This window comes from Pseudomonas sp. MM227 (assembly GCF_947090715.1).
Lineage (GTDB): Bacteria > Pseudomonadota > Gammaproteobacteria > Pseudomonadales > Pseudomonadaceae > Aquipseudomonas > Aquipseudomonas baltica.
The window spans coordinates 565,401-615,000 of record NZ_OX352319.1; the positions used below are offsets into that span (position 1 = coordinate 565,401).

At 63.6% G+C, this 49,600-nt stretch carries 46 protein-coding genes (1 of these 46 running past the window's edge); 16 read left to right on the plus strand and 30 right to left on the minus strand.

From position 1 onward, the window contains the following. The 6 genes from ONG87_RS02525 to ONG87_RS02550 all read right to left on the minus strand — a co-directional run. Positions 1–235: the start of a DUF3426 domain-containing protein gene (locus tag ONG87_RS02525; RefSeq protein ID WP_264382151.1), read on the minus strand. The gene continues 866 nt to the left of window position 1, outside the view; only the first 235 of its 1,101 coding nucleotides appear in the window; it begins with the start codon at positions 233–235; its stop codon lies off the left edge, out of view. A 41-nt stretch (positions 236–276) separates the two neighbouring features. Beyond that, entirely contained in the window at positions 277–1,155 is an 879-nt protein-coding gene (gene prmA / locus ONG87_RS02530; protein WP_122480309.1) for a 50S ribosomal protein L11 methyltransferase, read from the minus strand. A 148-nt stretch (positions 1,156–1,303) separates the two neighbouring features. Further along, positions 1,304–2,650, minus strand: a complete 1,347-nt coding sequence (gene accC / locus ONG87_RS02535) for an acetyl-CoA carboxylase biotin carboxylase subunit (protein ID WP_264382152.1) — start codon at positions 2,648–2,650, stop codon at positions 1,304–1,306. Between the two features lie 17 nt (positions 2,651–2,667). Next, entirely contained in the window at positions 2,668–3,120 is a 453-nt protein-coding gene (gene accB / locus ONG87_RS02540) for an acetyl-CoA carboxylase biotin carboxyl carrier protein (RefSeq protein WP_122480307.1), read from the minus strand. 385 nt (positions 3,121–3,505) lie between these two features. Then, complete coding sequence (locus ONG87_RS02545; RefSeq protein WP_122480306.1) at positions 3,506–5,287, minus strand: protein-disulfide reductase DsbD; 1,782 nt, start codon at positions 5,285–5,287, stop codon at positions 3,506–3,508. Between the two features lie 197 nt (positions 5,288–5,484). Further along, positions 5,485–7,431 carry a methyl-accepting chemotaxis protein gene (locus ONG87_RS02550; RefSeq protein ID WP_264382153.1) on the minus strand — a complete coding sequence of 649 codons (1,947 nt, stop codon included), beginning with the start codon at positions 7,429–7,431 and terminating at the stop codon, positions 5,485–5,487. A gap of 285 nt (positions 7,432–7,716) precedes the next feature. On the opposite strand from ONG87_RS02550, the gene ONG87_RS02555 reads away from it, so the two are divergent. The 5 genes from ONG87_RS02555 to ONG87_RS02575 all read left to right on the plus strand — a co-directional run bounded on the left by ONG87_RS02555 (position 7,717) and on the right by ONG87_RS02575 (position 12,927). Continuing rightward, on the plus strand, positions 7,717–8,787 hold the full coding sequence (locus ONG87_RS02555) for a DUF2333 family protein (RefSeq protein WP_122480304.1): 1,071 nt from the start codon (positions 7,717–7,719) through the stop codon (positions 8,785–8,787). Between the two features lie 4 nt (positions 8,788–8,791). Further along, positions 8,792–9,334 carry an NUDIX hydrolase gene (locus ONG87_RS02560; protein WP_122480303.1) on the plus strand — a complete coding sequence of 181 codons (543 nt, stop codon included), beginning with the start codon at positions 8,792–8,794 and terminating at the stop codon, positions 9,332–9,334. 287 nt (positions 9,335–9,621) lie between these two features. Then, positions 9,622–9,993: a translation initiation factor Sui1 gene (locus tag ONG87_RS02565; protein ID WP_192059127.1), complete on the plus strand. Its 372-nt coding sequence runs from the start codon at positions 9,622–9,624 to the stop codon at positions 9,991–9,993. Between the two features lie 132 nt (positions 9,994–10,125). Next, a complete protein-coding gene (speA, locus tag ONG87_RS02570; protein ID WP_122480302.1) occupies positions 10,126–12,039 on the plus strand; it encodes an arginine decarboxylase in 1,914 nt (637 codons plus the stop codon). A 9-nt stretch (positions 12,040–12,048) separates the two neighbouring features. Beyond that, complete coding sequence (locus ONG87_RS02575; RefSeq protein WP_264382818.1) at positions 12,049–12,927, plus strand: alpha/beta hydrolase; 879 nt, start codon at positions 12,049–12,051, stop codon at positions 12,925–12,927. Positions 12,928–13,156: 229 nt separating this feature from the next. On the opposite strand, the gene ONG87_RS02580 is transcribed toward ONG87_RS02575, so the two are convergent. Beyond that, positions 13,157–13,579, minus strand: coding sequence for a hypothetical protein (locus ONG87_RS02580; protein WP_192055692.1), 423 nt, complete (start codon positions 13,577–13,579; stop codon positions 13,157–13,159). Between the two features lie 370 nt (positions 13,580–13,949). Further along, on the minus strand, positions 13,950–15,287 hold the full coding sequence (locus tag ONG87_RS02585) for an MATE family efflux transporter (RefSeq protein ID WP_264382154.1): 1,338 nt from the start codon (positions 15,285–15,287) through the stop codon (positions 13,950–13,952). A gap of 190 nt (positions 15,288–15,477) precedes the next feature. On the opposite strand from ONG87_RS02585, the gene ONG87_RS02590 reads away from it, so the two are divergent. Then, positions 15,478–20,379: an alpha-2-macroglobulin gene (locus ONG87_RS02590; RefSeq protein WP_264382155.1), complete on the plus strand. Its 4,902-nt coding sequence runs from the start codon at positions 15,478–15,480 to the stop codon at positions 20,377–20,379. A gap of 48 nt (positions 20,380–20,427) precedes the next feature. Here the strand turns inward: ONG87_RS02590 and ONG87_RS02595 are convergent, their stop codons facing one another. Beyond that, entirely contained in the window at positions 20,428–20,721 is a 294-nt protein-coding gene (locus ONG87_RS02595) for a hypothetical protein (RefSeq protein ID WP_122480298.1), read from the minus strand. Positions 20,722–20,870: 149 nt separating this feature from the next. On the opposite strand from ONG87_RS02595, the gene pbpC reads away from it, so the two are divergent. Beyond that, positions 20,871–23,183: a peptidoglycan glycosyltransferase PbpC gene (gene pbpC, locus ONG87_RS02600; protein ID WP_264382156.1), complete on the plus strand. Its 2,313-nt coding sequence runs from the start codon at positions 20,871–20,873 to the stop codon at positions 23,181–23,183. Positions 23,184–23,208: 25 nt separating this feature from the next. Here pbpC and ONG87_RS02605 read toward each other — a convergent pair whose 3' ends face one another. The 7 genes from ONG87_RS02605 to ONG87_RS02635 form a co-directional block, all read right to left on the minus strand. Beyond that, positions 23,209–23,679 (minus strand): prepilin peptidase, encoded by a 471-nt coding sequence (locus tag ONG87_RS02605; protein ID WP_122480296.1) that lies wholly within the window; start codon positions 23,677–23,679, stop codon positions 23,209–23,211. A gap of 120 nt (positions 23,680–23,799) precedes the next feature. Beyond that, complete coding sequence (locus ONG87_RS02610) at positions 23,800–24,363, minus strand: DUF4136 domain-containing protein (RefSeq protein ID WP_122480295.1); 564 nt, start codon at positions 24,361–24,363, stop codon at positions 23,800–23,802. An 18-nt stretch (positions 24,364–24,381) separates the two neighbouring features. Continuing rightward, on the minus strand, positions 24,382–25,011 hold the full coding sequence (locus ONG87_RS02615; protein WP_264382157.1) for a DUF4136 domain-containing protein: 630 nt from the start codon (positions 25,009–25,011) through the stop codon (positions 24,382–24,384). A 20-nt stretch (positions 25,012–25,031) separates the two neighbouring features. Further along, the gene (locus ONG87_RS02620; protein ID WP_264382158.1) at positions 25,032–25,781 is read right to left on the minus strand and encodes a methyltransferase; all 750 of its coding nucleotides are present in this window, start codon (positions 25,779–25,781) and stop codon (positions 25,032–25,034) included. Continuing rightward, positions 25,778–26,083 carry a MazG-like family protein gene (locus ONG87_RS02625; RefSeq protein WP_122480292.1) on the minus strand — a complete coding sequence of 102 codons (306 nt, stop codon included), beginning with the start codon at positions 26,081–26,083 and terminating at the stop codon, positions 25,778–25,780. Before ONG87_RS02625 ends, ONG87_RS02620 begins: the two co-directional genes overlap by 4 nt. Positions 26,084–26,137: 54 nt before the next feature. Next, positions 26,138–27,004 carry a MaoC/PaaZ C-terminal domain-containing protein gene (locus ONG87_RS02630; protein ID WP_264382159.1) on the minus strand — a complete coding sequence of 289 codons (867 nt, stop codon included), beginning with the start codon at positions 27,002–27,004 and terminating at the stop codon, positions 26,138–26,140. Position 27,005: 1 nt separating this feature from the next. After that, positions 27,006–28,346 (minus strand): 3-oxoacyl-ACP reductase, encoded by a 1,341-nt coding sequence (locus ONG87_RS02635; protein ID WP_264382160.1) that lies wholly within the window; start codon positions 28,344–28,346, stop codon positions 27,006–27,008. Positions 28,347–28,477: 131 nt separating this feature from the next. Here ONG87_RS02635 and ONG87_RS02640 point away from each other — a divergent pair, with 131 nt between their 5' ends. Then, on the plus strand, positions 28,478–29,767 hold the full coding sequence (locus ONG87_RS02640) for an acetyl-CoA C-acetyltransferase (protein WP_264382161.1): 1,290 nt from the start codon (positions 28,478–28,480) through the stop codon (positions 29,765–29,767). On the opposite strand, the gene ONG87_RS02645 is transcribed toward ONG87_RS02640, so the two are convergent. Beyond that, positions 29,754–30,785, minus strand: a complete 1,032-nt coding sequence (locus tag ONG87_RS02645; protein ID WP_185795258.1) for a bile acid:sodium symporter family protein — start codon at positions 30,783–30,785, stop codon at positions 29,754–29,756. The two genes, ONG87_RS02640 and ONG87_RS02645, sit on opposite strands and share 14 nt — an antisense overlap. Before the next feature lie 87 nt (positions 30,786–30,872). Between ONG87_RS02645 and ONG87_RS02650 the strand changes: the two genes are divergently transcribed. Together ONG87_RS02650 and ONG87_RS02655 are read left to right on the plus strand one after the other, a co-directional pair. Beyond that, the gene (locus ONG87_RS02650; protein ID WP_122480287.1) at positions 30,873–31,655 is read left to right on the plus strand and encodes a helix-turn-helix transcriptional regulator; all 783 of its coding nucleotides are present in this window, start codon (positions 30,873–30,875) and stop codon (positions 31,653–31,655) included. A 165-nt stretch (positions 31,656–31,820) separates the two neighbouring features. Beyond that, on the plus strand, positions 31,821–32,714 hold the full coding sequence (locus ONG87_RS02655) for a PA4780 family RIO1-like protein kinase (protein ID WP_122480286.1): 894 nt from the start codon (positions 31,821–31,823) through the stop codon (positions 32,712–32,714). A 36-nt stretch (positions 32,715–32,750) separates the two neighbouring features. On the opposite strand, the gene cueR is transcribed toward ONG87_RS02655, so the two are convergent. Both cueR and ONG87_RS02665 read right to left on the minus strand, forming a co-directional pair. Further along, the gene (cueR, locus tag ONG87_RS02660) at positions 32,751–33,152 is read right to left on the minus strand and encodes a Cu(I)-responsive transcriptional regulator (RefSeq protein WP_264382162.1); all 402 of its coding nucleotides are present in this window, start codon (positions 33,150–33,152) and stop codon (positions 32,751–32,753) included. A 57-nt stretch (positions 33,153–33,209) separates the two neighbouring features. Then, the gene (locus ONG87_RS02665) at positions 33,210–33,596 is read right to left on the minus strand and encodes a hypothetical protein (RefSeq protein ID WP_264382163.1); all 387 of its coding nucleotides are present in this window, start codon (positions 33,594–33,596) and stop codon (positions 33,210–33,212) included. Positions 33,597–33,752: 156 nt separating this feature from the next. Here ONG87_RS02665 and ONG87_RS02670 point away from each other — a divergent pair, with 156 nt between their 5' ends. Then, positions 33,753–33,950, plus strand: coding sequence for a heavy-metal-associated domain-containing protein (locus ONG87_RS02670; protein WP_122480283.1), 198 nt, complete (start codon positions 33,753–33,755; stop codon positions 33,948–33,950). Between the two features lie 48 nt (positions 33,951–33,998). Continuing rightward, the gene (locus ONG87_RS02675) at positions 33,999–35,192 is read left to right on the plus strand and encodes a multidrug effflux MFS transporter (protein WP_264382164.1); all 1,194 of its coding nucleotides are present in this window, start codon (positions 33,999–34,001) and stop codon (positions 35,190–35,192) included. Here ONG87_RS02675 and ONG87_RS02680 read toward each other — a convergent pair. After that, positions 35,189–35,368 carry a hypothetical protein gene (locus ONG87_RS02680; protein WP_122480281.1) on the minus strand — a complete coding sequence of 60 codons (180 nt, stop codon included), beginning with the start codon at positions 35,366–35,368 and terminating at the stop codon, positions 35,189–35,191. The two genes, ONG87_RS02675 and ONG87_RS02680, sit on opposite strands and share 4 nt — an antisense overlap. 414 nt (positions 35,369–35,782) lie before the next feature. Here ONG87_RS02680 and ONG87_RS02685 point away from each other — a divergent pair, with 414 nt between their 5' ends. After that, positions 35,783–36,478 carry a helix-turn-helix transcriptional regulator gene (locus tag ONG87_RS02685; RefSeq protein WP_122480280.1) on the plus strand — a complete coding sequence of 232 codons (696 nt, stop codon included), beginning with the start codon at positions 35,783–35,785 and terminating at the stop codon, positions 36,476–36,478. Positions 36,479–36,514: 36 nt separating this feature from the next. Here ONG87_RS02685 and ONG87_RS02690 read toward each other — a convergent pair whose 3' ends face one another. The 6 genes from ONG87_RS02690 to ONG87_RS02715 all read right to left on the minus strand — a co-directional run bounded on the left by ONG87_RS02690 (position 36,515) and on the right by ONG87_RS02715 (position 42,799). Next, positions 36,515–37,468 carry an adenosine deaminase gene (locus tag ONG87_RS02690; protein ID WP_264382165.1) on the minus strand — a complete coding sequence of 318 codons (954 nt, stop codon included), beginning with the start codon at positions 37,466–37,468 and terminating at the stop codon, positions 36,515–36,517. 135 nt (positions 37,469–37,603) lie between these two features. Then, positions 37,604–38,395: a Fe(3+) dicitrate ABC transporter ATP-binding protein FecE gene (fecE, locus tag ONG87_RS02695; RefSeq protein ID WP_192059159.1), complete on the minus strand. Its 792-nt coding sequence runs from the start codon at positions 38,393–38,395 to the stop codon at positions 37,604–37,606. A gap of 4 nt (positions 38,396–38,399) precedes the next feature. Further along, positions 38,400–39,368 (minus strand): iron chelate uptake ABC transporter family permease subunit, encoded by a 969-nt coding sequence (locus ONG87_RS02700; protein ID WP_122480277.1) that lies wholly within the window; start codon positions 39,366–39,368, stop codon positions 38,400–38,402. Next, positions 39,365–40,354: an iron-dicitrate ABC transporter permease FecC gene (gene fecC / locus ONG87_RS02705; protein ID WP_264382166.1), complete on the minus strand. Its 990-nt coding sequence runs from the start codon at positions 40,352–40,354 to the stop codon at positions 39,365–39,367. Before fecC ends, ONG87_RS02700 begins: the two co-directional genes overlap by 4 nt. After that, complete coding sequence (locus ONG87_RS02710) at positions 40,355–41,251, minus strand: Fe(3+) dicitrate ABC transporter substrate-binding protein (protein ID WP_240998859.1); 897 nt, start codon at positions 41,249–41,251, stop codon at positions 40,355–40,357. Positions 41,252–41,425: 174 nt separating this feature from the next. After that, positions 41,426–42,799 carry an L-serine ammonia-lyase gene (locus tag ONG87_RS02715; RefSeq protein ID WP_264382167.1) on the minus strand — a complete coding sequence of 458 codons (1,374 nt, stop codon included), beginning with the start codon at positions 42,797–42,799 and terminating at the stop codon, positions 41,426–41,428. A gap of 102 nt (positions 42,800–42,901) precedes the next feature. Between ONG87_RS02715 and ONG87_RS02720 the strand changes: the two genes are divergently transcribed. Then, positions 42,902–43,819 (plus strand): LysR substrate-binding domain-containing protein, encoded by a 918-nt coding sequence (locus ONG87_RS02720; protein WP_122480273.1) that lies wholly within the window; start codon positions 42,902–42,904, stop codon positions 43,817–43,819. 94 nt (positions 43,820–43,913) lie between these two features. Next, positions 43,914–45,005, plus strand: coding sequence for a calcium:proton antiporter (locus tag ONG87_RS02725; RefSeq protein ID WP_122480272.1), 1,092 nt, complete (start codon positions 43,914–43,916; stop codon positions 45,003–45,005). A gap of 90 nt (positions 45,006–45,095) precedes the next feature. Here ONG87_RS02725 and ONG87_RS02730 read toward each other — a convergent pair whose 3' ends face one another. From ONG87_RS02730 to ONG87_RS02745, 4 genes are all read right to left on the minus strand, one after another. Next, positions 45,096–45,779 carry an SDR family oxidoreductase gene (locus tag ONG87_RS02730; protein ID WP_192059165.1) on the minus strand — a complete coding sequence of 228 codons (684 nt, stop codon included), beginning with the start codon at positions 45,777–45,779 and terminating at the stop codon, positions 45,096–45,098. Between the two features lie 56 nt (positions 45,780–45,835). Next, a complete protein-coding gene (locus ONG87_RS02735) occupies positions 45,836–46,426 on the minus strand; it encodes a YigZ family protein (protein ID WP_192059166.1) in 591 nt (196 codons plus the stop codon). Between the two features lie 25 nt (positions 46,427–46,451). After that, entirely contained in the window at positions 46,452–47,114 is a 663-nt protein-coding gene (locus ONG87_RS02740) for a TetR/AcrR family transcriptional regulator (protein ID WP_122480269.1), read from the minus strand. 97 nt (positions 47,115–47,211) lie between these two features. Continuing rightward, entirely contained in the window at positions 47,212–48,129 is a 918-nt protein-coding gene (locus ONG87_RS02745) for a LysR family transcriptional regulator (RefSeq protein WP_122480268.1), read from the minus strand. Between the two features lie 121 nt (positions 48,130–48,250). Here ONG87_RS02745 and ONG87_RS02750 point away from each other — a divergent pair, with 121 nt between their 5' ends. Further along, positions 48,251–49,597, plus strand: a complete 1,347-nt coding sequence (locus tag ONG87_RS02750; protein ID WP_122480267.1) for an aspartate aminotransferase family protein — start codon at positions 48,251–48,253, stop codon at positions 49,595–49,597. Positions 49,598–49,600: the final 3 nt, after the last annotated feature.

Genomic DNA, 49,600 nt, shown 5'->3' on the forward strand with positions numbered 1-49,600 from the left:
CGAGCCGATCCAGGTCTATGTCACCATTGGTCCACGGCCGCGGAGCCAGCTCCGGCGGTCTGGGCAAACTGGCCGGGGTCAGGGTCGCGCTCTGTTCGAGCAGCTGTCGGGCCGCATTGAAGACCTGCAGGCAGGAGCCGCAGCGAACCACACCGCGCGCCACACTCAGTTGGTTGTGGCTGACGCGGAAGCTGCTTTGGCAATGCGGGCACTGGGTGACGAAACTCTCGCTCATGCGCAGGTCCTGGTAGGGCCGGGGGACATTCTGGATGGGGCTCAGCGGCGACGGCCGCTGATGCGTACCCAGCCGTCACGGTTGGCAATCGGATCCAGCTCGAAGTCCTGTGCGTAGGCTGCCGCGACTTCTTCGCCCTGTTCGGCGAGGATGCCGGACAGCGCCAGCAGTCCGCCAGGCCGGACCAATCCGCTGAGCTGGGGTGCGAGGCTGACCAGCGGACCTGCAAGAATGTTGGCGACCAGCACATCGGCCTGCTGAGCGGGGAGGTCGGCAGGCAGGTACACCGGGAAGCGATCGTCGGCAATGCCATTGCGCTGGGCGTTGTCGCGTGAAGCCTCCAGCGCCTGCACATCGATGTCGGTGCCAACCGCCTGACGCGCGCCCAGCAGCAACGCAGCGATGGCCAGAATGCCCGACCCGCAGCCGAAATCCAGCACCTGCGTGTCCTGCAGCTGCTGCCCGTCCAGCCATTCCAGGCACAGTGCCGTGGTCGGATGGGTGCCGGTGCCGAACGCCAGGCCTGGGTCCAGCAGCAGGTTGACCGCCTCGGGTTCCGGGGCCTGGTGCCAGCTGGGCACGATCCACAAACGGCGGCCGAAGCGCATGGGCTGGAAATTGTCCATCCAGCTGCGCTCCCAGTCCTGGTCCTCGATCACTTCGGCGTGATGCTCGGGCAGGGCGGCGTCGGTCAACAACTGCAAGTGGGCGAAGACTGCGCCGGCGTCGGTGTCGGCTTCGAACAGCGCCAGCAAGTGGGTGTGCGACCAGAGCGGCGTGGTATTGAGTTCGGGCTCGAAGATCGGCTGGTCTTCGGCATCCATGAACGTCACGGACACGGCACCGACTTCCAGCAGGGCGTCTTCATAGGTTTCGGCTTGTTCTGGGCTGATGGCCAGACGGACTTGCAGCCAAGGCATGGCGGGCACCTTCGATCTAAACGGGGGGCGCAGCACGTTCGCTGCGACAAGCGCGCCAGTTTACGCGAGGACAGGCGCGAGGACCAAAAAAAACCCGGCTCGAAAGCCGGGTCGTTTTTACATCTACACCTTCACGTCGCCAACCGAATCACTTCTGACCGGCCAGCTTGTGTTCCAGGTAGTGGATGTTGACGCCGCCCTTGCAGAAACCTTCATCGCGCACCAGGTCGCGGTGCAGTGCGATGTTGGTCTTGATGCCGTCCACGATGATCTCGTCCAGGGCGTTGCGCATACGGGCCATGGCCTCTTCGCGGTCCTTGCCCCAGGTGATCAGCTTGCCGATCAGCGAGTCATAGTTCGGCGGTACCGCATAGCCACTGTACAGGTGCGAATCGACGCGAACGCCATTGCCGCCCGGTGCGTGGAAATGCTTCACGGTGCCGGGGCTCGGAATGAAGCTCTTCGGGTCTTCGGCGTTGATCCGGCACTCGAGCGAATGACCGCGAATGACCACGTCGTCCTGGGTGAACGAGAGCTTGTTGCCGGCGGCGATGCTGAGCATCTCCTTGACGATGTCGATACCCGTGACCATCTCCGATACCGGATGCTCTACCTGCACGCGAGTGTTCATCTCGATGAAGTAGAACCGGCCGTTTTCGTAGAGGAACTCGAAGGTACCGGCGCCGCGGTAGCCGATCTCGATGCAGGCCTTCACGCAACGCGCCAGGACTTCCTCGCGCGCTGCTTCGTCGATGCCCGGTGCCGGTGCTTCTTCCAGCACCTTCTGGTGCCGGCGCTGCAGCGAGCAGTCACGGTCGCCCAGGTGGATTGCCTGGCCCTGACCGTCGGACAACACCTGGACTTCCACGTGACGCGGGTTGGTCAGGAATTTTTCCAGATACACCATCGGGTTGCCGAACGCGGCACCGGCTTCGGTGCGGGTCAGCTTGGCCGAGGCGATCAGGTCTTCTTCCTTGTGCACCACGCGCATGCCGCGACCACCGCCGCCGCCAGCGGCCTTGATGATCACCGGATAGCCGACTTCACGGCCGATGCGCAGGGCCTCTTCCTCGTCTTCCGGCAGCGGACCATCGGAGCCGGGCACCGTCGGTACGCCCGTTGCGATCATCGCGTGCTTGGCCGACACCTTGTCGCCCATCAGGCGAATGGTTTCTGCAGTCGGGCCAATGAAGGCAAAACCGGATTTCTCGACCTGCTCGGCAAAGTCCGCGTTCTCGGCGAGAAAGCCATAGCCTGGGTGAATGGCCGTGGCGCCAGTCACTTCGGCCGCGGCAATGATCGCCGGGATATGCAGATAGGACAGGTTGGCAGGCCCCGGCCCGATGCACACCGACTCGTCAGCCAGGCCAAGGTGCATGAGCTCCTTGTCGGCCTTGGAGTAGACGGCAACGGTCTTGATGCCCAGCTCTTTGCAGGCACGCAGGATCCGCAAGGCGATTTCGCCGCGGTTGGCGATCAGAACTTTTTCCAACATCGCAGGCTCTCCGCTGGTCAAACGATGGTGAACAGCGGCTGGTCGTACTCAACCGGCTGACCGTCTTCTACCAGGATCGATTCGATCACACCGCTGGTTTCAGCTTCGATGTGGTTCATCATTTTCATTGCTTCGACGATGCACAGGGTATCGCCTTTCTTGACCGTCTGGCCTACTTCGGCAAAGGCCGGCGAGGCTGGCGACGCCTTGCGGTAGAAGGTGCCGACCATCGGCGAACGGGCCACGGTGCCGTTGAGCTTGGCAGCCACAGGCTCGGCCGGGGCGGCAGGTGCTGCGGCGACGGGCGCTGCGGCAGGCGCGGCCATCGGCGCCGGTGCATAGTACTGCTGGGCCGGGGTCTTGCTGTGACGGCTGATCCGTACGGATTCTTCGCCTTCCTTGATTTCCAGCTCGTCGATGCCGGACTCTTCCAGCAGCTCGATCAGTTTCTTGACTTTACGAATATCCATCAATCATCAACTCCCAAGGGTCGGTCAGGGGCGTTCAGTAGGTGTTCTTGCCATGCGCCTTTCGAAGAAGGCTGCAAACACTCATGTGCCGTTGAAAAGGGCCGAGTGACGGCGAAAATTCTCGAACGTGCCGGTGAAAAATACGCACGTCGAACAGTGGGATGCTCATCGGCAGCAGCGCGTCACGTCAGGGGTGACATCGGTCATGAAAAGCTGTCGAGTCATGTCCATTTCAAGCGGTGTCTCGCCTTCGGCTTCACGGGCAAAGCGGGCGAACTATGCCGGAAACCTCAGGCGTATGTCCAGTTAAGCGCAATAGCCCGCACGTTGTCCGATGTTTGCGCAAAATTTGTGACTCGCTTGTCGGTTTCGGTCACCACCCCAGTCATGGATTGCCAGCGGGAGGTATTTTCCCGAGGAACGTTGCCGCATCGACTTCACCGACGACACGCGAGGCTGCCTGTTCATTGCCGTTGCCGTCGAAGAACAGCAATGCGGGCGGCCCGAACAGCTTGAAGCGATCGAGCAGGGCACGCTGTTCCGCGTTGCTCTGGGTGATGTCCAGGCGCACCTTGCGGTAACCCTGCAGCCCTGCGATCACCTGCGCATCGGTCAGCACTTCATGCTCGATGACCTTGCAGCTGATGCACCAGTCGGCATACCAGTCCAGGACCAGCGGTTGCCCGGCGGCAGTTGCCTGGCGCAGTGCCAGCTCGAAGCCTTCGGTGGTGGTCACCGTCTGCCAGGCGTCCTGCGCAGCCGTCGGGGCAGTCGCTGGCGCACCGGTCGTAGCCGGGCGCGCCAGCGGCTGGAACGGATCGGATTGGCCGCTCAAAGCGCCGTGCCAGCATGCCAGGGCATAAAACACGAAGGCCAGCCCGAGCACCTGTTGCAGACGCTGGCGCGCAGGTTTGGCCACCCACTCCAGAGCCCCCATGAACACACCGATGCCGGCTGCCAGCAGGCCGATCAGCAGCAGGGTCACGCTGCCTGGCAGCACCCGAGCGAGCAGGGCGATGGCCAGGCCCAGCAGCAAGACGCCGATGGCGTTTTTCACGGTCACCAGCCACGGCCCGCTTTTGGGCAGCCAGGCCGCGCCACCGGTAGCCACCAGCAACAACGGCGCGCCCATGCCCAGACCCAGTGCAAACAGTTTCAGTCCGCCCCCCAGGGCATCGCCGCTGGCGCTGATATAAAGCAGCGCACCGGCCAGCGGCGCCGATACGCACGGCGACACCAGCAGGCTCGACACTACCCCCAGCACGGCGGCTCCCCACAGCGAGCCGCCCTTGGCATTGCCGGCCACGCGGTCGAGGCGCTGGCTCACGGCAGCCGGCAGTTTGAGCTCGAACAGGCCGAACATGGCCAGCGCGAATACCACGAAGAACAGGGCGAACGGCACCAGCACCCACATCGACTGCAGCCGTGCCTGCAGGTTGAGTTCGGCGCCGAACTTGCCCATCAGCGCACCCAACAGGGCGAAACAGACGGCCATCGGCAGCACATAGGCCAGCGACAGGCTGAAGCCGCGCAGCCCGCCCACCTGCCCGCGCAGCACCACGCCGGACAAGATTGGCAACATAGGCAGCACGCAGGGCGTGAAGGTCAGGCCGATACCGGCCAGAAAGAACAACGCCAATTCATGCCATTGCCAGCCTCCCGAGGCCCCGGCATCGCTCGCCACCGGGGCAGCCTGGCCGATGCCAGGTACGGAAAGGCGCTGGGTTTCCGGTGGGTAGCACAGGCCCTTGTCGGCGCAGCCCTGGAAGCCTACAGCCAGGGTGAAGGCGCGCGAGTCTCCGGCGGGGCGAGGGATCTTCACGTCGAGAATGCCGTGGTAGACCTCGACATCGCCGAAATACTCGTCGTGTTTCTGCTCGCCGGCCGGCAGTTGCGCGGCCCCCAGCGCGATGTCGGCAGGCTCGGCCTTGAATTCGAAGCGATGGCGGTAGAGATAGTAGCCTTCGGCAATCACGAAACGCAGGGTGATGTCCTGCGCAGAAGCCTCTACCTGTTCGAGTTGGAACGCCTGGCCGACCGGCAGGAAGTCGGCGCCGTTGTTCAGCGAAGCACCGCCCAGAGTGGCGCTGGGCCGTGCGTCGAGCAGGCCGGAGGCCGCGACGGGCAGTGCGAAAACCAACAACAGAAGGCAAAGCAGGCGGCGCATGACAGTTCTCGAACAGCAATTGAGCGCGCATCATACTGGAGCGATGCGGTACTGCCGAATCGCCAGGGCCCGATTTCATGTAACAGGATGGGTCGCCCAGATAGGGTCGCCCAGATAGAGTCGCCCAGATAGGGTCGCCCGGATAAGGTCCCCTGGACAGGGTCGCCCGGATAGGGTCGCCCAGTCCGCTACAAGCCCTAGACCCTGAACGCCTGCACCGCCGTGCGCAATTCGCCACCCAGACGCAACAGATGCTCGCCCTGCGCGCGCCCTTGGCCGATGCGCAGCAGGTTGTCTTCACCCAAGCCATGAATGCGCTCGCCGTGCTCGCGAATCTCGCCCACGGCACCGCTCTGCTGCGCGGTTGAATCAGCGATGCGCACGGCGGTGGCAGAGATGGTCTGGATGGCCGCGACGATCTGCGCCAGCGCCCCGTCCGCTGCCTGGGCCTGGCTGGCCGTCGCCTGGGCATGAACGACCTGGGCGCGCATGCCGTGCACGGACTCGCGCGCCGCCGTCTGCAGGTTGCCAATCAAGCTCTGGATCTGATGAGTCGCCCCGGTCGTGCGCGATGCCAGCGAACGGACCTCTTCGGCAACCACCGCGAAGCCGCGGCCCATTTCTCCGGCACGCGCCGCTTCGATTGCGGCATTGAGGGCCAGCAAGTTGGTCTGGTCGGCGATCGAGCGGATAACGGTCAGCACGCCACCGATGGTGGCCGACTCCTCGGCAAGCTGCTCGATCATCTGCGCGTTGCCCTGCACTTCACCCACCAGCGCATGCAGCCCTTTGAGGCTCTGCCCGATGACATGCTGGCCATGCTCCACCGCTTCGCCCGCCGATCGACTGGCCGCAGCTGCCTGGCTGGCATCGTCCGCTACCTGGCCGATGGTTGCCTCCAGCTCGCCCAGCGCATCGCGAATCTGTGCGGTATCGCCGGCCTGACGCAGTGCCCCCTGGTGCAGGCCACCGCTGAGTTCGGCCAGTTGGTGACTGCTGCCGGCCACTTGCTCGGCGTTCTGGCGAATGGTGCCGACCAACGCGACCAGATACAGGCGCAAGCGGTTCAGAGACGCTTCGATGGCCTGTAATTCATGGTTGGTACGGCCCAGAGCGACGGGCTTGGCGAAATCCCCCTCGGCCCAGGTCGACAAGGCCGGATCCAGGCGTGTCAGCGCACCGGCCAGGCGGCGCTGCATGCGGTCGATCAGCAAGGCGATCAACAGGATAAGGCCGATCATGGCCCCTTGCAGCAAACGCACTTCACCCTGGATTCTGGCGTGCTCCCCACGCACGGCCGGTTCCAGTTCGCCCAGGCCATGCTGGACTGCGCCGATGCGTTGCTGGGCGGCATCGGCCAGTTCGGTACGCCGCTGGATCAGCTCACGGGTACGGCCCAGTTCGGCTGGATAGCGCGTCAGCAAGCTGGCCAGCTCACGCTTGAGGTCCACGCCATCATCCTGAGCCTCGCCGGTGTTTTCGTTCTGCAAACCCATCAGCGCCGCAAAGTCATCGGCCCCCGACGCGGTGGAGCTGGCCACGCCCAGCAGCGGCAGGCTTTGCAGCGTATCGGCCTGGGCCCTGATGCCGGCCAGTTCGCGCTCGACGTCTGCAGCCAGTTCGCTGCGCCCGCTGCTGATCATCTTCTCGCGTGCCAGGGACAGTTTTGCCAGGTGCTGGCTGGCAGGCAGCAGTGCCGCCTGATAGGGCCCGTTGCTCGCGGCATACCGAGCCAGTTGTTCCAACGTACCGCCCAGCTCGCGCTCGGCCTGCACCAGCAGCGCCTGTGGATCGCCCGCCAGCTTGCCGGCAGCGAGCAACTGCTCGGCAGTGAAGATCCTCAGCGCATCGGCATCGCCGTGCAGTGGGCCGCTCAGTTCACTGGGCAAGGTGGCGAGCCCCTCACGCAGCCGGATCAAGCCCTGGGTCGCTTCGGCATGGCGCAGCGCATCGCCGCTGTTCAGGTAATCCTGGACGTTGCGCACGACGTCGTCCTGAAACTGCCGGGACAGTTGCAGGTAGCGCTCCATCAACAGATAGGGTTTTTCCAGCGCCCGTTGCGACCACCACAGCGTCGCCGCCAGGGCGGTGCACACGGCGACCAGCAGCAGGGTGTTCAGATTGGTAAGCAGTTTCAGGCGCATGGGGGGCACTACCAACAGCGAAATGGTCAGTGCGTGAAGGTAGGGGCGGTCTGTTACAGACGCGTGACTTCAACCTGAAAAAGATGGCATATGGCCTGTATTTTAGGTCGGCCATTGAATTCGACGCTCAGACACATCCGGATGTCTTTACCGCGACTGCGACATGCCGATGCATCCTTTATAGTGGCGATACTGCCTTGCCTGGAAAACTTTGCCCATGGGAGGCACGTTAGCCGGGTGGCGAGGTCAGAACCCATGAATTCCGCGATAGAAAGGACATAAGTCATGCTGGACTGGAAGAATCGTGCGGGCAACGGCGGAGCACGCGAGCGTGCCGACAGCAGTGGCGGCCCACGCAGCCATGTCAAGAGCCTGCTGCTGAGCAAGGCCGTGCTGGGTGCGCTGGCTGTCTATCTGGTGGTGACCCTGTTGCTGGGCTGGTACTGGAGCGAAGAGCCCGAACTGTTCCCGGTGCAGCAGAATGCCCAGTCGGCCGCACAACGTGACGGCCGTCAGATGGTGGTCGGCTACACCACGGTGGAAACCCTCAAGACAGTGGCATCGACACTGCTGAACAAGCCGGGTGGCTACATTTCCAACGACCGCTTTCCGCCTGGCTTGTGGATGGACAACATGCCCAGCTGGGAATACGGTGTACTGGTCCAGGTCCGCGATCTGAGCCGTGCGCTGCGCAAGGACTTCGCTCGTTCGCAGTCGCAGTCCGCCGAAGACGCCGATCTGGCCCGCGCCGAGCCGCGCTTCAACTTCGACAACAAGAGCTGGGTGCTGCCTTCCAGCGAGTCCGAGTTCCAGGAAGGCATCAACCTGCTTACCCGCTACCAGAATCGGCTGTCCGATCCCAGCCAGACCAACGCATTGTTCTACACCCGTGCCGACAACCTGAACAACTGGCTGGGCGACGTCGGTACGCGTCTGGGCTCGTTGTCTCAGCGTTTGTCTGCCAGTGTCGGTCGCGTCAAGCTGAACACCACGCTCAAGACCGAAAGCGTGATTGCAGGCCAGGCGCCGCAGGTCGACGAGGAAATCGTCGAGACACCGTGGATGCAGATCGACAACGTGTTCTACGAGGCACGCGGTCAGGCCTGGGCGCTGTCGCATCTGCTGCGCGCTATCGAAGTCGACTTCGCCGATGTATTGGCGAAGAAGAATGCAACCGTCAGCGTGCGCCAGATCATCCGTGAACTGGAAGCGTCCCAGGCACCGGTATGGAGCCCGATGATTCTCAATGGCAGCGGTTTCGGCATGTGGGCGAACCACTCGCTGGTGATGGCCAACTACATCTCGCGGGCCAACGCCGCCGTCATCGACCTGCGCCAACTGCTGTCGCAGGGCTGAAGACATGCCGATCTCGACCCAGGAGGTCGAACATCGTGCAGCGTCCGATGCCGAGTCGATCGCCTGGGTCGACGAGTCCGATCAGCTGCTGGGGACCTTGCCCAGGTCAGAGCTGCGCGAACGTGGGCTGATCGGCCGCGGCACCTACATCCTCCTGTTCAACAGCCAGGGCGAGCTGTGCGTGCACCGGCGCACCTTGAGCAAGGCGATCTACCCTGGCTACTGGGACGTGGCCGCCGGTGGCATGGTGCAGGGCAACGAGACCTACATCGAATCAGCCGCGCGCGAACTCGAGGAAGAACTGGGTGTGCGTGGCGTCCAACTGACTGCACACGAGCATTTTCTGTTCGACCAGCCAGGCAACCGAGTCTGGTGTGCGGTGTTCTCCGCGGTCTGGGATGGCCCGCTGGAGCTGCAGCCCGAGGAAGTGCTGGAGGCCCGGTTCGTCCCGGTCCAGCAGGCTCTGGATGAGAGCACCACCGAGCCCTATTGCCCCGATTCCCTGGCTGCATTGCTGCGATTCCTGACCTGCCGGGACAATGCCTGACTCCGTGCAGCATCATGTAGGAGCGGCCATCGGCCGTGAATCACACGACGCGGCTCGCCTGATACACCACGCTGTGCTTTTCGCGGCCACTGACCGCTCCTACGTGCATCCCCTGCGCCCTGTAGGAGCGGTCATCGGCCGCGAAACGGGCATCGCGGTATTCCCTGTACAGCCTCGCACTTCATGAAATCATTCGATCCTCGGCAATTGCCTCCACCAGGCACTTAGCATGCACCCGGTTTCCCGCTAAACTGCTCGGCCTGATCCACTTCACATGAGGCATGCCGGTGGCCAAGAAAGCCGCATCCTTCGCCGCCCTCGGCGGCCTGGTGTTCTCCACCGACAGCGGTCGGCATTGTCCGGACTGCCGTCAGCCCATCGACGCCTGCACCTGCAAGCAAACGGCCGTGGCCGAGGGCGACGGCATCGCCCGTGTGCGGCGCGAAAGCAAAGGTCGCGGCGGCAAGACCGTGACCACCATCACCGGTGTCCCACTCCCGGCCGATGAGCTCAAGGAGCTGGCGACCACCCTCAAGCGCCGTTGCGGCACAGGCGGTGCGTTGAAAGACGGCGTCATCGAAATCCAGGGCGACCATGTCGAGCTGCTGCTCGCCGAGCTGGTCAAGCAGGGCTTCAAGGCCCGCAAGTCCGGTGGTTGAGCCGCACACCCTGTAAACTTGAAGTACTCGCCGGGGTCTACCCCAGCAGGCGCAGCAATCGTCATCTTTACCCTCTACACTGCGCAGGGCCCGACGGCCCGCGACAACCGACTTTTTTCATAGGGGACCTCGATGTCCGTACGACGCACACGTAAAGACGATGGCAGCCAATGGACCGTGGCCGACAGCCGCAGCGTTTATGGCATTCGCCACTGGGGCGCTGGTTATTTCGCCATCAACGAGGCCGGCCGTGTCGAGGTTCGTCCGAACGGTCCGGACAGCTCGCCGATCGATCTTTACGAGCAGGTCGACCAACTGCGCAAGAGCGGCCTGTCGCTGCCGCTGCTGGTGCGCTTCCCCGATATCCTGCAAGACCGCGTACGCCAGTTGACCGGTGCCTTCGATGCCAACATCGCTCGCCTGGACTACCAGAGTCGCTACACCGCGCTGTATCCGATCAAGGTGAACCAGCAGGAAGCGGTGGTGGAAAACATCATCGCCACCGAAGGCGTGTCGATCGGCCTGGAAGCCGGCTCCAAGCCGGAGCTGCTGGCCGTGCTGGCCCTGGCGCCCAAGGGCGGGACCATCGTCTGCAACGGCTACAAGGACCGCGAATTCATCCGCCTGGCCCTGATCGGCCAGAAGCTGGGTCACAACGTCTTCATCGTCATCGAGAAAGAGTCCGAAGTGGCGCTGGTGATCGAAGAGGCCGCCGAGCTCAAGGTCAAGCCGCAGATCGGTCTGCGCGTGCGCCTGTCGTCCCTGGCTTCGAGCAAGTGGGCCGACACCGGCGGTGAGAAATCCAAGTTCGGCCTGTCTGCCGCCCAATTGCTGTCGGTCGTCGAGCGCTTCCGCGAAGCGGGCGTGGACCAAGGCATCCGCCTGCTGCACTTCCACATGGGCTCGCAGATCGCCAACCTGGCGGACTACCAGCACGGCTTCAAAGAAGCCATTCGCTATTACGGCGAGCTGCGTTCGCTGGGCCTGCCGGTCGATCACATCGATGTGGGCGGCGGCCTGGGTGTCGACTACGACGGCACTCACTCGCGCAATGCCAGCTCGATCAACTACGACATGGACGACTACGCCGGTGTCGTGGTGGGGATGCTCAAGGAGTTCTGCGATGCCCAGGGCATGCCGCATCCGCACATCTTCTCGGAGAGTGGCCGCTCGCTGACTGCGCACCACGCCATGCTGGTGGTGCAGGTCACCGACGTCGAGCGTCACAACGACGAAGTGCCCGAGATCGTCGACAAGCAAAGCCTGCCCGAAACCCTGCAGTGGCTGGTCGATCTGCTGGGTCCGACCGACATCGAGATGGTCACTGAAAACTACTGGCGCGCGACCCACTACATCAGCGACATCGCGGCGCAGTACGCCGACGGCAAGGTTACCCTGGCGCAGAAGGCCCTGGCCGAACAGTGCTACTTCGCCGTGTGCCGCCGCCTGCACAACTCGCTCAAGGCCCGTCAGCGCTCGCATCGCCAGGTGCTGGACGAACTCAACGACAAGCTCGCCGACAAGTACATCTGCAACTTCTCGGTGTTCCAGAGCCTGCCCGATACCTGGGCCATCGGCCAGGTCCTGCCGATCCTGCCGCTGCACCGTCTCGACGAAGAGCCGCTGCGCCGCGCCGTACTGCAGGACCTGACCTGCGATTCCGACGGCAAGATCAAGCAGTACGTCGATGAACAGAGCATCGAAACCAGCCTGCCGGTGCACGCCGTCAACCAGGGCGAGGATTACCTGCTGGGTATCTTCCTGGTCGGCGCGTACCAGGAGATCCTCGGTGACATGCACAACCTGTTCGGTGACACCGACTCGGTGAACATCTATCAGCGCCAGGACGGCAGCGTCTACAGCGCCGGCATCGAAACCCACGACACCATCGAAGACATGCTGCGCTACGTGCATCTGTCTCCCGAAGAGTTGATGACGCATTACCGCGACAAGGTTGCCAGCGCCAAGATCACCGCGCGCGAACGCACCCAGTACCTGGACGCCTTGCGCCTGGGCTTGACGCGTTCTTCGTACCTGTCGTCGTAACGAGTGGGTCTGGTTGCCCGGCTCCTCACGCTCGCCGCCCTGCTGGGGCTGCTAAGCGCTTGTTCCGGGCTGCGCACTCTGGATGCCGTGACGGCGTCCGGCGGCTACCAGCTCACGCAGGGCGTAGCCTACGGCGCCGACCCGCGGCAGAAGCTGGACGTGTACCGCCCCACTCGACCACTGCCGGAAACTCCGGTGGTGGTTTTTTTCTATGGGGGTACCTGGAACAGCGGCGAGCGAGGCGACTATCGTTTTGTCGCCCAGGCGTTGGCCGCCCGTGGGTTGCTGGTGGTGGTCGCCGACTACCGCCTCTATCCACAGGTGCGCTATCCCAGCTTTCTCGAAGACGGCGCCGATGCCGTTGCCTGGACCTATCGAAACATTGCTCGGTACGGTGGCGACGTTCGCCGTCTGTTCGTGATGGGCCACAGCTCCGGCGGCTATAACGCGGCCATGCTTGCCCTCGATCCGCAGTGGCTGCGTAAAGCCGGGGTCCCCGCCAATGCGCTGCGCGGCTGGATCGGCCTGGCCGGCCCCTATGATTTCTTGCCGATCGAGAATCCCGAAGCCAAGCCGGTATTCTTCTTCCCCGATTCACCGCCCCAATCGCAACCCATCAACCAGTCTCTGGCAGGCTCGCCCCCGGCACTGTTGATCGCCGCCACGCACGACAGCACCGTCGACCCCGTGCGCAATAGTGAGGGCCTGGCCCGCCGACTGCGCGCCGCCGGCGTCCCCGTGCAGGAGCGCTATTACCGGCGCCTGAACCACCGCACCCTGATCGCCTCCTTTGCCTGGCCACTGCGCTGGCTGGCACCCGTGCTGGAGGACGTCGAGCGGTTCGTCAAGGCCAAGCCTGAAACAGCGGATGTCCGTTTGCGCGAATAGATGAATCTTGCCGGTTCGTCGCAGGCGTTATTGTCAGATTTTATTATGGTAGATACTGAAAGCGCGGCGTGCAGAGGTCATTGAGCCAGAGCCTGGCGCGTTTCAGGGTGAGGGCGGAATTTTACAGTTGCAAGAGCCTTGCAAGCAGTATCCAAGCATTCTGCTATTATCAAAAGTCCATATGGAAAAAGCCCGCTCTATGGCAGGCTTTTTCTGTGAGGTCAAAGGCTCACTGGTATTTATCTTCGATCTTGCGCTTTTCTAGTGTGTAGGCTTTCAGATCAATCTCATTGGTGGTGAGTTTGGAGTCAAGCTCGTTCATGTCATGTTTTCTCAAACTGGCGACATGCTCTCTGCTAGCGTGATAGTTCAAAGTTTCGGCAGCGTCGTAGCCGCTGACCGGGTCCCATAGAATGGACGCTGGCCACAGAAGCAGGTTGACGACGCCCCAGCCATAGGCGCGGCCATAAAACGACCCACCGCCAGGCAATAGCCCAAGGCCGGCACCGAGGACGGGTTGTTTGACTTCCACGGCGAGGTTTTTGGCGCGGAGCATGGCAAGTTCGGATTGCTGGGCGGAGTTGAGTCCGCTCGCGCAGCCAGTGGTCAATACGATGAGCGTGGCGGCAAACAAACTGCGAAGTGTAGGCATCCCTATTCCTTATTTACGGATTTCCAATCGATAGTGAAGTGGAAGGCGGCGTAGTCTATAGGCAGGATATGAATATGTATCGCTTGTTAGCGTAATTTTAACTAATGGTTACATTTGGCTGGCGGCGGAGTCGTGATAGTGCAGAGAAGGCCTTGTTACTTCTAGTAATGATCCCGCGAAGTTTTGCTGTATTCTATACAGATTGGATGTTGACTCTTCCTGTCATAAGAAAGTGCCGGCATTAACCAATAACGTTTAGTTGATTGATTGTCAGTTTGTCGTATTGAAGTTCTTGCCATAGGGATGTATGGGTGCTGTTCGAGGTATAGAAGCTGTGAACGGAGTGTGGAACGTCGTTTATCCCTATCCGCTACGATATCCATTCATCCCTACGCTGCAACCGCCACGCCACCCACCCAAGCGTCGCCGCCCGCAGCGCCATGAACAGCAGAAAGCTTATCCACAGGCCGTGATTTCCCCATCCAGAGCTCAACCAGCCGATCGGCAACATCACCGCTACGCTGACCAGCATGGCATTGCGCATCTCCCGGGCGCGGGTGGCGCCGATGAACAGGCCGTCCAGCAGGTAGCTGCCTACCGCAATCAGCGGCAGCACCGCCAGGTATGGCAGGAACGGGTAGGCCGCCTCGCGGACACTGGCAATATCGGTCTGCAGGTTGATGAACACATGCCCGCCCAGCAGAAACAGTACGGCAAACCCGCCGCTGGCAATCAGCGACCACCCCAGGGACACCACCATCGAGCGGCGCAGCGTCTGCCGATCGCGCGCGCCGATGGCGTGGCCGCACAGGGCTTCGACCGCATGGGCCAGGCCGTCCAGCGCATAGGCGGTTATCAACAGGCCATTGAGCAACAGCGCATTGGCGGCCACAGTGGCATCGCCGAAGCGGGCGCCCTGGATGGTGATCAGCAGAAAGACCCCGGACAGCGCCAGACTGCGCAGGAAAATATCGCGGTTGACCCCCAGCAGCGGGCGCCAGTTGCGCCATGACCTCAGCGCCGCCCAAGCCATGGCTCCCGGATACGCTCGCAGGGAGGGCCGGGTAAGTGCCAGGCCGAGCAGGGCGCCGACCCATTCGGCTATCACCGAGGCGCGCGCCGAGCCGATCACGCCCCAGTCCAGGCCGAGCACGAACCACAGGTTAAGGGCGATGTTGACCAGGTTGGTGGTCAGCAGCAGTTGCAACGGCGCGCGGGCATTCTGGGTACCAAGGAACCAGCCGATCAAGGCGTAGCTGGCGAGGGCGGCAGGCAGCCCCAGCAGACGTGTCTGGAAGAAATCGTGGGTGGCTTGTTCCAGTGCCGCAGACGGCGCCATGAAGCTCAGGGCCAGATGGCTGAAGGGCAGCGCCAGCACGCATAGCAGCAAGGAGAACAGCAGGCCGAGGGCCAGACCCTGCACCAGAATCTGGCGCAGTGCACGACCATCATGGCGTCCGGCAGCCTGTGCGGCGAACCCCGTGGTGCCCATGCGCAGAAAACTCATCAGCGACACCATAAAGGTGAACAGGCTGCCCCCCACGGCCACTGCGCCCAACTGGTGGGCATGGGGCAGATGGCCGATCACCGCGCTGTCCACCAGCGTCACCAGGGGCACCGACAGGTTGGACAGGATCATCGGCGCAGCCAGGGCCCAGACCCTCTTGTGAGTAGGGCGATGGCGCCAATCGGTCAGTAGGATGGCCATGTAAGCTCCGAAGTCGGGGCCGGGATTGTAGCCCACCCCACCGTGGGAGCGGTCCGTGGCCGCGAAGGAATCCGCGCGGTATACCCTACACACTTCACTACACTTGTCTCAGCCGGTAACCCCGGCCACGAAACCATCAATATTGATATATATTCCCAGCCTTGCTTTTCACTGCCTTGGGTACCTCGAATTGAACAAAGGACTGTTTCTGGCCTGCGCCCTGGCCCTGCTTGGCGGGTGCGATTCATCGACATCGCAGAAACCTGCCGAGCCCCCGCCACCTGCTGCCGTGAATGCGGTGCCCAAGCCTGTGGCGAGCGTCGATCTGCCGGCCCTGGCGCAACGCTACAAGGGCCGTGAACTCGCCGTAGCCGACGCCTCCGAAGTCCAGCTGGACGGTGCCAGCACCCTTTCAGTGACCTTCACCGCACCGCTGGATCCCAAGCAGAACTTCGCCGACAAGGTTCACTTGGTCGACAGCACCCGCGGCAAGCTGGACGGCGCCTGGGAACTGTTCGACAACCTCATGGAGTTGCGCTTTCGCCACCTGGAGCCCAAGCGCAAGCTGGTGCTCACGGTCGATGCCGGGCTGCTCTCCGTGAACCAGAACACCCTGGCTGCGCCACACACCGTTCGTCTTGAAACCCGAGACCTGCAACCCACCGTGGGCTTCGCCAGCCGCGGCTCGCTGTTGCCCACCCGGCTGGCCGAAGGCTTGCCGGTCATTGCCCTGAATGTCGACAAGGTCGACGTCGAGTTCTTCCGCGTACGACCCGAGCAACTGCCGGCCTTTCTCAGCCGCTGGGGCCGCAACAGCAGCCTGCAAAGCTACGAATCGCGCGAGCTGTTGCCCATGGCCGAACTGGTCTACGGCGGTCGCTTCGATCTCGATCCCGCACCCAATACCCGCGAGACCCTGCTGTTGCCCCTCGGCGGCATCAAGCCATTGCAGCAACCAGGCGTCTATCTGGCGGTGATGCGTGCCTCCGGCAGCTACGACTATGCGCAGCCGGCGACGCTGTTCACCCTCAGCGATATCGGCCTGTCCGTGCATCGCTATGCCGACCGCATGGATGTATTCACCCAGGCCTTGGAGGGCGGCAAGGCCTTGGGCGACGTCAGCCTGCAGCTGCTCGACGCCCAGGGCCGGGTCATCGGCGAAGGCAAGACCGACGCCTCCGGCCATGCCGAACTCGCCTCGCCGGTGAAAGCCGAAGTATTGCTGGCGCATCAGGGCGACCAGACCAGCCTGCTGCGCCTGAACACTGCGGCACTGGATCTGGCCGAGTTCGACATCGCCGGAGCCAAGGCACACCCGTTGCAGTTTTTCGTCTTCGGTCCGCGAGACCTCTACCGTCCCGGTGAAACCGTGCTGCTCAATGCCCTGTTGCGCGACAACGACGGGCACCCGGTCAAACCGCAACCGGTAAGCGTCGAGGTGCGCCGCCCGGACGACCAGCTCAGTCGCAAATTCGTCTGGCAGCCAGACGCCTCCGGCCTGTATCAGTACCAGTTGCCACTGGCTGGCGAAGCGCCGACCGGGCGCTGGCAACTGCTGCTCGACCTGGGCGACGGCAAGCCTCAGGTTCACGAATTCCAGGTGGAAGATTTTCTCCCCGAGCGCATGGCGCTGGACCTCAAGGGCGCGGACACGCCCATCGCGCCCGCCGATGCGCTGGCTGTCGAGGTGACCGGCCGCTATCTGTACGGCGCGCCGGCTGCGGGCAATCGTCTGAGCGGCCAGGTTTACGTGCGTCCGCTGCGCGAGGCTGTGTCGACGCTGCCCGGGTTCCAGTTCGGCTCGCTGACCGAAGGCGAGCTCAGTCAGGACCTGGAGCTGGACGAGACCACCCTCGACGCGCAAGGCAGGGCGACTCTGGCCATCGACAGCCGCTGGAGCGAAACCAGGTCCCCGCTGCAGGTCGTGCTGCAAGCCAGCCTGCAGGAATCCGGTGGCCGGCCCATCACCCGTCGCCTGGTGCAACCGGTATGGCCTGCGGACCGCCTGCCCGGTGTGCGAGGAACGTTCGAAGGCGAGAACGTGGACGGCGATGGACCGGCCGAGTTCGAATTGCTCGTCGCCGACGTTCAGGGTCGCAAGCTGGCTGCCGATGCCCTCAAGGTACGCCTGGTGCGCGAGCGTCGCGATTACTACTGGAACTACTCCGAAAGCGACGGCTGGAGCTACAACTACAACGAAAAATACCTGAACCTGAGCGAGGAAACCGTTGCAGTTGCCGAGGGTGGCACCGCCAAGGTCAGCTTTCCCGTTGAGTGGGGGCCGTACCGGGTCGAGGTCGAAGATCCGCAAACCGGGCTGGTCAGCAGCCTGCGTTTCTGGGCCGGCTACAGCTGGCAGGACAACACCGAAGGCGGCGCGGTACGCCCCGATCAGGTCAAGCTCGCCCTGGACAAACCCCACTACGCAGATGGCGATACGGCCAGGGTGACAGTGACGCCGCCTGCAGCCGGTACCGGCTATCTGCTGGTGGAGTCCGCCGAGGGCCCCTTGTGGTGGCAGGACATCGACGTACCCGCCGAGGGCAAGGCCTTCGACATCAAGGTCGATCCGAAATGGGCCCGCCATGACCTCTACATCAGCGCGCTGGTGGTCCGCCCCGGCGAACGCAAGGCCAACGTCACCCCCAAGCGTGCGGTCGGCCTGCTGCACCTGCCGCTCGATCGCGCCCCACGCAAGCTGGCGCTGACCCTCGACGCGCCTGCGAGCATGCGCCCGCAGCAGCCCCTCACGGTCAAGGTGACGGCCCGCAACAGCGACGGCAGCATCCCACGTCAGGCCCATGTGCTATTGGCGGCGGTGGACGTAGGTATCCTCAATATCACCCAGTACGCCACCCCCGATCCTTTCGCTGCGCTGTTCGGCCGCAAGGGCTATGGCGTCGACCAACTGGATATCTATGGGCAGTTGATCGAAGCGGGGCAGGGCCGGCTGGCCAGCCTGGCGTTCGGTGGCGACGCGGCCGATTTGGCCAAGGGCGGCAAGCGCCCGCAGACCAGCGTCACCATCGTTGCGTTGCAAAGCGCTCCGGTGACGTTGAACGAGCAAGGCGAGGGGCAGATGACCCTCGATATCCCGGACTTCAACGGCGAACTGCGCGTGATGGCCCAGGCCTGGACCGATGATCGCTTCGGCATGGCCGAGGCGCGCACGGTGGTCGCCGCGCCGCTGGTTGCAGAACTGTCCGCGCCGCGCTTCCTGGCCGGTGGCGACCAGGCCCGCATTGCGCTCGACATCACCAACCTCACCGAACGAGCGCAAACCCTGACCGTGCAGGTGAACGCAGACGGCCCGTTGACCCTGCTGGACGCCCCCCGGCAACCGCTGCAACTGGCCAAGGGGCAACGCCAGACCCTGCACGCGCAGGTACAGGCTACGGGCGGGTTGGGCCAAGGGCACATCAAGGTACGGATCGACGGGCTGAACCTGCCCGGCGAAACCTTGCCAGCCATTACCCGGGATTGGACCCTGGGCGTGCGCCCCGCCTATCCGGCGCTGGTCAGGCATCTGCGCAGCGTGCTCAAGGATCAGCCCTGGACGCTTCCCGCCGGTGCCCTGTCGCCGCTCGAGCCCGCCGGGCGCGAGGCCCTGCTCAGCCTGTCGAACCGACCGCCGCTGAACATCGGCGAGCAGATCAAGGCGCTCAAGGCGTACCCCTACGGCTGCCTCGAGCAGACCGTCAGTGGCCTCTATCCGTCGCTGTATTCCGATGCCGCCAGCCTGAAAAAGCTGGGTGTGGAAAGCGACACCGACGCCGAGCGCACGCGCAAGATGGACATCGGTATCGAGCGGCTGCTGGGCATGCAGCGCTACAACGGCAGCTTCGGCCTGTGGGGTGCGGATGGCGAGGAAGAGTATTGGCTGACTGCCTACGTGACCGATTTCCTTCTGCGTGCCCGTGATCAGGGCTACGCCGTACCGCCCGAGCCCGTGAAGAAAGCCAGCGAGCGACTGTTGCGCTATCTGCAGGAGCGCGATTTGATCGAGGCTGACTACAGCGACAATCTCGACCACACCCGCTTTGCGGTCCAGGCCTATGCCGGCCTGGTGCTGGCGCGTAGCCAACAGGCACCGCTGGGCGCACTGCGCAGCCTGTTCGAACGGCGCAGCGATGCGCGCTCGGGCCTGCCACTGGTGCAATTGGCGATCGCCCTGCAGAAAATGGGTGATCAGCCCCGTGCCGATCAGGTACTGCAAGCCGGTCTGGCGGCAGCACGCAACGACAGCGACTGGCTCGGCGACTATGGCAGCCCGCTACGTGACCAGGCGTTGATCCTGGCCTTGCTGCAGGAGAACGATCTGAGCAAAGCCACACTCGACGAGCGCCTGTTCACCCTCTCGGATATGCTCGCCAGTAGCAGTTGGCTATCGACCCAGGAGCGCAATGCCTTGTATCTGGCCGGTCGCAATGCGCTGGCCTTGCCCGAGCAGGCCTGGACTGCCCAGGTACAAAGCGCCGACGTAAGTCACCTGTTGAGTGACGCCCAGCCGGCGCTGAAACTGGCGGACGGCGCGCTGTCCGAGTCGCTCACCGTTACCAGCCAGGCACAACAGCCGCTGTATCAGCAGGTGACGCTGTCGGGCTATCCGGTACGGCCGCCGGCGCCGCACGAAGACAACCTGTCGATCCGTCGCCAATACCTGGGCCTGGACGGCGAGCCGCTCAAGCTCGATACCCTCAAGAGTGGCGAGCTGGTGCTGGTGCATCTGGTGGTGGGCGCCAAGCAGCGCGTGCCCGATGCCCTGGTCGTCGACCTGCTGCCTGCTGGCCTGGAAATCGAAAACCAGAACCTGGCGCAAAGCGCCGCCAGCCTGGATAACGCCAGCAGCAGCGTCCGGCAGTGGCGTGAGTCGATGCAAAACGCCAATCTGCAGCATCAGGAGTTTCGCGATGACCGCTACGTGGCCGCACTCAAGCTCGATGGTTATGGCAGCACCCACTTGCTGTATCTGGCGCGTGCGGTAACGCCGGGTATCTACAAGGTACCGCCACCGCAGGTGGAATCGATGTACCGGCCCAACTGGCAGGCTGTCGGTGCTACGCCAGCGGACCTGACGGTACGCCCGAGGTGAGGCCGGGCAGGGGCAGCGAACGGCTGCCCTTGCCATTCGACCCATGGCTCACTGAATGATCCAGCTCAGCAACCAAAGGCCCAGTACGGCCCAGATGACACCCATGATGATCGATGCACGCATGAAAGCCCGGACGGCGGAGTACAGGAACAGCAAGCCGACGATCAACGCGGCGATGGTAACGACATTGGTGTCCATGCCCAGGGTCCTCGACAGGCCGTCGACGAAATTTCCGCCCGCGTTGCCGAGCAGGCTGAACAGCCAGCTCAGGCTGTCTACCACCCAGCGAATGATTGCGCCCAGGGCCTGCCCCAGCCACTCGAAAAAGCCTTCTACATGCATAGTTGCGTCCTGATTCGGTTAGTGGCATTCATGCCATTGTGCCCCCTTTGGCCATGCGCCAGCGAACCAAGTTCCCGACAGCGCCAGCAAGGTTGGCGCACTTGATCCGCAGCTTTGCAGTTTTTCCGAAAACGCGTCGAGGCAGATTCATGCGCCGTGCGCTGTTGGCGATTTGTGTGCCGGTCGTTCTTCTGTGGCTGGCCGATCGACTCTGGCCACTACCGTTGCCCCGGGATGATCTGGCGCGCGTGGTGCTTGCCGAGGACGGCACACCGCTGTGGCGTTTCGCCGATGCCGAAGGGGTATGGCGATATCCGGTCAGCGTGGACCAGGTTTCGCCCTATTATCTCGAAGCTTTGCTGACCTACGAGGACCGCTGGTTCTACCAGCATCCAGGGGTCAACCCGCTGGCACTGGCTCGTGCTGCCTGGCTCAACCTGAGCGGCGGTCGGGTGTTGTCGGGCGGCAGTACGTTGTCGATGCAGGTGGCGCGCTTGCTCGATCCGCATTCACGGACCTTCTCCGGCAAACTGCATCAGTTATGGCGAACCGCGCAGCTGGAGTGGCACCTGAGCAAGACGCAGATCCTCACGCTGTACCTGAACCGCGCGCCATTCGGCGGCACCTTGCAAGGTGTGGCGGCGGCTAGTTGGGCGTATCTGGGCAAGTCGCCTGCGCAGCTCACCCGCAGCGAAGCCGCCTTGCTGGCGGTGTTGCCCCAAGCGCCCAGCCGCCTGCGTCCCGACCGCCATCCGCAACAGGCGCAAGCCGCTCGCAACAAAGTGCTGCAACGCATGGCCGAGCGTGAAGTATGGCCCGCAGCCCAGGTGCGCGACGCGCAACAGGAGCCTTTGTTGCTGGCCCCGCGCCAGGAGCCGGCGTTGGCGCCATTGCTGGCCAGGCGCCTGAACCGCAATGACAGTCCACCGCTCATCCACACCTTGATCGACGCCAGCCTGCAACGGCGCCTGGAAGACCTGCTGCTGGGCTGGCGAGCGCGGCTGCCCGAGCGAACCTCGGCGGCCATCCTGGTGGTGGACGCGCAGACCATGGCCGTGCGCGCCTACCTGGGCTCGGTGGACCTGGCCGATGACCGGCGCTTCGGTCACGTCGACATGGTCAGTGCTGTCAGGTCGCCAGGCTCCACGCTCAAGCCGTTTCTTTACGGCATGGCCATGGATGCCGGCCTGATTCATTCCGAGTCTCTGTTGCAGGATGTCCCGCGCCGCTACGGTGATTACCGCCCCGGCAATTTTTCCGCAGGGTTCAGCGGTCCGGTCGCGGCCAGTTCGGCGCTGGCCCTGTCGCTCAATCTGCCAGCGGTGCAGGTGCTCGAGGCGCTGGGTCCCAAGCGCTTTGCCGCGCAGTTGCGCAACGGCGGCCTGCACCTGAGCTGGCCCGTGGCCGCCGAGCCCAACCTGGCGATGATCCTGGGCGGGATGGGCAGTCGGCTCGACGATCTGGTCGCCGCCTACAGTGCTTTCGCCCGCAGCGGCAACAGTGCCTCACTGCGCTGGCAACCGCAGGATGTACTGCGCGAGCGGCCGATGATGTCGGCGGGCGCGGCGTGGATCGTGCGGCGCATCCTCAGCGGCCAGGCACGCCCGGATCAAGACCTGCACGCCGAACTCGTCCAGCGTCCGGCGCTGGCCTGGAAGACCGGTACCAGTTACGGTTTTCGTGACGCCTGGTCGATCGGCATCGGGCCGCGTTATCTGATCGGAATATGGATCGGTCGCCCGGATGGCACCCCGGTACCCGGCCAGTTCGGCCTGGCTTCGGCCGCGCCGTTGATGCTGCAGGTACACGACGTCCTGAGCAACCGCGATGCGCAGCGGGCCATCTCGACGCCTGTCCAGCGCGTACCGTCCAGCGTCGGCGTGGCTGCGATATGCTGGCCGCTGGGTCAAGCACTGGATCGCCGCGACCCCAACTGTCGGCGCCAGCGCTTTGCCTGGACACTGGACAAGACCATCCCGCCCACTTTGCAGGCGCTGGACCAACCGCTGGGTACCGGGCTGCAGGAACAGGTCTGGCTCTCGCCTGCAGGGCTGCGCACCAGTGCCTCCTGCCCCGGCGCCCAGGCACGCTCCATCGCCCTGTGGCCGGCCGCACTCGAACCCTGGCTGGCCAAGGCCGAACATCGCCGGATGCGGGTGCCGGACTCGGATCCACAATGCCCCGCGCCACCGTTGCCGGCCATGGCACCCTTGTCGATCGTCGGCGTGCGCAGCGGTGATCGGCTGCGCCATCCGGCCGCCGATGCCGGCCCGCTGCGGATACACCTCGACACGCTCGGCGGGCAGGGGCAGCGTTGGTGGTTCATCAATGGCATGCCCCAGCAAAGCAGTGCGCAGGGCACTGGCCTGAACGCGGTGTTCGAGCGCACGGGACGTTATCAGGTCACGGTGCTGGACGAGGCGGGGCAGACTGCCAGGGCCGAGCTGACCGTGGTGGACTGAGCCTGTCGGATGCCAACCCGGCAGATCAGCTCAACCAGAACAATGTCTGCACGAACCCTGCCAGCAGAAACGGGGTGAGCGGCAGCACGGCTGCCGACTCGGGGTTCAGGTAATCCACCTTGCGCCTATAGCGAATGCTCAAGCGGTACCAGATCATCGGTGACACGAAGACCCACAGCACCAGGGCCACGATACCGCCGATCAGCGTGCCGACCAGGTGACTGCTGTCCGAAGCCAGCGCCAGTGCCCAGAGCAGCTTGACCTCGCCACAGCTCAGGCGGCCATTGAGATAGCCAGGCAAGGTCAACGCCATGCTCAATACCAGCGCTGCGGCCGCCTCGACCATGCTCGAGCCGATCCAGGTATGCCCGGTAGCGAACAGGCACACCAGCGCCAGCACCCCTGCGCCGACGGTCAGTTTGTCGGCTATGCGCCGGTGCCGGATGTCCTGCTCGGCGCACAGGGTAAACCACAGGAGAAGAACGAGACTTGGCATGGCAGCACCCACTTGAATACGGCAGTGGCTCACTTCTGAAACAGACCTTCTGTTTCAGATTAGACGCTTGACGCTGACGATGGGGTTGCTGCGACACTTTTTTTGCTGCTGGCGGCAGGCTCAGCGAGGCGGGTAGGTGGACAGGATGTCGTTCACCGCCTTCTGGATGACGGTGCTGCGCTCGCTCGGCGAAACGGCATTGTCGTTGACCAGTTGTTCGGTGCTGCCACGCCACACCAGTTTGCCGTCCCGCGCATCGAGCATGTCCAGCTGCAGGGTCGCCACCTTGTAATCGACGCTGCGTGTTTCATTCATGGCGGGCGAGGCCCAATACGGACCCCAGTAGCCACCGCCCCAACCACCGCCATAATTGGTCGTGACCTGCTGCTGACGATTGTCGACGATCAAGTAGGCTTGCAGCGTGACGTCGGCACGGCCACCGGCAGCCGCTGGGCGCAGTCCGCGCTGGTCGAGCTGACTGCTCACGGCCTGGCGAATGCGCTGCTCGGTGAGGTCGCTGCGAACCCGCGGATCGTCCGGCCGATATTGCACCGCCGGCTCTTTCCAGGCCCAGCTGCGATAGGCCGCGAAGTCGCGGCTGGCATCGAAATCATGATTGACTCGAGGGGTTTGGCAGGCGCTCAGCAGCAGGGCCAGCGGTAGAACGGCAAGACGACGCAACATGGTGAAATCTCCTGTGGGTCAGGACGGAGGATAAGCCGTGAGCGCCTTTTGCACAGCGTTGCGTAACGCCTCGTTACGATCGCTCAGGCTGCCTTGGCTGCTGGTTTCAGCACTCGCGCTCCAGACGGGCTGGCCGCTCTTGCCGTCGAACAGATCGATGCGCACCACCATCACCTGGATCTGGTAAGTGCGTACCACCGGATAGCTGCCATAGGCGCCATAACGGTCGTAGCGATCATAGCCGCCATAACCACGTCCGTAGCCGGCCCCGTAGCCGGCCCCGTAGCCGACATCGTCGCGGGTCTGTTGCAGGCGGGTTTCCATGCGCAGGCTGGTGCCGACTCGCAAGTCGGCGTTGTCGCCACTGCGCTGGGGGCGCAAGCCGCGCTGGTCGAGGGCATTGCTGACCGCTTCGGCGATCTGCGCAGAGTCCGCCCAACTGGTCCCGGCCGGTAGCTGCCCGTTGGCCCAGGCCCAATTGCGATACCGGGCATAGTCGCGCGGGGGCGCAGGGTAGGCACTGGCATCGAATGTCTGCGCCGCCTGCGCGGGGGCAGGTGGCAGGGGCCTGGAGCTGGCGACATAGGGATTGGGGCTCTGGCAGGCCGCCAGGGTCAGGCAAACAGCGGATAGGGACAGGCGACGCATGGCAGTCTCCGAAATACCGGTCAAGCGGGGCGGCAGATCCAGTGCAGGTAGCGACCCAGGCCGGCAAACGCCGGGTGTCGCCGATGGGCAAGCTCCATCGCCACCAGTTGTTCCAGGTCGGCGCGCTTCTGGAAATCGATGGGCATATAGTCGTGGAACACGCGCACACCGCTTCTGGATTCGACACGCCAGGCGCCGTCAAGTTGCGCGGCCAGTTCTCGCGGGTCCAATGGCTGCTGAGGCGTAAGGCTCTGCTTTTCGCCTGCCAGTTCATTGCTGTTCAGTTTGCGAAAGTGACCCTTGAGCAGATTGCGGTAAACCAGCGCATCGCGGTTGTAGAACGCCAATGACAGCCAGCCGTTGGCGGCAGTCAGCGAATGCAGGACGGGCAGAATGGCATGGGGATCGGCCAGCCATTCCAGCACGGCGTGGCAGATCACCAGGTCGAATGCGGGCAATCCGAGCGCGGGCAGCTGCTGCCAGGACGCCTGGATGAACGTGGCGCTCTGGCCCGCTGCCGCGAAGCGCTCGCGCGCGCCCTCGAGCATCGGTTCGGCCGGTTCGCTGAAGGTGACATGGTGACCTTGCTCGGCCAGCCACAAGGCCATGTGACCCAGGCCGCCGCCAATGTCCAGCACGCTCAGGGAGCGCTGAGGCAGGGCTTCGCGCAGGTCGGCCTGGAGCACGGCAAGGCGGATCGCGCCCTTGGCGCCGCCATAGATCTTTTCGGCAAAGCGGGTCGCCAGTTGATCGAAATGGCGATCGTTCATCGAGCGAACCGCCGCTCGCTGTCAGCGAGTTTGGCGCGTACCACCTGGTCCATGTCCAGGCCCAGTTCGCTGCACAGCAGCAACAGGTACAGCACCACGTCACCGACTTCTTGGCCGGCATGTTCGAGCTGCTCGGCCGATAATTGTCGTGACTGGTCTTCGGTCAGCCACTGGAAGATTTCCAGCAGCTCGGACATTTCCACGCTGGCCGCCATGGCGAGGTTCTTCGGGCTGTGAAAGCGCCGCCAATCGTTGTTTTCGCGTATCTGGTGGAGGCGTTGGGTAAGTGCGTCTAGGTTCATTGCAAAGCTCCTGAAGGCGCATAGCTTCAAGCCGAACTTTGCCGAACGCAATAGCTACAGAGCCAGAGGTCCCCAGGTGCCGCTCATGTGCAACAGCTCGTCGCGCCCACGCAATGCCAACTGCCCGCCGAGCCCTGCAGCGCTGGCGCGCAAGATCAACTCGCTGGGCAGGCGTACCGGTTTGTGGAATTCCACCGCCAGTTGGTAATTGCTCAACGGCAGGCGTTCGCGCAGGGCTGCCACACTTTGCGCCAGGCTCCACATGCCATGGGCAATGGCAGTGGGAAAGCCGAACAGACGCGCGCTCAGGGCGCTCAGATGGATCGGGTTGTAATCGCCGGAGACGCGTGCGTAACGGCGTCCGGTGTCCGCCGCCGCATACCAGCGATGCACCTCCATCAGAGCCTGGTCCTGATGCTGGGCAGGAGCGTGCACGGGCTCTTGCAGGCCTTCGATTCTGGCATGGCGACACAGAAAGGTGCTGTGTTCCTGCCACAGCGGCCCCAAGGGGTCATCGACTTGGGTCACCAGATCGAACGTCACGCCTTTTTCATGGGGCTGCAGGTTCTGCGCATGCACGCTGACCCGTACACCGGCCACCCCGCCCAAGGGCCGCAACACCTGAATGCGGTTGCGTAGGTGCACCAGGCCCAGCAGGGGAAACGGAAAGCTTTTATCGGTCATCAAGCGCATCTGCAAGGCAAACGCCAGCACATGCGGGTAAGTGGCCGGCAGCATGCCGCCTTCGCCGAACCCGCACAGTTCGCGGTAGGCCGCCAGGTGTCGCGGGTCTGCCGACAGACTGCAACGCAGGCCCAGCTCAGGCAGACGCTCGCCAGTGATCTTGCGGTTGAGCGCTGCTTTCAGATAGGCGCTGGGCAGGTCGGGATTGCGTGCCAAAGTCTGCCAGTGTATTGCCATGTCAGGCCCCCAGAATGCTTTGGCCGCACACGCGCAGCACTTGGCCATTGACCGCACCACTGCCGGGCTGCGCCAGCCAGGCAACGGCCTCGGCAACGTCCTGCGGTTGGCCACCCTGGCCCAGTGAGCTCATGCGCCTCCCGGCTTCGCGCACGGCAAAGGGCATCTGCGCCGTCATGCCGGTTTCGATGAAGCCAGGGGCCACGGCGTTGATGGTCGCACCGCGCGTGGCCAGCCTGGCGGCGAACGCTTCCGCCAGGCCGATCAGTCCGGCCTTGCTCGCGGCATAGTTGCTCTGCCCACGGTTGCCGGCAATCCCTGACGTCGAGGAAAGCAGTACCACGCGCCCGTCATCGCGCAGCGTGCCGCTGTCGAACAGCGCCTGGGTCAGCCGTTGCGGAGCGAGCATGTTGACCGCGAGCACCGAGTCCCAATAGTCGGGTGTCATGTTGACCAGGGTCTTGTCGCGGGTAATGCCAGCGTTGTGCACCACGATGTCGATTCCCTCCGGCAGCGCGGCGATCAGCTGGCTTGCAGCGTCGTCGGCGCAGATGTCCAGGTCTATCGTGCGACCGCCCAGCCGTGCCGCCAGCGCTTGCAGGTCATGGCGTGCCTGGGGCACATCGAGCAGGATCACTTCGGCGCCGTCGCGCGCCAGGGTTTCCGCGATCGACGCACCGATGCCGCGTGCGGCGCCGGTGACCAGCGCCTTGCGCCCTGCCAACGGGCGGGTCCAGTCAGTGACCTGGCGGGCGCTGGCCTGCAGCGACAGCGCCTGGCCCGACACGAACGCACTCTTGGGCGAAAGAAAGAAGCGCAACGCACCTTCCAGCTGTTCGTCGGCGTCAGGCGCGACATACAGCAGCTGCAAGGTGCCACCGTTGCGCAACTCCTTGGCCAGCGACCGGCTGAAACCTTCCACGGCGCGCTGGGCGATGTGTGCTTCAGGGTCTTCGAGGTCGCGGGGGTTGCGTCCCAGAATGACCATGTGCGCGTTGTGGTCCAGGCTCTTGATCACCGGCTGGAAGAATTCGCGCAAGCGTGCCAGTTGGGTACCATCGACGATCTCGCTGGCGTCGAACACCACGGCCTTGAGCTTGGGCCCAAGGCCAGCGGTCCAGCTTGGGAGGTCGGCGGCGCCGTACGCGGTGTCGGTCAAGCGCGAAGCGAAGCTGGCCACCTTGTCGGCGAGCCCGCCGCCGCCCAGCAGCAGAGCACCTTCCACCGGTCGCAACCGTCCGCCTTGCCAGCGCTCCAGGCGTGCCGGCGAAGGCAGGCCGATGGCCCCTACCAGGCGACGACCGAGGTCGGAGTTGGCGAAGTCGATATATCGATCGGACATGGAACGTGCTCCGGTTCAAAGGGTTCAAAGTGTGGACCACGGCAAGGCGCGCGTCGTTCGCCCGGGCCCCGTGCCATGCATCATGCTCGACCCGGAATCTCGCTTCCGCCTTTCAATCCAGGAGGTTCGACATGAACCTAGACACGCATACGGTGCGCCGGGTTGCCATCGTTGGCAGCAATCGTATCCCATTCGCTCGCGCCAACGGGCCCTACGCCCGAGTCGGCAATCAGGCCATGCTCACGGCCGCACTCGAAGGCCTGATCGAGCGTTATGGTCTGCACGGCCTGCGCCTGGGTGAGGTCGCGGCCGGTGCGGTGCTCAAGCATTCCCGCGATTTCAACCTGACCCGTGAAAGCGTACTGGGCTCGCGGCTGTCGGCACAAACGCCGGCCTACGATGTTCAGCAAGCATGTGGCACAGGTCTGGAAAGCGCGCTGCTGGTGGCCAACAAGATCGCTTTGGGCCAGATCGAATGCGGCATTGCCGGCGGTGTCGACAGTGCATCCGATGCGCCCATCGCGGTCGATGAAGGCTTGCGTCAGATCCTGTTGCAAACGCATCGGGCCAAATCGCTCGGCGAACGGGCCAAGGCATTGCTGCAACTGCGGCCGCAGCATTTGCGGCCCGAACTGCCGCGCAATGGCGAGCCGCGCACCGGTCTGTCGATGGGGCAGCATTGCGAGCTGATGGCGCAGCACTGGAACATCCCACGTCACGAACAGGATGAGCTGGCGCTGCGCAGTCACCAGAACCTGGCCGCCGCCTATGCGCAAGGTTGGCAGGACGATCTCACCACGCCATTCGGCGGGCTGGTCCGCGACCATAATCTGCGTCCCGACCTGACCCTGGAAAAACTTTCGGCGCTCAAGCCCGTGTTCGAGAAAAACCGGCAGGGCACGCTCACGGCAGGCAATTCCACGCCCTTGACCGACGGCGCGTCGGTGGTGCTGTTGGCCAGCGAAGCCTGGGCCACGGAGCGCGGGCTGCCGGTGCTGGCGTACTGGCGCGATGGGGAAACCGCTGCAGTGGACTTCGTGGGAGGGCAGGAAGGGCTGCTGATGGCGCCGGTCTACGCGGTTCCGCGGCTGTTGGCGCGCAACGGCTTGAGCCTGCAGGATTTCGATTACTACGAAATACATGAAGCCTTCGCCGCACAAGTGCTCTGCACCCTCAAGGCCTGGGAGGATGCAGACTACTGCCGCACGCGCTTGGGCCTGGATGCGCCGCTGGGTTCGATTGACCGCAGCCGCCTCAACGTCAAGGGCAGTTCACTGGCGGCAGGGCACCCGTTCGCGGCCACCGGAGGGCGCATCCTCGGCAACCTGAGCAAGCTTCTGGACAACGCAGGCAGCGGTCGCGGCCTGATTTCGATTTGCGCAGCCGGTGGCCAGGGCGTCACGGCAATCATCGAGCGCTGACGGTTGCGCCCACGGGCACGCTGGTCGCTTCCACGCGCAGTTGGTTGGCATAGTTTTCCGCCATGATCGAACACACGATCAGCTGCAGCGGGTGATAGATCATGATCGGCAGCAGAATCAAGCCCAGCCCGGGGTTGCTGCCGAAGATCAACGCCGCCATCGGTGCGCCTGCCGCCAATGACTTCTTGCTGGCGCAGAACACGGCGGCCACCTTGTCGGCGTGGCTGAAGCCCAGCAGTTTGGCGGTGCGTGTGGTCAGCAGCAGGATCAGCGCCAACAGCAAGGCGCTCCCGCCCACGGCCATGGCCAATACCGATGCGCCCTGCTGCTGCCACAGCCCCGATACCATCGAATTGCAGAAGGCGGCATACACCAGCAGCAGGATCACGGCCTTGTCGATCAAGTTGGTGTAGCGCTTGTGCCGGCCGAAGAATTTGCCGAACAACGGCCGCATTAGTTGCCCCAGCACCAGCGGCAACAGCAGCATGGCGCACAGGTCGAGCAGGGTTTCCCCCAGGTCGATGCCCCCCGAACCGCCACCGACCACCAGCGCGCACAGAAACGGCGTGATGAAGATACCCAGCACGCTCGACAGGCTGGCGTTGAGGATCGCTGCCGGCACGTTGCCGCCCGCACTGCCCGTCAATGCCACCGATGACGAAATGGTCGAGGGCAGGGCGGCAAGGTACAGAAAGCCCACCATCAAGGTGCCGGGAATGAACGCGCCAAGGGTCTTGTCGCAGGCCAGCCACAGCAGCGGGAACACCACGAAGGTGAAGGCTTGCACCATCACATGCAGGCGCCAGTTCTTCAATCCGTGGCGGATCTGCTCGCTGGACAGGTTCATGCCATGCAGAAAAAAAACCACGAACACGCCGATATTGGTCACCAGACCTGCGTGCATGGCACCGCCGGTGGCGCCGAACCTCGGAAAAATCCAGGCCAGCAGGACTGCCAGCACCATGCCGCAGAGGAACCAATCGGTTACCACGCGCTTGAGGTGTTTGAGAATGTGCATGAATGAATCGCCTGTGCGTCGATGGACATTGAGAACGGCAGGCTAACTCAGGCACTCTATTGCCGTCTTGCGACAGAGGGCCAATCAATGCCGCCAAACGGACATGCATCGTCACCACGCCCCATACCCGCCCTGGCAAGCCTGCCTCGACCGTTGTATGCGCGTGCCGAAAGCCTGGGTGCGGGATCGTGGACGCCCGCCCATCGACATGATTGGGCGCAGTTTTCCTACGCCATCAGTGGCGTCCTCGGCGTGCACACCGATGAAGGCAGTTTCTTCGCGCCGCCGCAGTGGGGTATCTGGATTCCGGCGGGAGTGGAACACAAGGTCGTTACCTCGATGCGCGCCGAGATGCGCAGTCTGTACGTGCGCAGAGAAGAGTCGCCCTTCCTCACGGAGCACTGCAAGGTGCTCGAGGTCACCCCGCTGGCACGCGAACTGATCAAGGGTTTCTGCGAATTGCCCCATGACTACCCAGCCGGTGACACCGCTCAGTCACGTCTGGTGCAGGTATTGCTGGATCAGTTGGCAGGCCTGCCCGAGGTGGCGTTCTCGTTGCCCCTGCCCAGGGATCATCGGCTGTTGGCGTTGTGCAACCAGCTGATCGCTGCTCCCGATCAGGCCACCACGCTGACCCAGTGGGCAGGGCGCCTGGGAACGTCGGAAAAGACCCTGATGCGCCTGTTCCAGCGCGAAACCGGCATGAGCTATCGGGCCTGGCGGCAGCGCATGCGGCTGCTGTCGTCGCTGCAGGCGCTGGAAAACGGTGACAGTGTGACCACGGCCGCATTGAACAACGGTTATGAATCGACATCGGCCTTCATCGCAGCGTTCAAGGCGCTGTTCGGTTTCACTCCTGGCGAGCTTTAATGCGTGAGCGCCGCTGTCCATCAGCTGCGAAAGCGCTATGATCGTCCACCGCTTGGCGAGTTGTTTGCATCCTTTTACAGGCTCGGGTCGGCAAGCCGCGCTCGCTGTGAGACGATGCCGCCAGAATTCGCGTGTTTGGCTACGAAGGACCCAGAATAAAAGCTGATGAAGACTCCAAAACGCATTGAACCGCTGATCGAGGACGGTCTGGTGGACGAGGTGCTGCGACCGCTGATGAGCGGTAAAGAAGCAGCTGTCTATGTGGTGCGCTGTGGCAAGGAATTGCGCTGCGCCAAGGTCTACAAGGAGGCGAACAAACGAAGCTTTCGCCAGGCGGCCGAGTATCAGGAAGGCCGCAAGGTGCGCAACAGCCGACAGGCTCGGGCCATGGCCAAGGGCTCCAAGTTCGGCCGCAAGGAAACCGAGGACGCCTGGCAGAACGCCGAGGTCGCGGCGTTGTTCCGGCTGGCCAGTGCCGGTGTGCGTGTGCCCAAGCCGTACGATTTTCTCGAGGGCGTCTTGCTCATGGAGATGATCTGCGACGAGGACGGCGATGCAGCCCCACGTCTCAACGACGTCGAGCTGGAACCGGACCAGGCGCGCGAGTACCACGCGTTCCTCATCCACCAGATCGTGCTGATGCTGTGCACAGGCCTGGTGCACGGCGACCTCTCCGAGTTCAACGTGCTGCTGACGCCCGATGGCCCGGTGATCATCGATCTGCCGCAGGCCGTGGATGCGGCGGGCAACAACCATGCCTTCAGCATGCTCGAGCGTGACGTCGGCAACATGGCCAGCTATTTCGGCAGGTTCGCTCCCGAGCTTCGCCAGACGCGCTACGCCAAGGAAATGTGGGCGTTGTACGAAGAAGGCAAACTGCACCCGGCCAGCGTGCTGACCGGCGAGTTCGCGGAGGAAGAAGTGGAAGCCGATGTGGGCGGGGTCATGCGTGAAATCGAGGCCGCGCGCCTGGACGACATTCGCCGACGCGCCGCACGCGAGGCCGATGACCAGCCGACCAAGACAACGGAAGAACCGCCTCCGCCCTGGTTGCAATAAGCGGCCTGCTTGCCAGCTGACGCCGTTTTCCCTTGGTCAGCTGCAACAGCCCCCGGATGCCAGCTCCTGAAGGATCGGGCAGTCCGGGCGGTCATCGCCGTGACAGTGTTCCACCAGGTGTTCAAGGGTGTTGCGCAGGCTGCTCAGCTCGCCGATGCGGCGGTCGAGGTCGTCGATATGCCGGCGAGCCAGTTGCTTCACGTCGGCGCTGGCACGCTTGCGGTCTTGCCACAGCGTGAGCAGCCTGGCCACTTCCTCCAGGGAAAACCCAAGGTCGCGCGAACGCTTGATGAAACCGAGCGTGTGCACGTCCGCTGCCTGATACAGGCGGTAGCCGCTGTCGCTGCGCACGGCTGGCGCGAGCAGGCCGATCGACTCGTAGTAACGGATCATCTTTGCGCTGAGGCCGCTTTCGCGGGCGGCCTGGCCAATGTTCATGCTCGAAATGTCCTCGGATGCGTTTGCGCCAGTATCAACCTTGCCCCTCCGGCAAGGTCAATACTCCAGTGGCTCGGGCTTCAAGTACAAGCCGGCGTTGCCTGCAGCGATACGGAATTTCTGAATCTGCCCGGCCTGCAGGGTCACGATTACCGGTTTGTACTCGGTCATGCCCGGCGCGCACCCAGGCGTTTGCCCCGGAAGCTGACGCAAACCGACCGACACGGGGCCTGGCGGCAGGTTGAACGACGTGGCCTGCTCCTGAAACAGCCGCCCGACCAGTTGGTCCTGCAGGTACACCCCGATCTCGCAGGACGTGGCGACTTCCAGGCGCTCGCGGGAAACGATCAGAATGCCGTATGGCTGACCGGTACTGGCACCGGCCCAACAGCTCTGCGCTGCCAGGGCACACATTCCGAAAAGCCATGCAGTGGTAGGGCGCATCGAGTTACTCCTGGCAGGGTGGCAAGCGTCCAGCTTGGACGAGCCGCACGGGGAATTCCAGCCCGGCCGATCCGTGCAGAACTTGATCTTTACCTTGACCTTGCCCCGATGGGAAGGTTGAGAATGATCGCAATCCCGTCCAGCGAGGTATCACCCATGCAACAGTTCACCGTGCAAGGCATGACCTGTGGCCACTGCGTACGTGCCGTGACCCAGGCAATCACCGCTCAGGATCCGGCTGCCCAGGTCCAGATCGACCTGGCAGTCGGCAAGGTCGAAATCGACAGCAACCTGCCGCCCGAGCGAATCGTCCAGCTGATCAGCGAAGAAGGCTACAGCGCGACACCCGCGTAACCCGGTTAGACTACGTCGCCTGTATTGTCAGGACGTAGTGAATACCCGATGAACTTCAAGACCATTCTGATCCTGGGGGCGCTCAGCGCATTCGGCCCCCTGGCGATCGACTTCTACCTGCCGGGCTTCCCTGCCATGGCGCTTGCCTTCGGCACCGACGAAAAGCACATCCAGACCACCCTGGCTGCCTACTTCCTAGGTTTGTCGATCGGCCAACTGATCTACGGCCCGGTCGCCGATCGCTTCGGTCGCCGGGTGCCCCTGCTCGTGGGCGTTTCGCTGTTCACCGCAGCTTCGCTGGCCTGTGCCTTCGTACCCACCCTGGACTGGCTCATCGTTGCCCGTTTCGTCCAGGCCCTGGGCGGTTGCGCTGGCATGGTGCTGGCCCGCGCCATCGTCAGCGACAAATGCGATGCAGTCGGCTCGGCCAAGGTGTTCTCGCAACTGATGCTGGTCATGGGCCTGGCGCCGATCCTGGCACCCATGCTCGGTGGCGTACTGGTCAACAGTTGGGGCTGGCAGTGGATCTTCATCCTGCTCACCCTGTTCAGCGCCGCCTGCACCTTGGCCGTCGCCTTGGGCCTGCCGGAAAGCATGCCCGCCGACAGGCCAAGACGCCCCCTTGCAGGCGCCCCCAGGCTGTACGGCGGCTTGTTGCTGGACCCTGTGTTCATGGGGCATGCGCTGACCGGCGGAATCGCCATGGCCGGCATGTTCGCCTACATCGCCGGGTCACCGTTCGTGTTCATCAAGCTCTACGGCGTACCCGCCGAACACTATGGCTGGTTGTTCGGCAGCAATGCCGCAGGGTTCATCCTGATGGCGCAGGTCAATGCGCGCCTTCTGTCGCGCCGCGGTCCGGCGTTGCTGCTGTCACGCACCGTATGGGTGTACATGGCAGCGGGTGCTGTGCTGCTGGCACTCAGTGCGCTGCGGCCAACGGTCTTGTGGCCATTGCTGATCCCATTGTTCGTCTGTCTGGCGAGCCTGGGCGGGATCATCCCCAACGCCTCGGCGTGTGCCATGAGCGGACAGGGCTCCCGCGCCGGCAGCGCTTCGGCGCTGTTGGGGTGCCTGCAATTCAGTCTTGCCGCCGCCGCCGCGTCGTTGGTCGGATTACTGCACGACGGCACGGCAATGCCGATGGCCTGGGTGATCGCTGGCTGCGGCATCCTTGCCGTCTGTGCGGCAGTACTGACACGCCGCTGCCAGCAACGGCGCGACCTGCAGACAGCCCGCTAACCGGCGCTGGCCCCCCGCGCCTGCGGCAGGCCGTGGGGCGCCTGCAAGCGGGCTTCGAGGGTGGCGATGAAGGCCCGCGCCTCGGCTTCGCTGCGGAATGACACCGCATGCTGGTCCATACGCACCTGCCAGCAGCTGCCACGTGGTTGCTTCAACTCAGAAAGAAGAACTTTCATTGCGATGTCCTCGGGCTCGAGATGAGGACCCAGTGTAGTCCTCATTTCGGGCGTGCGAGCGTCATCGGGTGCCCGTCAGACTGACGGCGAGGCAGCGCGAACCAAACAATCATGTAGGTCTGCAAGGACGGACATTGCGGGAAAAGTCCGCCCCGGCTGTGGGGTCAAACCTGTAATGAATGATGTATCCAACCGGTCTTCAGGCAACAGAGCGACGCGTTGCGGGCGCTTGAGCAAGCGTCCCGGAAAATGCCGTCGGTAAGGGCGGGCCATACAAGTACAGGGTATTGCACACCCCTCGCATTCGATGCTCGTCCCCGGCGCTTTCGTCCAATTCCGTACAACGGCGGGGTGCATATAATCACCCCGGCAACCATTGCCAGATTGACGAACGTTTCCACAGGGAGTGAACACATGCAACCAACACCTTGCATCAGCCGGATCGCCACATTGCTGGCCGACCCCAAGCGCAGCGCCATGCTCTGGGCGCTCATCGACGGCACCACGCGAGGCGCCGACGAGCTGGCATCGCTGGCAGGTGTCTCGCCCTCGTCGGCAGGCGCGCATCTGGCGCGGCTGTCGGCAGGTGGTCTGCTGACCCTCGAAGCGCGTGGGCGCAAGCGTTTCTTCCGTCTGGCCAAGCCTGAAGTAGGGGCGGCGGTGGAGGCATTGGCCAGCGTCTCGTTGGTGCAAGCCAATGCGGGAATGGCGGCGCGCATCAGCGTGCCCAAACCGCGCTCGCCCAAGGCCCTGCATCAGGTGCGGCTGTGCGGTGATCATCTGGGCGGCGTGCTGGCGGCCGACCTGTTCCAGCGCATGGTCCAGAACGGCTGGCTCGAACACTATGAACAGCGGCTCGAGGTGACGGCGCTGGGCAGCAGCCGCCTGGCCAGCCAAGGCATCTATACGCAGGCACTGGTCAATCGCGAGCGCCAGCCGCTGCACAGCTGTTGCGACTGGAGCACCCAGCGCCCGCACGTCGGCGGCGCACTGGGTGCAGGGTTGCTGACCCTGTTCCTGCAGTCGGGCTGGCTCAAGCTCAACGAAGACAGCCGCACGCTGCAGGTTACCCGTCTGGGCATGAGCGAGATCGGTCGCTTGGGTACGTGATGGGGCGGGCGAGGCGGGGGTTCGACCCCGCCGGCCTCATTGCTTGATCAGGCGAGCATCCAGGCTGTTCTGCGCCAGGCGCCGAGCCTGGTCTTGGGTCATGCCCAGATGGATGTGCAGCGCGTGGTAGTTCTCGGTGACGTAGCCGCCGAAATAGGCCGGGTCATCGGAATTGACCGTGACCTTCACGCCGCGCTCGAGCATGTCGAGAATGTTGTGCTGGCCCATGTGATCGAACACACACAGCTTGGTGTTGGAGAGCGGGCATACGGTCAGTGGAATCTGCTCGTCGATGATGCGCTGCATCAGGCGCTCGTCCTCGATGGCACGCACGCCGTGGTCGATGCGCTGGATCCTGAGCAGGTCCAGGGCTTCCCAGATATACTCGGGCGGGCCTTCCTCACCGGCGTGGGCGACTGTCAGGAAGCCCTCGTCGCGGGCGCGGTCGAACACGCGCTTGAACTTGCTCGGCGGATGGCCCATCTCGGAGCTGTCCAGACCCACGGCAACGAACGCATCACGGAAAGGCAAGGCCTGATCCAGGGTCTTCTGCGCCTCGTCTTCGCTCAAATGGCGCAGAAAACTAAGGATCAGCCCGCTGTCGACGTTCAGCTGGGTACGGCCGTCATTCAGTGCGGCAGTGATGCCGCCCAGCACCGTTTCAAAGGCGATACCGCGGTCGGTGTGGGTCTGCGGATCGAAGAACGGCTCGGTGTGTACGACGTTCTGGGCCTTGCAGCGCAACAGATAGGCCCAGGTCAGGTCGTAGAAATCCTGCTCGGTGCGCAACACGTCGGCACCGCGGTAATACAGGTCGAGAAACTCCTGCAGGTTATTGAACGCATAGGCTCCACGCAGCGCCTCTACATCATTCCAGGGCAACGCGATCTTGTTGCGCTCGGCCAGGGCGAACAGCAGCTCGGGTTCCAGCGAGCCTTCCAGGTGCATGTGCAGTTCGGCCTTGGGCAAGGCATTGAGCCAGTCGTACATGGTGTTTTCGTTCTCTCATCAGGTGCAATCGTGCCCGATTCTACAGGTATTGCCCTTCACTCGCAGCCGCGAGGGCCCAACCGGCAGGTTCGTGCCGACGCCCGGCGGGTCGGCCCCGGTCGGGGGCCAGACCATTCACGTCGAGGCGCGCGTGCTTTTTTCCACCACGCACATCGGCGTGCCCGCCACCGGCTCACGGACGATCTGCACCTGCACCTCGAATACCTGCTGCATCAATTGGGCATCGACGACCTGCCCAGGCGGACCATCGGCCACCAGGCGACCTTGATGCATCACCGCCAGATGATCGGCGTAGCGGCAGGCCTGGTTGATATCGTGCAACACCGTAACCACGGTCTTGCCTTCGGCGGCAAGCTGGCGCATCAGGTCGAGCAGCTCGACCTGATGGCTGATATCCAGGTAGGTCGTGGGCTCGTCGAGCAACACCACCGGCGTATCCTGCGCCAGCACCATGGCCAGCCAGGCCCTTTGCCGCTGGCCGCCGGAGAGGTCCGCCAGCGCGGTGTCGGCCAGTGATTCCAGGCCCATGCGCTGCAGGGCCTGCTCCACGGCATTGCGGTCCGTGCCGCTCAGGCGCCCCCAGAAGCTGTTGTGCGGGCTGCGCCCATAGGCCACCAGTTGGGCAACGCTGACCCCTTCGGGAATGGGCAATACCTGCGGCAGAAACGCCACATGCTGCGCCAACGCGCGCGACGACAGCTGCGCGTAGGGTTGGCCATCCAGGCTCACCGTCCCGCATTGCGGCGTGATGATGCGTGCCAGGGCCTTGAGCAGCGTCGACTTGCCACAGCCATTGGGCCCGATCAGCGCGGTGACTTGCCCGGCAGGCGGGGTGAACGAGAGATTGCGTACGATAGGCGTGGCGCCGTAGCCGATATCGACGCCGTCGGCCTTGATGATGCTCATGATGTCAGCCCTTGAAGCGTGCCAGCAGCCAGAGAAAGTAAGGTGCGCCGATGACCGCGGTCAGAACGCCCGCCGGGATCTCGCTGGGCGCGATCAGTGTGCGTCCCAGCGTGTCGGCCAGCACCAGCAACAGAGCACCGATCAGCATCGAGGCCGGCAGCAGGTGCTGATGATGCCCGCCCACCAGGCGGCGCGCCATGTGCGGCGCGACCAAGCCAAGAAAGCCAACCGGGCCGATGATGCCCACCCCCAGGCTGCTCAACAGCACCGCTGCGCCCATCGCCAGCCAGCGTGTGCGCTTGAGTGCGGTACCCAGGCTGTGGGCCGCTTCGTCGCCCAGGCCGATCAGGTTCAGCGGTTTCGCCAGGCCCAGCGCCAATGGCATCAGCACCACGAACGGCAGGGCCAGCGCCAGATGATGCCAACTGCGGCTCCACAGGCTGCCCGTCAAGGCCAGCAACGCCGTGTTGATGTCCAGCGGGTGCGACAGAATCAGAAACTCGGTGATGCTCGACAGGGTCACGGCGATCGCCACCCCGGACAACGCAAAGCGCACGCCGGAAAAACTCACACCGCTGTTGTACAGCGCCAGCAGCAGTGCGCCGCCGGCGCCGCCCACGCCGGCCACCAGCGGCAGCCAGGTAAAGGGCAGCTGCGGTACCGCGATGATGGCAATGGTCAGGGCCAGCCCGGCGCCCTGGGTCACCCCCAGAATCTCCGGGGAAGCCAGCGGGTTGCGAATCACCCCCTGCACCAGGGCGCCGGCCAGGCCCAGGGCGCTGCCGGTCAGGATCGCGATCAGCCCGCGCGGCAGGCGGTGGTTCCACACCTCGAAGTCCAGCGGGTCATGCGCCAGCAAACGCTCGAACACTGCATTCGGCGCCAGCCATGAGGTGCCTGCACTCAAACTCAGCCACAGCGCCGCAAGCAACAGCGCGAGCAGGATCAGCAGGCGAGGGTAGGGACGAATCATTGCGTGCGCCTGGCAAGGTAAAGGAAGAACGGTGCGCCGATCAACGCGGTCACCACCCCGGCAGGCGTCTCCGCCGGGAAGGCCACGGCGCGGCTGACCAGATCGGCCGCCAGCACGATCGCCGCACCCAGCAAGGCGCTCGCCGGAATCAGCCAGCGATAGTCGTTGCCCAGGTATTGCCGGGCGATGTTCGGCGCGATCAGGCCCACGAAGCCGATCGGACCAACCGCGCAGACACTGGCACCCACCAGCAGCAGACTGGCGAAAAACACCTGCAGGCGCAGGCCGGCGATACCAACGCCCAGCGAGCGAGCCGCATCCTCGCCCAGATTCACCAGGTTCAGGCGTGGCGCGCAGAAGAGTGCCCACAGGGCACCGATCAGAGAGCAGGGCCACAACAGTTGCAGTTGCGCAGCACCGACGTTGGCCAGCGATCCGGCCAGCCAGTTGAGCACGCTCTGTGCCTGCGCCTCGACCAGTATCACGGTCAGCCGCGTCAACGCCGCACACAGTGCCGCCACGGTCACTCCGGCCAGCACCAGTCGGCCTTGCGCCGCCGCTGGGGACCAGGCGCCACCCAGGCTGAAAACGATCACCCAGGCCAGGGCACCCCCCACACACGTCATCAGCAACGCGCCGCCTGCGAACGGCAGGGCCACCAGGCCCGTGGAGAACAACGCCAGGCCCAGCGCGGCGCCTGCCGTGACCCCGAACAGGGACGGCGACGCCAAGCGGTTGCGGGTAATGCCCTGCATCAATGCACCGGCCAGTCCCAGGCAGGCACCGACCAACGCCGCGCAAAGTGCCCGTGGCACCCGCAGCTGGGCGACGATATAGGCCATGTTGCCGCCCTCACGGCCCTGGCTGAACAGCCCGTTGAAGGCATCCGCCTGGCTGATCGTGAACGGCGACCAGGCGTACAGCGACATCCAGAACAGCCCGGCGACGACCACCGTGCCCAGCGCCATCGCCCACCAACGCCTCATTCAGGGCGTCATGGCGGCTTTGCCGCCCTTGAGAATGGCCAATGCGTCTTCGGCAATCTGCTCGGACGCCATCACCCCGCGGTTGCGGGCCCAGGTGTCACCGTCGACCTCTGCAACCTGATGATTGCGCACTGCGCCCAGCACTTGCCACAGCGGCTGCTGGCTCCAGCTGTCGACCAGGCTCGGATGCCGGTAGTGCCCGACGAGCAGCCAGGCAGGGTCCAGCGCCAGCAGTTGTTCCAGGCTGACGAACTCGGTCGGTGCCGCGTTGCTGCGTACCGGCGGAACCTGCAAACCGATTGCCGCCAATACGCTGCCCGCATAGGAGTGCGGTCCATGTACGGAGAAGCTGTCTTCCCGCGCCACACCGAACAGCACCTTGGTACCGGCGGGCACCTGCCCGGCGATGTCGGCGAGGCTGCGACGGTTCTGCGCGATCCGCGCCTGCATCGCCTCGCTCTTGCCCAACGCCCGGCCAATCAACTCGGCGGACTTCAAGCTGCCTTCATAGTCTTCCCCGCGCGAAGGCAGCAGCAAGGTCGGCGCCAGGCTTGCCAGGTCAGCGTACAGCGCCTGATGGCGATTGAGATCGGCAATGATCAGGTCAGGTTTGAGCCGCGCGATCTGTTCGATGCTGGGCTGGGCGCGCAGGCCCACCGAGCTCCACTGACCAATGGCCTGACGTACTCTGGGCAATACGCGATTGGCATCGCCATCGTCGGCGGCGCCAACCGGGGTGACGCCCACTGCCGCCAGGCTATCGAGAAAGGAGAACTCCAGCACCACCACACGTTGCGGCGCCTGGGGCAGATGGACGGTGTGTTGGCCATCGTTGATATCGATGGGCGCTGCGACGATGAGCCGTGTGCACAAGGCCAGGGCACTGGCGACGATCATCGAGGTGAGGCGGGAACTGCGCATGGACAAATACCTTCGCTGTGGAACCTGCGCGCTGGGCGGGCGCGCAAAAACGGCGGGTACTATTCCATATCAGGCTGTCGTGATCAAAAAACATTCTCTTTTACGAGTGTTTCGCGCTTTCGGAATTACCTTCGAAACGAGGGGTGCAACTCAGCACTCCACCAGGTTGACCGCCAAACCGCCGCGCGAGGTTTCCTTGTACTTGTCGTGCATGTCGGCGCCAGTGTCACGCATGGTCCGGATGGCGTGATCCAGCGAGATGAAGTGCTCGCCATCACCGCGCAGCGCCATTTGCGCGGCGTTGATCGCCTTGACCGCGGCAATCGCATTGCGCTCGATGCACGGCACCTGGACCAGCCCTCCGACCGGATCGCAGGTCAGCCCCAGGTTGTGCTCCAGGCCGATTTCCGCTGCGTTCTCGACCTGTTCGGGCGTGGCACCCAGCACCTCGGCCAAGCCGGCAGCCGCCATGGCGCAAGCCGAACCCACTTCACCCTGGCAACCCACCTCGGCGCCGGAAATCGACGCGTTCTTCTTGCACAGGATGCCTACCGCCGCAGCTGCCAGGAAGAACCGGACCACGTCGTCGGCCGACGCTTCCGGGCAGAACTTCATGTAGTAGTGCAACACCGCCGGAATGATCCCGGCCGCGCCGTTGGTGGGGGCGGTCACCATGCGCCCGCCGGCGGCATTCTCTTCGTTCACCGCCAGAGCAAAGACGTTGACCCATTCCATGGCACTGAGGGTGGAGCCAATGACGTTGGGCTTGCCGATCTCCTGCAGGTTCTGGTGCAGACGATAGGCCCGGCGGCGCACGTTCAGCCCGCCTGGCAGAATGCCTTGCCCGGTCAGACCTTTATCCACGCAAGCCTGCATCGCTTGCCAGATCACCGCCAACTGTTCGCGGATCTGCGCTTCGGAACGCCAGGCCTTTTCGTTTTCCATCATCAGTGCCGCAATGCTCAGGCCGGTGCGCTTGCACAGGCTCAGCAACTGCGCCGCCGAGGAAAAGTCGTAGGGCAGGACGGTGGTGTCGTTGTCCAGCACACCGCTGGCAGCCTGCTCGGCATCGACCACGAAACCGCCACCAACCGAATAGTAGGTCTGCTCATGCACCTCGCCGTTCTGCAGGTGCGCCACCAAGGTCATGCCATTGGGGTGGTAGGGCAGGCTCTCATCGAGCAGAAGCATGTCGCGCTGCCAGTCGAAACGAATCGTGTGATCGCCCAGCTGCAGGCATTGCCGCTGGATCACTTCGTCGACCCGAGGCCCGACGGTGTCCGGGTCGACCCGATCGGGCCATTCGCCCATCAAGCCCATCAAGGTCGCGCGGTCACTGCCATGGCCTATGCCGGTGGCGGACAGCGAGCCATACAAGCGGGCTTCGATCCGCTCCACCAGCGGTGCCATGCCTTGTTCGGTGAGATTTTTGGCAAACAGGGCAGCGGCGCGCATCGGGCCCACCGTATGCGAACTGGAGGGGCCTATGCCGATCTTGAACATGTCGAATACGCTGATAGCCATGTCTGCCTCATTCTCTCTCTATACACTCGTGCCTTATCTTTGGCCTGACAGACATTTCAGACAAACGATACTTACTAAGTCACTGTTTAGCGGGGCTCACCGATGAGCAAGATCCTCAATGCCCAAATGCACGCCTGGCTGCAGGTGTTTGCCTGCGCCGCGCGGCATCTGTCCTTCACCCGCTGCGCCGATGAATTGCATGTGACCCCCGGTGCCATCAGCCAGCAGATGAAGCAATTGGAAGATCGCCTGGGCTTTGCGCTGTTCCATCGGGTGGGTCGCGGCCTGCAATTGACTGCACAGGGCCAGCGCCTTGCGGTGGTCGCCAACGAAGTGCACAGCCGCATCGACGAAGAACTGCGGCTGTTGCATTCCGGCACCATCGGCGGGGTGTTCAAGCTGCGCAGCATCCCTTCCTTTTTGAGCAAGTGGCTGATGCCACGGTTGCCCAGCCTCGAGCGGGCTTTTCCCGAGCTCCAGCTGCGGGTGATCGCCGAGGACAGCAGCGGCTCACTGCGTGACGACGATTTCGACCTGGCCATCGACCTCAACGATGGCAGCTACCCAGGCCTGGTCACTACACCGTTGCTGGAAGAGGAGCTGTTCCCGGTGTGCTCGCCCACTCTGCTTGAGGGTCGTCCGCCATTGGACAGCCCTGGCCAGCTGGTGCACTTCCCATTGCTGCACGACATAACCGCCTGGCGCGGCAGCTATGAATATGCAGAGTGGGAGTTCTACCTCTCGGCGATAGGCGCCGAAGGCATCGATGTGCGCCGCGGCCACACTTTCAATCGCAATCACCTGACCATCGATGCGGCGCGCATGGGCATGGGTGTTGCCATCGCCCGTCGCGCGCTGATCACCGACGAGCTGGAACAAGGCTCGCTGATCGTGCCGTTCGGATGGCCCATCCAGGCCCGCAAGAAATACGTGCTGGCGTACCGCGAAGGCGCACTCAATACGCCAACCCGACGTGCCATCCATGACTGGTTGGTGGCCCAGGCACAGGTCTGCCCCTGAACCTTTGCAGCTGTCGCGTACTCTGATCCGCTGATTCTTGTTACATCCAGTTACTTTCAGCGGCACAGGTCGCAGCAATCAGCGAAGGCAGGCCATGATCGCGTTACTCAAGCAGGAAAAATTTCTACTTCTGGCGGTGATCGCCGCATGCATTGCCTTCCCGGCCGAGCACTACCTGCTCAGCCATGGTCAAGGCATGGCACTGGGCGCGGGTATCGCCCTGGTCGTGGCGATCATCTTCGCCTCGGTGCGAGTTGCCGGGCACGCCGAGTTGCTCGCCGAAAAATTCGGTGACCCCTACGGCACCATGATCCTCACCCTGTCGGCGGTGCTGGTCGAAGTGGTGGTACTGGGCATCATGATGAGCAACGAGCCATCACCGACCCTGGTGCGCGACACCATCTATTCGGCGGTCATGCTCGACATCAACGGCATTCTCGGGCTCGCGGCACTGATGGGCGGGCTCAAGCATGGCGAACAGTCCTACAATGACGATTCGGCGCGCAGCTACAGCGTCATGATCCTCACCGCCATGGGTGTGTCCATGGTGGTGCCGGAGTTCATCCCCGAGGGCAACTGGAAGGTCTACTCAGGCTTTACCATCGGCGCCATGCTGGTGCTCTACGCCTTGTTCCTGCGCATGCAGGTCGGGCCGCACAGTTACTTCTTCAGCTACAACTATCCGGAAAAGAAGAAGCGCAAGGGCGTGACCACCGAACCCGAGAAGCCGGTTCACCTGGGTTGGTCGGTGGGTACCCTGGTGTTCGGTATCGTCGTCATCGGCGCCCTGGCCGAAGTCATGTCCAAGACCATCGACCTGGGTCTCGAGGGCACCGGCGCACCACCGGTGATGACGGCCATTCTGGTGGCAGCCATTTCCGCTGCGCCGGAAATCCTGACTGCACTGCGTGCAGCATTGGCCAACCGCATGCAGTCGGTGGTCAACATCGCCCTGGGTGCCTCGCTGTCAACGGTGATCCTTACCGTACCGGTCATGGAAGGCCTGGCCCTGTACAGCGGCCAGCCGTTCCAGATGGCAATGACACCGGTGCAGACAGTGATGATCTTCATCACCCTGCTGGTCTGCGCGATCAACCTCAACGACGGCGAAACCAACGCCATCGAGGGCATGACTCACTTCGTGTTGTTCGCGACCTTCATCATGCTATCGATCCTGGGCCTGTAAACCACCGTCTACCTGGCAACGCCCGCATCCTGTAGGAGCGGGCAGTGCCCGCGAAGAGGCCCCCGCTGACACCACCGCTTCCCTCGGACCTCACCAGTCGATCTTCTCGCCCCTGTAATCGAGAAACTGCAACCCACCCTTGCCCAGCTGCGCGGTGATCACATCCACCAATCCACGGGTACTGGTGGCAACGTCCAGACTGGCACCGTCGCCGCCCATGTCGGTCTTCACCCAGCCCGGATGCATCGACAGCACCGTCAACTGCGGCCGCGCCAACTCGGTCACGAAGGTATTGGTCATCGAATTCAAGGCCGCCTTGCTCGCCTTGTACAAGGCCATGGGCGACCCTTCAGGCATCGCCACACTGCCCAGCACCGAACTCATGAAGGCGATCGCGCCGCCATCGGCGACATTGCCCGCCAGGCGCTGGGCCAGACGGATCGGCGCCACGGCATTGATGACGAACAGTTCACCGATGTCTGCATCGCTGGCCTGGTCGGTGTTGTAGCCCGCCGGCCCGGACACCCCGGCATTGATGAACAGCAGGTCGAAGGTCTGCTGCTGCAGTCGCAGGCTCAGGGCGTCCATGGACTCCAGGCGAGTCATCTCCAGCGCCTCCACCTTCGCGCCGGTGGCCGTCAGCGCCGGCGGCACCTTGTCCAGATCGCGAACCGTGGCCGTCACCTCCCAGCCATCTTCGCTCAAGCGTTCCACCAGCCCCAGACCCAGGCCACGGGATGCACCAATCACCAACGCTTTCTTTGCAGTTGTCATTGCCACTCTCCTGAACAAAGGAAACAGACTAGCACTCGCTGTCAGCAACGACGCGCTCAAGACGCGACGGCTTGCAGCACGATCCGTCCCCTGGAAAGGTCGGCAAGCTGCTGCGCCAGGGTAGCGATGGCCTCACTGGCCACTGCCAGCTGCAGATCGACCCCATTGCTGGTGAAATCTTCTGCAGTCACCAACCCCTGAACCTCGGCCACCCGAAGCTTGACCAGGGCCAGCTCACTGAATGTGCAGGAACAGCTCACCGCCACCCGCGCGATCAACAGGCGCTTGGGCGCCTGCTGCAGGCATTTGTTCGCCCCTCCGCCATAGGCACGGGCCAACCCTCCTGTACCCAACTGAATGCCGCCGTACCAGCGAATCACCAGCACCACCACCTGATCGCAATCCTGTGCCTCGATCGCCGCCAGGATCGGTCGGCCTGCGGTACCGCCTGGCTCGCCATCGTCGTTGCTGCGGTACTGATCGCCCAGTTTCCACGCCCAGCAGTTATGGGTCGCGGCCAGGTCACTGGTCTGTTCGATGAAGGCCTGGGCGTCCTGCACGCTGGCTATCGGCGCGGCGAGGGTGATGAATCGACTCTTGCGAATCTCCTCGCGGTACTCGCAGGGTCCCAGCAGGGTAGAAGGCATGCTTATCTCTTGGCTGTTGCAGTGATCACACCGCAGGGGTCAAGCCGCATCCTTTCAGAATGATGCGGATCAGGTTGTCACTGGCGTGTTCGAAGTCATGCCGCGTCAGGCGCGCCTGTCCGGTCACCCGGCAGATCTGCGTGGCGAAGTCGGCGTAATGCTGGGTACTGCCCCACAGCAGAAAGATCAGGTGCACCGGGTCGACGGGGTCCATCTTGCCGGCGTCGATCCAGGCCTGGAACACCGCGGCACGCCCCGCGAACCAGCTGCGGTAGTCCTGGCTGAAGTACTCGCTCAGGCACTCGCCGCCGCTGATGATCTCCATCGCGAAGATCCGTGACGCCAGTGGCTGGCGGCGCGAGAACTCCATCTTGGCGCGGATGTAGCGGGTCAGCGCCTGCGCCGGATCATCCTCGGCGCGCAACGTATTGAAGGTGCTGTCCCACAGCTCGATGATGTTGCTCAGCACCGCAATGTACAGGCCGAGTTTGTTGGTGAAGTAATAGTGCAGGTTGGCCTTGGGCAAGCCTGCATTCAACGCAATGGTGTTCATGCTGGTGCCCTTGAAACCGTGCCGGGCGAACTCGTCTTCGGCCGCTTTTAGAATCGCTTCTTCATTCTTCTGGCGGATGCGGCTGGCAGGTTTGCCACTGACCGAGGCGCTGTGCGCGGGGACTTCGAGACTCATGGGCGATTTCCGAACCGATCGTTTGAATACTGCAGATGCGTTGATAGCGTACCCGCCCTGATCCGACAAGCCTTGATGGATAAACCACGACGATCCTTCAGCGCGTCTGCGCCAGGCTTTCCAGGAAGCTTTCCAGCACCAGATGGGGCCTTCTGCCCTTGCGCGTCACCCAGGACAACGTCAGGTCATAGAACCGCTCGCTCGGTTTCAACGCACGCAGACGCCCCTGTTGTACCCAGAAAGTGGCGTAATGGTCGGGCAGGTAGCCGATGTAGCGTCCCGTCAGAATCAGAAACGCCATGCCCTCGCGATCCGAGGCGCTGGCTGTGCACTTGAGCACCTGGTAACGCGCCTGGATATCGGCTGGCAGACGAAATGTCGGCGCGATGGCTTCCTGTGCGTTGAGGCGGTCGCCATCGAGCGCCTCGTCACTGGCGTAGAACAGCGGGTGGCCGACCGCGCAGTACAACAACGAACGCTCACTGTACAGCGGCTGGTACTCCAGCCCCGACAGCGGGCTCGACTGCGGCACCACGCCAACATGCAAGCTGCCATCGAGCACGCCCTGCTCGACCTGGCTGGGCGCGATCATCCGGATCTGGATGCGCACATCGGGCCCACGGTCCTTGAGTTGCGCCAGCGCATGGGTGATGCGCATGTGCGGCAGCGTCACCAGGTTATCGGTCAGGCCAATGTTCAACTCGCCACGCAGGTGCTGGTGCAGGCCGTTGACGCCGGTGCGGAAGCTTTCCAGCGCCGCCAGCAACTGCAGCGCCGATTGATAGACCTCGCGGCCTTCTTCGGTCAGGGAAAACCCTGCGCGGCCACGCTGACACAGGCGCAGGCCCAAACGCTGCTCGAGGTCGCTCATCTGCTGGCTGATCGCCGAACGACCGATGCCCAGGACGTTTTCCGCCGCAGAAAAGCCGCCGCACTCCACCACGCTGCGAAAGATGCGCAGCAGGCGAATATCGAAATCACTGACCTGCGCGAGCGGATCGGGGCGACGGCTCATAGTTTAGTAGCTGCCTGACTGAAGATCGAAAAAGTTGGGTTTTCCAGACTTTATCGTCGTGACACCGTAGAGGCAACACGCTTGTCATCGCGTCTTCAATCGCTCAATGAGGTCTGTGCACATGAACATGCCCGAGAACGCCCCTGTCGGCATCACCAGCCAGCTCAAGCTGGATGCTCACTGGATGCCGTACACCGCCAACCGCAGCTTCCAGCGTGACCCGCGGATCGTCGTCGCGGCCCAAGGCAGCTGGCTGACCGACGATAAGGGCCGGCAGATCTACGACAGCCTCTCCGGCCTGTGGACCTGCGGTGCGGGCCATACGCGCAAGGAAATCCAGGAAGCGGTGTCGCGTCAGCTCGGTGTGCTCGACTACTCGCCCGCGTTCCAGTACGGCCATCCGCTGTCCTTCCAGCTGGCGGAAAAAATCACCGACCTGACTCCCGGCAATCTCAATCACGTCTTCTATACCAACTCCGGCTCCGAGTGCTGCGACACCGCCGTGAAAATGGTCCGTGCCTATTGGCGCCTGAAAGGCCAGGCCACCAAGACCAAGATGATTGGCCGGGCCCGTGGCTACCACGGTGTCAACGTTGCCGGCACCAGCCTGGGCGGCGTCAACGGCAACCGCAAGATGTTCGGCCAGCTGATGGATGTCGACCACATCCCCCATACCCTGCTGCCGGGCAATACCTATTCCAAGGGATCGCCGGAGGAGGGTGGCATTGCCTTGGCCGATGAAATGCTCAAGGTCATCGAGCTGCACGACGCTTCCAACATCGCCGCCCTGATCGTCGAGCCCATGGCGGGTTCGGCAGGCGTGCTGCCACCGCCCAAGGGCTACCTCAAGCGCCTTCGTGAAATCTGCGACCAGCACAATATCCTGCTGATCTTCGACGAGGTCATCACCGGCTTCGGGCGCACCGGCGCCATGTTCGGCGCCGACACCTTCGGCGTGACCCCGGACCTGATGTGCATCGCCAAGCAGATCACCAACGGCGCCATTCCGATGGGTGCGGTCATCGCCAGCACCGAGATCTATCAGACCTTCATGAACCAGGCGACGCCCGAGTACGCCGTGGAGTTCCCCCACGGCTATACCTACTCGGCGCACCCTGTGGCCTGCGCCGCCGGCCTTGCCGCGCTGGAGCTGCTGCAGCGCGAAAACCTGGTGCAGAACGTCGCCGAGCTGGCACCGCATTTCGAAAACGTGCTGCACGGCGTCAAGGGCGCGAAGAACATCGTCGACATTCGCAACTATGGCCTTGCCGGTGCGATCCAGCTGGCGCCACGCGATGGCGATGCCATCGTGCGCCCCTATGAGGTGTCCATGAAGCTATGGAAAGCCGGATTCTACGTGCGCTTCGGCGGCGACACCCTGCAGTTCGGCCCAACCTTCAACGCCCAGCCGCAAGACCTCGATCGCCTGTTCGATGCTGTTGGCGAAGCCCTCAACCAGATCGACTGACCT

Excerpts from the sequence above, each read along its gene's own strand:
- prmA (WP_122480309.1), bottom strand. The coding sequence starts at position 1,155 with ATGCCTTGGCTGCAAGTCCGTCTGGCCATCAGCCCAGAACAAGCCGAA.
- accC (WP_264382152.1), bottom strand. The coding sequence starts at position 2,650 with ATGTTGGAAAAAGTTCTGATCGCCAACCGCGGCGAAATCGCCTTGCGG.
- accB (WP_122480307.1), bottom strand. The coding sequence starts at position 3,120 with ATGGATATTCGTAAAGTCAAGAAACTGATCGAGCTGCTGGAAGAGTCC.
- ONG87_RS02545 (WP_122480306.1), bottom strand. The coding sequence starts at position 5,287 with ATGCGCCGCCTGCTTTGCCTTCTGTTGTTGGTTTTCGCACTGCCCGTC.
- ONG87_RS02550 (WP_264382153.1), bottom strand. The coding sequence starts at position 7,431 with ATGCGCCTGAAACTGCTTACCAATCTGAACACCCTGCTGCTGGTCGCC.
- ONG87_RS02555 (WP_122480304.1), top strand. The coding sequence starts at position 7,717 with ATGCTGGACTGGAAGAATCGTGCGGGCAACGGCGGAGCACGCGAGCGT.
- ONG87_RS02560 (WP_122480303.1), top strand. The coding sequence starts at position 8,792 with ATGCCGATCTCGACCCAGGAGGTCGAACATCGTGCAGCGTCCGATGCC.
- speA (WP_122480302.1), top strand. The coding sequence starts at position 10,126 with ATGTCCGTACGACGCACACGTAAAGACGATGGCAGCCAATGGACCGTG.
- ONG87_RS02580 (WP_192055692.1), bottom strand. The coding sequence starts at position 13,579 with ATGCCTACACTTCGCAGTTTGTTTGCCGCCACGCTCATCGTATTGACC.
- ONG87_RS02585 (WP_264382154.1), bottom strand. The coding sequence starts at position 15,287 with ATGGCCATCCTACTGACCGATTGGCGCCATCGCCCTACTCACAAGAGG.
- ONG87_RS02595 (WP_122480298.1), bottom strand. The coding sequence starts at position 20,721 with ATGCATGTAGAAGGCTTTTTCGAGTGGCTGGGGCAGGCCCTGGGCGCA.
- pbpC (WP_264382156.1), top strand. The coding sequence starts at position 20,871 with ATGCGCCGTGCGCTGTTGGCGATTTGTGTGCCGGTCGTTCTTCTGTGG.
- ONG87_RS02605 (WP_122480296.1), bottom strand. The coding sequence starts at position 23,679 with ATGCCAAGTCTCGTTCTTCTCCTGTGGTTTACCCTGTGCGCCGAGCAG.
- ONG87_RS02610 (WP_122480295.1), bottom strand. The coding sequence starts at position 24,363 with ATGTTGCGTCGTCTTGCCGTTCTACCGCTGGCCCTGCTGCTGAGCGCC.
- ONG87_RS02615 (WP_264382157.1), bottom strand. The coding sequence starts at position 25,011 with ATGCGTCGCCTGTCCCTATCCGCTGTTTGCCTGACCCTGGCGGCCTGC.
- ONG87_RS02620 (WP_264382158.1), bottom strand. The coding sequence starts at position 25,781 with ATGAACGATCGCCATTTCGATCAACTGGCGACCCGCTTTGCCGAAAAG.
- ONG87_RS02625 (WP_122480292.1), bottom strand. The coding sequence starts at position 26,083 with ATGAACCTAGACGCACTTACCCAACGCCTCCACCAGATACGCGAAAAC.
- ONG87_RS02630 (WP_264382159.1), bottom strand. The coding sequence starts at position 27,004 with ATGGCAATACACTGGCAGACTTTGGCACGCAATCCCGACCTGCCCAGC.
- ONG87_RS02635 (WP_264382160.1), bottom strand. The coding sequence starts at position 28,346 with ATGTCCGATCGATATATCGACTTCGCCAACTCCGACCTCGGTCGTCGC.
- ONG87_RS02640 (WP_264382161.1), top strand. The coding sequence starts at position 28,478 with ATGAACCTAGACACGCATACGGTGCGCCGGGTTGCCATCGTTGGCAGC.
- ONG87_RS02645 (WP_185795258.1), bottom strand. The coding sequence starts at position 30,785 with ATGCACATTCTCAAACACCTCAAGCGCGTGGTAACCGATTGGTTCCTC.
- ONG87_RS02650 (WP_122480287.1), top strand. The coding sequence starts at position 30,873 with ATGCCGCCAAACGGACATGCATCGTCACCACGCCCCATACCCGCCCTG.
- ONG87_RS02655 (WP_122480286.1), top strand. The coding sequence starts at position 31,821 with ATGAAGACTCCAAAACGCATTGAACCGCTGATCGAGGACGGTCTGGTG.
- cueR (WP_264382162.1), bottom strand. The coding sequence starts at position 33,152 with ATGAACATTGGCCAGGCCGCCCGCGAAAGCGGCCTCAGCGCAAAGATG.
- ONG87_RS02665 (WP_264382163.1), bottom strand. The coding sequence starts at position 33,596 with ATGCGCCCTACCACTGCATGGCTTTTCGGAATGTGTGCCCTGGCAGCG.
- ONG87_RS02670 (WP_122480283.1), top strand. The coding sequence starts at position 33,753 with ATGCAACAGTTCACCGTGCAAGGCATGACCTGTGGCCACTGCGTACGT.
- ONG87_RS02675 (WP_264382164.1), top strand. The coding sequence starts at position 33,999 with ATGAACTTCAAGACCATTCTGATCCTGGGGGCGCTCAGCGCATTCGGC.
- ONG87_RS02680 (WP_122480281.1), bottom strand. The coding sequence starts at position 35,368 with ATGAAAGTTCTTCTTTCTGAGTTGAAGCAACCACGTGGCAGCTGCTGG.
- ONG87_RS02685 (WP_122480280.1), top strand. The coding sequence starts at position 35,783 with ATGCAACCAACACCTTGCATCAGCCGGATCGCCACATTGCTGGCCGAC.
- ONG87_RS02690 (WP_264382165.1), bottom strand. The coding sequence starts at position 37,468 with ATGTACGACTGGCTCAATGCCTTGCCCAAGGCCGAACTGCACATGCAC.
- fecE (WP_192059159.1), bottom strand. The coding sequence starts at position 38,395 with ATGAGCATCATCAAGGCCGACGGCGTCGATATCGGCTACGGCGCCACG.
- ONG87_RS02700 (WP_122480277.1), bottom strand. The coding sequence starts at position 39,368 with ATGATTCGTCCCTACCCTCGCCTGCTGATCCTGCTCGCGCTGTTGCTT.
- fecC (WP_264382166.1), bottom strand. The coding sequence starts at position 40,354 with ATGAGGCGTTGGTGGGCGATGGCGCTGGGCACGGTGGTCGTCGCCGGG.
- ONG87_RS02710 (WP_240998859.1), bottom strand. The coding sequence starts at position 41,251 with ATGATCGTCGCCAGTGCCCTGGCCTTGTGCACACGGCTCATCGTCGCA.
- ONG87_RS02715 (WP_264382167.1), bottom strand. The coding sequence starts at position 42,799 with ATGGCTATCAGCGTATTCGACATGTTCAAGATCGGCATAGGCCCCTCC.
- ONG87_RS02720 (WP_122480273.1), top strand. The coding sequence starts at position 42,902 with ATGAGCAAGATCCTCAATGCCCAAATGCACGCCTGGCTGCAGGTGTTT.
- ONG87_RS02725 (WP_122480272.1), top strand. The coding sequence starts at position 43,914 with ATGATCGCGTTACTCAAGCAGGAAAAATTTCTACTTCTGGCGGTGATC.
- ONG87_RS02730 (WP_192059165.1), bottom strand. The coding sequence starts at position 45,779 with ATGACAACTGCAAAGAAAGCGTTGGTGATTGGTGCATCCCGTGGCCTG.
- ONG87_RS02735 (WP_192059166.1), bottom strand. The coding sequence starts at position 46,426 with ATGCCTTCTACCCTGCTGGGACCCTGCGAGTACCGCGAGGAGATTCGC.
- ONG87_RS02740 (WP_122480269.1), bottom strand. The coding sequence starts at position 47,114 with ATGAGTCTCGAAGTCCCCGCGCACAGCGCCTCGGTCAGTGGCAAACCT.
- ONG87_RS02745 (WP_122480268.1), bottom strand. The coding sequence starts at position 48,129 with ATGAGCCGTCGCCCCGATCCGCTCGCGCAGGTCAGTGATTTCGATATT.
- ONG87_RS02750 (WP_122480267.1), top strand. The coding sequence starts at position 48,251 with ATGAACATGCCCGAGAACGCCCCTGTCGGCATCACCAGCCAGCTCAAG.